The 56,209-nt window shown below is 70.8% G+C and carries 55 protein-coding genes and 2 pseudogenes (1 of these 57 only partly in view); 27 read left to right on the forward strand and 30 right to left on the reverse strand.

Annotated elements, in window-relative coordinates; all coding sequences use genetic code 11:
* The first annotated feature begins 115 nt into the window (after positions 1-115).
* A complete protein-coding gene (gene trpS, locus V1227_RS23895; RefSeq protein WP_329787764.1) occupies positions 116-1,039 on the forward strand; it encodes a tryptophan--tRNA ligase in 924 nt (307 codons plus the stop codon).
* Here trpS and V1227_RS23900 read toward each other — a convergent pair.
* Genes V1227_RS23900 through V1227_RS23910 form a run of 3 tightly spaced genes read right to left on the reverse strand, consistent with a single transcriptional unit; the run spans position 1,032 to position 3,784 of the window.
* Positions 1,032-1,805 carry a (deoxy)nucleoside triphosphate pyrophosphohydrolase gene (locus V1227_RS23900; protein ID WP_329787765.1) on the reverse strand — a complete coding sequence of 258 codons (774 nt, stop codon included), beginning with the start codon at positions 1,803-1,805 and terminating at the stop codon, positions 1,032-1,034. The two genes, trpS and V1227_RS23900, sit on opposite strands and share 8 nt — an antisense overlap.
* A gap of 9 nt (positions 1,806-1,814) precedes the next feature.
* Positions 1,815-3,074 (reverse strand): sensor histidine kinase, encoded by a 1,260-nt coding sequence (locus V1227_RS23905; RefSeq protein ID WP_329787766.1) that lies wholly within the window; start codon positions 3,072-3,074, stop codon positions 1,815-1,817.
* The gene (locus V1227_RS23910) at positions 3,071-3,784 is read right to left on the reverse strand and encodes a response regulator transcription factor (protein WP_236221090.1); all 714 of its coding nucleotides are present in this window, start codon (positions 3,782-3,784) and stop codon (positions 3,071-3,073) included. Before V1227_RS23910 ends, V1227_RS23905 begins: the two co-directional genes overlap by 4 nt.
* 153 nt (positions 3,785-3,937) lie before the next feature.
* On the opposite strand from V1227_RS23910, the gene V1227_RS23915 reads away from it, so the two are divergent.
* The 3 genes and pseudogenes from V1227_RS23915 (at position 3,938) to V1227_RS23925 (ending at position 6,814) form a co-directional block, all read left to right on the forward strand.
* Positions 3,938-5,008: a LolA family protein gene (locus V1227_RS23915; protein ID WP_329787767.1), complete on the forward strand. Its 1,071-nt coding sequence runs from the start codon at positions 3,938-3,940 to the stop codon at positions 5,006-5,008.
* Positions 5,005-6,008 (forward strand): annotated as a pseudogene (locus V1227_RS23920) (ABC transporter ATP-binding protein). Before V1227_RS23915 ends, V1227_RS23920 begins: the two are co-directional and overlap by 4 nt.
* On the forward strand, positions 6,005-6,814 hold the full coding sequence (locus tag V1227_RS23925; RefSeq protein WP_329787768.1) for an ABC transporter permease: 810 nt from the start codon (positions 6,005-6,007) through the stop codon (positions 6,812-6,814). Before V1227_RS23920 ends, V1227_RS23925 begins: the two are co-directional and overlap by 4 nt.
* On the opposite strand, the gene V1227_RS23930 is transcribed toward V1227_RS23925, so the two are convergent.
* Genes V1227_RS23930 through V1227_RS23945 form a run of 4 tightly spaced genes read right to left on the reverse strand, consistent with a single transcriptional unit; the run spans position 6,811 to position 11,110 of the window.
* Positions 6,811-7,566 (reverse strand): SDR family oxidoreductase, encoded by a 756-nt coding sequence (locus V1227_RS23930; protein WP_329787769.1) that lies wholly within the window; start codon positions 7,564-7,566, stop codon positions 6,811-6,813. The two genes, V1227_RS23925 and V1227_RS23930, sit on opposite strands and share 4 nt — an antisense overlap.
* A 12-nt stretch (positions 7,567-7,578) precedes the next feature.
* Positions 7,579-8,529 (reverse strand): ABC transporter ATP-binding protein, encoded by a 951-nt coding sequence (locus tag V1227_RS23935; RefSeq protein WP_329787770.1) that lies wholly within the window; start codon positions 8,527-8,529, stop codon positions 7,579-7,581.
* Positions 8,529-10,136, reverse strand: coding sequence for an ABC transporter permease (locus V1227_RS23940; protein WP_329794094.1), 1,608 nt, complete (start codon positions 10,134-10,136; stop codon positions 8,529-8,531). The genes V1227_RS23935 and V1227_RS23940 overlap by 1 nt, the downstream gene beginning before the upstream one ends.
* Positions 10,112-11,110 (reverse strand): thiamine ABC transporter substrate-binding protein, encoded by a 999-nt coding sequence (locus V1227_RS23945; protein WP_329787771.1) that lies wholly within the window; start codon positions 11,108-11,110, stop codon positions 10,112-10,114. The genes V1227_RS23940 and V1227_RS23945 overlap by 25 nt, the downstream gene beginning before the upstream one ends.
* 138 nt (positions 11,111-11,248) lie before the next feature.
* On the opposite strand from V1227_RS23945, the gene V1227_RS23950 reads away from it, so the two are divergent.
* Positions 11,249-11,542, forward strand: a complete 294-nt coding sequence (locus V1227_RS23950; RefSeq protein ID WP_090099803.1) for a 4a-hydroxytetrahydrobiopterin dehydratase — start codon at positions 11,249-11,251, stop codon at positions 11,540-11,542.
* 15 nt (positions 11,543-11,557) lie between these two features.
* Here V1227_RS23950 and V1227_RS23955 read toward each other — a convergent pair whose 3' ends face one another.
* On the reverse strand, positions 11,558-12,772 hold the full coding sequence (locus tag V1227_RS23955; RefSeq protein ID WP_329787772.1) for a mannosyltransferase: 1,215 nt from the start codon (positions 12,770-12,772) through the stop codon (positions 11,558-11,560).
* 273 nt (positions 12,773-13,045) lie between these two features.
* Entirely contained in the window at positions 13,046-13,201 is a 156-nt protein-coding gene (locus V1227_RS23960; protein ID WP_090007203.1) for a DUF6131 family protein, read from the reverse strand.
* A 420-nt stretch (positions 13,202-13,621) separates the two neighbouring features.
* Here V1227_RS23960 and V1227_RS23965 point away from each other — a divergent pair, with 420 nt between their 5' ends.
* Positions 13,622-14,200, forward strand: coding sequence for a Uma2 family endonuclease (locus V1227_RS23965; protein ID WP_329787773.1), 579 nt, complete (start codon positions 13,622-13,624; stop codon positions 14,198-14,200).
* 60 nt (positions 14,201-14,260) lie between these two features.
* Here V1227_RS23965 and ychF read toward each other — a convergent pair whose 3' ends face one another.
* Entirely contained in the window at positions 14,261-15,340 is a 1,080-nt protein-coding gene (gene ychF / locus V1227_RS23970; RefSeq protein ID WP_329787774.1) for a redox-regulated ATPase YchF, read from the reverse strand.
* 80 nt (positions 15,341-15,420) lie between these two features.
* Here ychF and V1227_RS23975 point away from each other — a divergent pair, with 80 nt between their 5' ends.
* Entirely contained in the window at positions 15,421-16,707 is a 1,287-nt protein-coding gene (locus V1227_RS23975; RefSeq protein ID WP_329787775.1) for a bifunctional transcriptional activator/DNA repair enzyme AdaA, read from the forward strand.
* Positions 16,704-17,201 (forward strand): methylated-DNA--[protein]-cysteine S-methyltransferase, encoded by a 498-nt coding sequence (locus tag V1227_RS23980; RefSeq protein ID WP_329787776.1) that lies wholly within the window; start codon positions 16,704-16,706, stop codon positions 17,199-17,201. The genes V1227_RS23975 and V1227_RS23980 overlap by 4 nt, the downstream gene beginning before the upstream one ends.
* A gap of 27 nt (positions 17,202-17,228) precedes the next feature.
* On the opposite strand, the gene V1227_RS23985 is transcribed toward V1227_RS23980, so the two are convergent.
* Positions 17,229-20,105: an SMC family ATPase gene (locus tag V1227_RS23985; RefSeq protein WP_329787777.1), complete on the reverse strand. Its 2,877-nt coding sequence runs from the start codon at positions 20,103-20,105 to the stop codon at positions 17,229-17,231.
* Positions 20,102-21,241 (reverse strand): exonuclease SbcCD subunit D, encoded by a 1,140-nt coding sequence (locus tag V1227_RS23990; protein ID WP_329787778.1) that lies wholly within the window; start codon positions 21,239-21,241, stop codon positions 20,102-20,104. Before V1227_RS23990 ends, V1227_RS23985 begins: the two co-directional genes overlap by 4 nt.
* 99 nt (positions 21,242-21,340) lie before the next feature.
* Here V1227_RS23990 and V1227_RS23995 point away from each other — a divergent pair, with 99 nt between their 5' ends.
* Complete coding sequence (locus V1227_RS23995) at positions 21,341-22,252, forward strand: DNA recombination protein RmuC (RefSeq protein ID WP_329787779.1); 912 nt, start codon at positions 21,341-21,343, stop codon at positions 22,250-22,252.
* 89 nt (positions 22,253-22,341) lie between these two features.
* Entirely contained in the window at positions 22,342-23,073 is a 732-nt protein-coding gene (locus tag V1227_RS24000; RefSeq protein WP_329787780.1) for a DUF6542 domain-containing protein, read from the forward strand.
* Positions 23,074-23,134: 61 nt separating this feature from the next.
* Here V1227_RS24000 and V1227_RS24005 read toward each other — a convergent pair whose 3' ends face one another.
* Positions 23,135-24,079 (reverse strand): 4-hydroxy-3-methylbut-2-enyl diphosphate reductase, encoded by a 945-nt coding sequence (locus V1227_RS24005; protein ID WP_329787781.1) that lies wholly within the window; start codon positions 24,077-24,079, stop codon positions 23,135-23,137.
* Positions 24,080-24,141: 62 nt separating this feature from the next.
* Between V1227_RS24005 and V1227_RS24010 the strand changes: the two genes are divergently transcribed.
* From V1227_RS24010 to V1227_RS24045, 8 genes are all read left to right on the forward strand, one after another.
* On the forward strand, positions 24,142-24,636 hold the full coding sequence (locus tag V1227_RS24010; protein ID WP_329787782.1) for a lipid droplet-associated protein: 495 nt from the start codon (positions 24,142-24,144) through the stop codon (positions 24,634-24,636).
* On the forward strand, positions 24,633-25,883 hold the full coding sequence (gene xseA / locus V1227_RS24015; protein WP_329787783.1) for an exodeoxyribonuclease VII large subunit: 1,251 nt from the start codon (positions 24,633-24,635) through the stop codon (positions 25,881-25,883). Before V1227_RS24010 ends, xseA begins: the two co-directional genes overlap by 4 nt.
* On the forward strand, positions 25,873-26,217 hold the full coding sequence (locus V1227_RS24020) for a sugar ABC transporter substrate-binding protein (RefSeq protein WP_245733766.1): 345 nt from the start codon (positions 25,873-25,875) through the stop codon (positions 26,215-26,217). The genes xseA and V1227_RS24020 overlap by 11 nt, the downstream gene beginning before the upstream one ends.
* On the forward strand, positions 26,214-26,429 hold the full coding sequence (locus tag V1227_RS24025; protein WP_090099824.1) for an exodeoxyribonuclease VII small subunit: 216 nt from the start codon (positions 26,214-26,216) through the stop codon (positions 26,427-26,429). Before V1227_RS24020 ends, V1227_RS24025 begins: the two co-directional genes overlap by 4 nt.
* 67 nt (positions 26,430-26,496) lie before the next feature.
* Positions 26,497-27,537 (forward strand): class II fructose-bisphosphatase, encoded by a 1,041-nt coding sequence (gene glpX, locus V1227_RS24030; protein ID WP_090099826.1) that lies wholly within the window; start codon positions 26,497-26,499, stop codon positions 27,535-27,537.
* Between the two features lie 130 nt (positions 27,538-27,667).
* Complete coding sequence (locus V1227_RS24035) at positions 27,668-28,438, forward strand: S1 family peptidase (protein WP_329787785.1); 771 nt, start codon at positions 27,668-27,670, stop codon at positions 28,436-28,438.
* A 99-nt stretch (positions 28,439-28,537) separates the two neighbouring features.
* On the forward strand, positions 28,538-29,092 hold the full coding sequence (locus V1227_RS24040; RefSeq protein WP_329787786.1) for a L,D-transpeptidase: 555 nt from the start codon (positions 28,538-28,540) through the stop codon (positions 29,090-29,092).
* 113 nt (positions 29,093-29,205) lie between these two features.
* Positions 29,206-29,616 carry a L,D-transpeptidase gene (locus V1227_RS24045; RefSeq protein WP_329787787.1) on the forward strand — a complete coding sequence of 137 codons (411 nt, stop codon included), beginning with the start codon at positions 29,206-29,208 and terminating at the stop codon, positions 29,614-29,616.
* Between the two features lie 32 nt (positions 29,617-29,648).
* On the opposite strand, the gene V1227_RS24050 is transcribed toward V1227_RS24045, so the two are convergent.
* Both V1227_RS24050 and V1227_RS24055 read right to left on the reverse strand, forming a co-directional pair.
* A complete protein-coding gene (locus V1227_RS24050) occupies positions 29,649-30,287 on the reverse strand; it encodes a hypothetical protein (protein WP_329787788.1) in 639 nt (212 codons plus the stop codon).
* A gap of 136 nt (positions 30,288-30,423) precedes the next feature.
* Positions 30,424-30,591 (reverse strand): annotated as a pseudogene (locus tag V1227_RS24055) (Glu/Leu/Phe/Val dehydrogenase); the annotation flags it as partial.
* 110 nt (positions 30,592-30,701) lie between these two features.
* Between V1227_RS24055 and V1227_RS24060 the strand changes: the two are divergent.
* On the forward strand, positions 30,702-31,163 hold the full coding sequence (locus V1227_RS24060) for an Lrp/AsnC family transcriptional regulator (protein WP_329787789.1): 462 nt from the start codon (positions 30,702-30,704) through the stop codon (positions 31,161-31,163).
* Between the two features lie 18 nt (positions 31,164-31,181).
* Here the strand turns inward: V1227_RS24060 and V1227_RS24065 are convergent, their stop codons facing one another.
* Positions 31,182-32,150 carry an NAD(P)/FAD-dependent oxidoreductase gene (locus tag V1227_RS24065; protein ID WP_329787790.1) on the reverse strand — a complete coding sequence of 323 codons (969 nt, stop codon included), beginning with the start codon at positions 32,148-32,150 and terminating at the stop codon, positions 31,182-31,184.
* 63 nt (positions 32,151-32,213) lie between these two features.
* On the opposite strand from V1227_RS24065, the gene V1227_RS24070 reads away from it, so the two are divergent.
* Positions 32,214-33,608 carry a class II fumarate hydratase gene (locus V1227_RS24070; protein WP_329787791.1) on the forward strand — a complete coding sequence of 465 codons (1,395 nt, stop codon included), beginning with the start codon at positions 32,214-32,216 and terminating at the stop codon, positions 33,606-33,608.
* Positions 33,609-33,689: 81 nt separating this feature from the next.
* Here V1227_RS24070 and trhA read toward each other — a convergent pair whose 3' ends face one another.
* Positions 33,690-34,361 carry a PAQR family membrane homeostasis protein TrhA gene (trhA, locus tag V1227_RS24075; protein ID WP_329787792.1) on the reverse strand — a complete coding sequence of 224 codons (672 nt, stop codon included), beginning with the start codon at positions 34,359-34,361 and terminating at the stop codon, positions 33,690-33,692.
* Between the two features lie 77 nt (positions 34,362-34,438).
* Between trhA and V1227_RS24080 the strand changes: the two genes are divergently transcribed.
* Complete coding sequence (locus tag V1227_RS24080; RefSeq protein ID WP_236220371.1) at positions 34,439-35,221, forward strand: isoprenyl transferase; 783 nt, start codon at positions 34,439-34,441, stop codon at positions 35,219-35,221.
* Positions 35,222-35,275: 54 nt separating this feature from the next.
* Here the strand turns inward: V1227_RS24080 and V1227_RS24085 are convergent, their stop codons facing one another.
* A complete protein-coding gene (locus V1227_RS24085; protein WP_329787793.1) occupies positions 35,276-35,551 on the reverse strand; it encodes a hypothetical protein in 276 nt (91 codons plus the stop codon).
* 90 nt (positions 35,552-35,641) lie between these two features.
* Positions 35,642-35,992: a hypothetical protein gene (locus tag V1227_RS24090; protein WP_329787794.1), complete on the reverse strand. Its 351-nt coding sequence runs from the start codon at positions 35,990-35,992 to the stop codon at positions 35,642-35,644.
* A gap of 226 nt (positions 35,993-36,218) precedes the next feature.
* On the opposite strand from V1227_RS24090, the gene V1227_RS24095 reads away from it, so the two are divergent.
* Both V1227_RS24095 and V1227_RS24100 read left to right on the forward strand, forming a co-directional pair.
* Complete coding sequence (locus tag V1227_RS24095; RefSeq protein ID WP_329787795.1) at positions 36,219-37,469, forward strand: DUF885 domain-containing protein; 1,251 nt, start codon at positions 36,219-36,221, stop codon at positions 37,467-37,469.
* Positions 37,470-37,856: 387 nt separating this feature from the next.
* The gene (locus V1227_RS24100; protein ID WP_442916546.1) at positions 37,857-39,161 is read left to right on the forward strand and encodes a PhoH family protein; all 1,305 of its coding nucleotides are present in this window, start codon (positions 37,857-37,859) and stop codon (positions 39,159-39,161) included.
* A gap of 60 nt (positions 39,162-39,221) precedes the next feature.
* On the opposite strand, the gene V1227_RS24105 is transcribed toward V1227_RS24100, so the two are convergent.
* From V1227_RS24105 to pdxR, 6 genes are all read right to left on the reverse strand, one after another.
* Positions 39,222-39,992, reverse strand: a complete 771-nt coding sequence (locus tag V1227_RS24105; protein WP_090099850.1) for an ABC transporter permease — start codon at positions 39,990-39,992, stop codon at positions 39,222-39,224.
* Positions 39,989-40,942, reverse strand: coding sequence for an ABC transporter ATP-binding protein (locus tag V1227_RS24110; RefSeq protein WP_329787797.1), 954 nt, complete (start codon positions 40,940-40,942; stop codon positions 39,989-39,991). The genes V1227_RS24105 and V1227_RS24110 overlap by 4 nt, the downstream gene beginning before the upstream one ends.
* Positions 40,943-40,946: 4 nt before the next feature.
* Positions 40,947-42,386 carry a GuaB1 family IMP dehydrogenase-related protein gene (locus V1227_RS24115; RefSeq protein ID WP_329787798.1) on the reverse strand — a complete coding sequence of 480 codons (1,440 nt, stop codon included), beginning with the start codon at positions 42,384-42,386 and terminating at the stop codon, positions 40,947-40,949.
* Between the two features lie 390 nt (positions 42,387-42,776).
* The gene (locus V1227_RS24120; protein ID WP_329787799.1) at positions 42,777-43,562 is read right to left on the reverse strand and encodes a GNAT family N-acetyltransferase; all 786 of its coding nucleotides are present in this window, start codon (positions 43,560-43,562) and stop codon (positions 42,777-42,779) included.
* 76 nt (positions 43,563-43,638) lie between these two features.
* Positions 43,639-45,171, reverse strand: coding sequence for an ATP-dependent DNA ligase (locus V1227_RS24125; protein WP_329787800.1), 1,533 nt, complete (start codon positions 45,169-45,171; stop codon positions 43,639-43,641).
* A gap of 106 nt (positions 45,172-45,277) precedes the next feature.
* Positions 45,278-46,630: a MocR-like pyridoxine biosynthesis transcription factor PdxR gene (pdxR, locus tag V1227_RS24130; protein ID WP_329787801.1), complete on the reverse strand. Its 1,353-nt coding sequence runs from the start codon at positions 46,628-46,630 to the stop codon at positions 45,278-45,280.
* A 47-nt stretch (positions 46,631-46,677) separates the two neighbouring features.
* Here pdxR and V1227_RS24135 point away from each other — a divergent pair, with 47 nt between their 5' ends.
* A complete protein-coding gene (locus V1227_RS24135) occupies positions 46,678-47,580 on the forward strand; it encodes a DMT family transporter (protein ID WP_329787802.1) in 903 nt (300 codons plus the stop codon).
* Between the two features lie 57 nt (positions 47,581-47,637).
* Here the strand turns inward: V1227_RS24135 and V1227_RS24140 are convergent, their stop codons facing one another.
* The 3 genes from V1227_RS24140 to V1227_RS24150 are packed head-to-tail and all read right to left on the reverse strand — an operon-like array spanning position 47,638 to position 50,918.
* On the reverse strand, positions 47,638-48,294 hold the full coding sequence (locus V1227_RS24140) for a hypothetical protein (protein ID WP_329787803.1): 657 nt from the start codon (positions 48,292-48,294) through the stop codon (positions 47,638-47,640).
* Positions 48,295-48,334: 40 nt separating this feature from the next.
* A complete protein-coding gene (locus V1227_RS24145; protein WP_236220383.1) occupies positions 48,335-48,889 on the reverse strand; it encodes a hypothetical protein in 555 nt (184 codons plus the stop codon).
* Positions 48,890-48,941: 52 nt separating this feature from the next.
* Positions 48,942-50,918, reverse strand: coding sequence for a thioredoxin domain-containing protein (locus tag V1227_RS24150; RefSeq protein WP_329787804.1), 1,977 nt, complete (start codon positions 50,916-50,918; stop codon positions 48,942-48,944).
* Positions 50,919-50,972: 54 nt separating this feature from the next.
* On the opposite strand from V1227_RS24150, the gene V1227_RS24155 reads away from it, so the two are divergent.
* Genes V1227_RS24155 through V1227_RS24165 form a run of 3 tightly spaced genes read left to right on the forward strand, consistent with a single transcriptional unit; the run spans position 50,973 to position 55,389 of the window.
* A complete protein-coding gene (locus V1227_RS24155) occupies positions 50,973-52,310 on the forward strand; it encodes a 3' terminal RNA ribose 2'-O-methyltransferase Hen1 (RefSeq protein ID WP_329787805.1) in 1,338 nt (445 codons plus the stop codon).
* Positions 52,310-54,778, forward strand: coding sequence for a polynucleotide kinase-phosphatase (locus V1227_RS24160; protein WP_329787806.1), 2,469 nt, complete (start codon positions 52,310-52,312; stop codon positions 54,776-54,778). Before V1227_RS24155 ends, V1227_RS24160 begins: the two co-directional genes overlap by 1 nt.
* Positions 54,775-55,389: a nucleotidyltransferase domain-containing protein gene (locus tag V1227_RS24165; protein ID WP_329787807.1), complete on the forward strand. Its 615-nt coding sequence runs from the start codon at positions 54,775-54,777 to the stop codon at positions 55,387-55,389. The genes V1227_RS24160 and V1227_RS24165 overlap by 4 nt, the downstream gene beginning before the upstream one ends.
* Positions 55,390-55,468: 79 nt before the next feature.
* On the opposite strand, the gene V1227_RS24170 is transcribed toward V1227_RS24165, so the two are convergent.
* Entirely contained in the window at positions 55,469-55,708 is a 240-nt protein-coding gene (locus V1227_RS24170) for a hypothetical protein (RefSeq protein WP_236221091.1), read from the reverse strand.
* 35 nt (positions 55,709-55,743) lie between these two features.
* Positions 55,744-56,209: the 3' portion of a mycothiol conjugate amidase Mca gene (gene mca, locus V1227_RS24175; protein ID WP_329787808.1), read on the reverse strand. 404 nt of this gene lie beyond the right edge of the window; only the last 466 of its 870 coding nucleotides appear in the window; its start codon lies beyond the right edge, outside the window; the stop codon is at positions 55,744-55,746.

A 56,209-nucleotide genomic window follows, 5' to 3' on the forward strand; every position in this document is an offset into this window, starting at 1 on the left:
CCAGGCGGCCGGAGTAGCAGCGCGCAGACACCACTGACGCGACACACGGGCCGCCCCGAGGGGCGGCTTTTTCGTTGCGTTCCCGACGGGCGGTCCTCCGACGGAAGGACCGATCATGATCCGGCTCTCGGCCATCACCCCCTCCGGCCAGGTCCACCTGGGCAACTACCTCGGCGCGCTGCGGACGTGGGCGCGGGAGGGCACCGAGGAGGACGTGTACTTCATCAGCGACCTGCACGCGATGACGTCGTCGCACAACCCGCAACGCCTGCGATCCATGACGCGCGAGCAGCTCGCGGTGCTCGTCGCGTCCGGCATCGACCCGGCCAGCGTGTGCGTGCAGAGCGACCTCATCCGCGAGCTGGGGGCGCTCAACTGGGTCCTGGAGTGCACCTGCACCTACGGCGAGGCCGCGCGGATGATCCAGTTCAAGGAGAAGTCGCTCGGCCGCGAGTCGGTGCGGCTGAGCCTGCTCACCTACCCGGTGCTGATGGCGGCGGACATCCTGCTGCAGGGCACCGCGGAGGTGCCGGTCGGCGAGGACCAGCTCCAGCACGTCGAACTGGCCCGTGCGCTCGCCCGGCGGTTCAACCACGCCTACGGCGACGCGTTCATCGTGCCGACGGCGGTGGTGCCGAAGGTCGGGGCGCGCATCAAGGACCTCTCGGACCCGGCGCGCAAGATGGACAAGTCGGCCCAGAGCTCCACGGGCGTCGTCTTCGTGCTCGACGAGCCGGACCTGGTGCGGCGCAAGGTCCGCAGGGCCGTCTCGTCGACCGAGGGCATCGCGAACCTCGTCGAGGTCCTCGCCTCCTGCACCGGCAAGGAGCCCGAGGACTACACGAGCAGGTTCTCCGAGCTCAAGGACGTGGTGGCGGAGGCGGTGATCGAGGAACTGCGGCCCGTGCGCGCCCGCACCCTCGAGCTCCTCGCCGATCCCGCCGAGCTGGACCGGATCCGGGCGGCGGGCGCCGACCGGGCGCGGGAACGAGCCCAGCACCGGCTGAACGCGGCCTTGCGCCTGTCCGGGCTCAGTTGAGGAGCTGCTGAAGGGCCGGCACCAGCACCCTGTCGGCGGGCAGCCAGGGAAGACCGGGCAGCTCGCCGGCGGTGACCCAGCGGACGGCGTTGTGCTCCAACGCTTCCGGCTCACCGCCGGCGAGCTCGGCCGAGAAGATCCGCAGCACCAGGTCGCGCTTCAACGGCACGTCCGGCCCGACCTGGTCGCCCACGACGACCGGAACCCCCAGCTCCTCCACGCACTCCCGCACCAGCGCGTCCACGGGCTTCTCACCGGGCTCGACCCGGCCGCCGGGCAGTTCCCACTGCCCCGCATGGCTTTCCGGGAACGACCGCTGCTGCGCGAGCAACCGTCCACCCCGGACGATCGCGGCACCGACGACGACACGGGCGGAACGCAGCTCCGCGCACCGCCGCGCCAGCAACGCCGAGCGCTTCTCCAGCACCCGCAACGCCGTCCCGCGCCCGACCGTCATGTCCGCGAACCGCCCGACGACACCGCGCACGGAGGTCCACCCGACCCGGTCGACCACCATCGTCCCCGCGCCGGTGACCACGAGGTCCGTGTGCAGCTCCAGGAAGTCACCCGCGGCCGACACCCCGGACAGGTCGGCGCGCGTCACCGTCAGCCGGACCCCGAACGGCCCGGTGAGCTCGTCCCCCGCACACAGCAGGGGTCCCGGGACCCGGACACCGAACCCGGTGATCAGCGAGGTGTCCAGCAGGGCACCCGCGACGACCGAAACAGGCGCGTCGACCAGTGCCGACGCTCGCAACTCTGGCACCCGAGCTTGCTACCAGGACGGCCAGCGGATCTCCAAACGCGCACCGCCGGCGGGCGACTCGGCGGCGTGCACCGAGCCACCGCGGCGCTGCACGAGGTGCGCCACCAGCGCGAGCCCGAGGCCGAAGCCGCCGGAGCCGCGCCCGCGGTCCTCCTCCACCCGGTAGAACCGGTCGAACACCTTCGTCCGGTGCTCGGCGGGAATGCCGTGCCCGTCGTCGTCCACGAGCAGGCGCACGTCCCGCCCCACCGGCACCAGCGTCAGCGTGATCGTCGAGTACGCGTACCGGGCGGCGTTGCGCAGCAGGTTGTCCAGCACCAGCTCGACCTCGGACCGCGTGGCCGACACCAGGCACGCCGACGGCGGCGCGGTCAGCCGCACCAGCAGCTCGGTGTCCAGCCGGGAGATCGCCGACTCGGCCTCCAGCACCAGGTCCACGGCCTCGGCGCGCGGCGGCGCCCCCGTGTCGGCGCGGGCGAGGATCAGCAGCGAGTCCACCAGCGCGCTCAGCCGGATCGACTCCTCGACGACCGACTCCAGGACCTCCAGCGAGAAGTCCGGATCGGGGTGCGCCACGGCGACTTCCGCCTGGGCGCGCACGGAGGCCACCGGCGAACGGAGCTCGTGCGCCGCGTCCCCGGTGAAGCGCCGCAACCGGTCGGAGGCCTCGTCACGCCGGGCCAGCAGCGCGTTCAGCGCCTCGGCCAGCGCCTGCAGCTCGTCCCGCGACGGCGGCACCGGCAACCGTTCGCCGTGCGGCAGCTCCCCCGCCGCGACGCGCATCCGTTCCACCGGCCGCAGCGACGACCGCACCGCCAGCCAGGTCGCGATGCCCACGAGCACGGCCACGAGCACCGCCGCGACGGCCAGCCAGCGCGTGCCGAGCGTGTTCGCCTTGCCGTACCCGAGCAACGTGCTCGCGTAGACCTCCAGCCTGGGCGTCCCGTCGTCGGCGAACACGACCTGCCCGCGGAACCGCAGTGCGGTCTCGCCCTCCAGCCGCAGCACCGGTTCCCCGGATTTGAGCTCCCTGATGTCCCGCGCCGTCAGCGGCAGCGGCGGCCCGCCGTCCACGGGCACACCGGCCACGTCCAGCACGCGGGGCGGCGACTTCGCCAGCTCCTGGTCCACCGCGGTGATCTGGATCAGGCCGATCAACGCGGGCGCGAAACCGGTGAACGCCAGCAGGCACAGCAGCGCCACCCCGGTCGCCACCACGGTGATGCGGAAGCGCAGCGTGCGCCGCAACCACCAGCGGCGAGGGATCACCTGTTCCCCAGGGCGTTGTCGAGGTCCGGGGTGGACGCGATGTACCCGTGCCCCCGGATCGTCCGCACGACCTCCCCCGCCCCCACGGCCTCCAGCTTCCGCCGCAGGTAGCCGACGTAGACCTCGACGGCGTTGCGGGTCGCGGCCTGCTCGTCGCCCCAGACGGTCCGCAGCAGCTCGTCCTTGGTCACCACGGACCCCGCCCTGGACGCCAGCACGTCGAGCACCGCGTACTCCCGCGGCGACAGCGAGACGTCCTGCCCGGCCCAGCTGACCTCGCGCAGCCCCCGGTCGATCACGAGGTTCCCCAGCGTGAGCTTGCGCCGCGCGCCCCCTCCGCGGCGCAGCAGGGCGCGGACCTGCGCGACCAGCACCACGAAGCTGAACGGCTTGACGAGGTACCCGTCGGCGCCGAGGTCGAGCCCGTCGGCCTGGTCGACCTCCCCGTCCTTGGCCGACACCATCAGCACGGGCGTGCGCACCCCGTCGGCCCGCATGCGCTGCAGCACCCGGTACCCGGACAGCCCCGGCAGCATGATGTCGAGCAGGACGACGTCGAACGCCCCCGTGAGCGCCACCCGCAGCGCGGTGGGCCCGTCGGCCGCGGTGACGACCTCCATGCCCTCCGCCGACAGACCCCGTTCCAACGCCCGGCGCACGCCGACTTCGTCGTCCACGACCAGCACTCGAGGCTTCACACCGCACAGCATGCCGCCCGCTGCCCCCACCCGCCCGCAAGATCTCAGCCGACTCTCAGAAAGCCGTGCTGCGATCACCAGAAAGACCAGGTAGAACGGATCTCAGCACCATCTCAGCAACCCACCGCCAAGCTGTGGTCACAAGCCCTTGGAGGAGGGGACCAGATGAACAACCGAAAGGTGACCCTGGCCGCGGCAGCGGCCGGAGTGGTCACCGGTGCGGCAGGCCTCGGCCTGCTCGCCATGCCCGCAGGCGCAGGCCAGCCACCCACGCTCCCGGACGTGTCCGCGGAGTCGCTCGTCGAGCAGGTGCTGACGAGCGAGCCCGGCGCGTTCGGCGGCACCGTGCAGGTCGACAACAAGCTCGGCCTGCCGTCGATCGCGGAGATCCCGCAGCTCGCCGACGGCAAGCACAGCGCGCGGATCTGGACCGACGGCAACGGCAGGTTCCGCGCCGCACTGCCGAACGGCCAGTCCGAGCAGACCGTCGTCCACGACGGCAAGACCACCTGGTCTTGGAACTCCGCCGACAACGAGGTCACGAAGGCCGAGCGCGGGGCGGACGAGCAGAAGCCGGACGCGAAGGCCGAGGCGGCCAACCCGGCCGAGGCGGCCAAGCAGGTCGTCGGCCTGACCAAGGAGTTCAGCGACATCAGCGTCGACGGCACCGCGCGGGTCGCGAACCGTGCCGCCTACGAGCTCGTGCTGACCCCCAAGGCCAGCGAGAAGACGCTGATCCGCGAGGTGCGGATCGCCGTCGACTCCGAGCTCAAGATGCCGCTGCGCGTCGCCGTGCTGACCAACGGCACGAGCGAGCCCGCGGGCATGGTCGGCTTCAGCGAGATCAACGTCGGCCCGCAGGACCCGAAGCTCTTCGAGTTCACGCCGCCGGCGCAGGCGAAGGTCACGACGCCGGAGGCCAAGGAGGAGCGCGACCGGGACCGTTCGCCGGAGCTCGGCCTCGAGCAGGCGCTGCAGGGTGAGAACCCGCAGGTCTTCGGCACGGGCTGGGACACGGTGGTCGGGGCGAGGATCCCGGCCGAGGCCATGGCGCAGGTCCCGGCGGAGGCGCAGGGCCTCGTCGACCGGTTCACCAAGAAGGTGAGCGGGTCCTGGGGCAGCGGCAAGGTCTTCACCACGAAGGTCGCCACGATCCTGATCGCGGACGACGGCCGCGTTGTCGCGGGTGCCGTTCCCGAGCAGGTGCTGTTCGACACGATCGGACAGGTGAAGTGACCACCTCGACCAGCGCGCCGGTGACAGCGCCGTCCACCACCGCTGTCGCCGCGCGGACCAGGGGTCTGCGCAAGGAGTACGGGAGCACGGTCGCCGTGGACCGCGTCGACCTCGAGCTGCCGCAGGGAGCCGTGCTCGGCATGCTCGGGCCCAACGGGTCCGGCAAGACGACCACGATCCGGATGCTGCTCGGGTTGGTCCGCCCCACGCAGGGGGAGATCGAACTGCTCGGCCGGCGTCTTCCCGACGGCGCCGAGCAGGTGCTGCCGCACGTCGGCGCGCTGGTCGAGGGTCCGGGGTTCCACCCGTTCCTCAGCGGGCGGGAGAACCTCGTCAGGTGTGCCGCGTTCGAGCCGCTGCTGGCCAAGAAGCAGATCAAGCAGGCGGTGGAGGAAGCGCTCGAGCGCGTCGGGCTCGCCCAGGCGGCCCACCGCAGGTACCGGGGGTACTCGCTCGGCATGAAGCAGCGTCTCGGCCTGGCCGGGGCGCTGCTCGTGCCGCGCAAGCTCGTCGTGCTCGACGAGCCGACCAACGGCCTCGACCCGGCCGGCACGCGGGAGATCCGCAAGATCATCGCGGAGCTCCACGCGGCGGGCAGCACCGTCCTCGTCTCCAGCCACCTGCTGAGCGAGGTCGAGGCCACCTGCACGCACGTCGCCGTGCTGCACCGCGGCACCGTGGTGGCGCAGGGCGAGCTGACCGAGCTGCTGCAGGCGGGGGATCCGCACTGCAGGTGATCACACCGGACGTCGAGAAGGCGCTGAGCGCGTTGCGCCAGGCCAAGATCTCCGCGCGGCCGCTGGGCGACGGGCTGCGGGTCGAGCTCGCCGGCACGAGCGCGCCGCAGGTGATCGAGACGCTCGTCCAGGGCGGTGCCAGGGTCTTCGAGGCCACGCGCTGGAAGACCGGTCTCGAGGAGCTGTTCGCGCGGCTCACCGAGGCCGAGGAGGCCGAGCGCGGGATGTCCGCCGTGGACACGCTGGACGGGGGCTCGCGATGATCACGCGTCAGTTCGGTTCCGAGGTGCGCTGGATGCTGCGCAGGCCCCGCACGCTCATCGGCCTGTTCGGCCTGGTCCTGGTGCCGATCGTCATCAGCTTCGGCATCTGGACCGCCGGCGAGGACGAGGGCGGCGGCGGGCCTCCCGGGCTCGGCGCCATCCTGCAGGGCAACGGCATGGTCGTGCCGATCTTCACGTTGTTCCTGTCGCTCAACCTGCTGCTGCCGCTGGTGGCGTCGATCTGGGCGGCGGACGGCCTGGCGGGCGAGGCCCAGCACGGCACGCTGCGCGGCCTGCTGGTCGCACCGGTGTCCCGCGTGCGGCTGCTGTTCGTGAAGCTGTTCGGGCTCGCCGCGATGTCGTTGTTCGCCGTCACGCTGATGGCCGTCGTCGGCATCATCGCGGGCACGGCGTTCCTCGGCACGGACGGCATGATGACGCTGTCGGGCACCACGCTGAACACCGGCGAGGGCCTGCTGCGCATCGCGTTGTTCGTCGTCCTCGTGACGTTCCAGATGGTGTCGATCGGCGCCGTCGCCCTCGCCGTCTCGGCCACCACCGAGCACCCGCTGGTGGTGCAGGCGGCGACCATGACGACGATCATCGTGTTCCAGGTGCTGGGGCAGTTCTCGTCGCTGGACTGGCTGCACCCGTTCCTGATCACGACGGGCTTCCCCGGCCTGATCGACGTGATGCGCGACCCGGTCCCGCTCGACCAGATCTGGGACAGCACCCTGCTCGCGGGCTGCTACCTGCTGATCGGCACGGGCTTGGCCGCCATGCGCCTCATCACGAAGGACAACTAGCGCCGGAACCCGCCCTCGCTGTTGATCACCTGACCGGTGATCCAGGCGGCGTCGTCGGTGCAGAGCCAGGAGATCAGCCGGGCGGCGTCGTCCGGCTGACCCCAGCGCTTCAACGGCATCCGCTCGTTCACGAAGTCCGTGAGCTCCGGTCCGGCCCACCCCGTGTCGGTCGGGCCGGGGTTCACGGCGTTGACGGTGATGCCCCTGTCCGCCAGCTCGTGCGACAGCGTCGCCACGATCGCCGCGAGGGCGCCCTTCGACGCCGCGTAGGCGACCTCGCCGGGCATCGGCCCGAGGTTCTGCCCGGACGTCAGGAACACGACCCGGCCGCCCGCACGCCCCTCCCACCTGCGGGCAAACGCTTGCGCCAGCAGGATCGACGAGCGCGTGTTCACCGCGTGGTGCCCGTCGAGCATCTCGGCGTCCACCTCGGCCAGCGACCCGTCGCCGCCGGACCGCGCGTGGTTGCACACCAGCACGTCGACGCGTCCGAACGCCTCGACGGCCGCGGCCACCAGCCGCTCCGGCCCCGCGGGGTCGGCCAGGTCGACGCCCAGCCCCTGAGCGCCGACACCGGCCAGCACCTCGTCCACGGAGTCCGCGCCCCACGGCTGCGCCTCGTCGTGCGGGACGTGGTGCTGCACGAACACCTCCGCGCCCAGTCCGCGCAGCCGGGACGCGATCGCGTAGCCGATGCCCTGCCGCCTGCTCACGCCGGTGACCAGCGCTACTCGTCCCTCGAGAAGTCCCATAGGACTCCATGCCTACCCGACGCGCGCGACGCCGTCCAAGTCGATTGCGAGCCGCACGCGGTCCCCGACCGACACCGGCCCCACTGCCTCGTACTCCTCGCCGCCGACCTCCACGAGCAACCGCACGTGGTCGCGCCGGTGCACCCGCTCCAGCACCGTGCCCTCCAGCAGACCGTCGGGGTCGACCCGCAGCGCCGTGGCGCGCAACCCGACCCGCTCGACGTCCAGCCCGACGAACGACCCGGGCACGAACCTGCTGCAGCCCAGGAACTTCGCGGTCTCGACGTCCACCGGCGACGACCACACCTCGGCGGGCGGGCCGACCTGGACGATCCGGCCGCGCGACATGATGGCCACCCGGTCGGCCAGCGTGAACGCCTCGTCGTGGTCGTGCGTCACGACCAGCGCCGTCGTGGCCGCCTCCCGCAGCAGCCGCGCCAGGTCGACCGCGAGCTGCTCGCGCAACGCCCGGTCCAGCGCCGAGAGCGGCTCGTCCAGCAGCAGCAACCGCGGTGACGGCGCCAGCGCGCGTGCCAGCGCCACCCGTTGCTGCTCCCCGCCGGACAGCTGCGTGACCCGGCGATCGGCGTAGCCCTCGAGGCCGACGAGCTCGAGCAGCGACAGCACGCGCTTGTCCCGCGCCTCGCGCTCGACCTTCCTCATCCGCAGGCCGAACGCCACGTTCCCGGCTACCGTGCGGTGCGGGAACAGCTGCCCGTCCTGGAACACCAGCCCGAACTCGCGCCGGTGCACCGGGACGCCGGCCAGGTCGGCGCGATCCCACCGCACGGCACCGGAAGAGGGCTTCTCCAGCCCCGCGACCGTGCGCAGCAGCGTCGACTTCCCGCACCCCGACGGCCCGAGCAGCGCCACGACCTCGCCGTCCCGCACGGAGAGCGACACGTCCGACACCGCCGTCGTCCGTCCATACCGGACGGTGATCGAGTCCAGCTCCAGCGCCATCAGAACTCCCCGCTGCTCGGCACGCGCAACCGCTCGATCAGCAGCACGCACCCGACCGTCACGACCATCAGCAGCGCGCACGCCGCGTAGGCCATCTGGCTGTTCAACTCCCCCGGCCGCGACATCAGCCGTGCGATCACCACCGGCAACGTCGGCGCGTCCGGCCGGGCCAGGAAGCTCGTCGCCCCGAACTCCCCCAGCGCCACCACGTACCCGAACCCGGCCGCCGCCACCAGGGACCGGCCGACCAGCGGCAGGTCGACCTCACGCCACACCCCGGCGGGCGAGGCCCCCAGCGTCGCCGCCGCCTGCCGCAGCCGTTCGTCGACGGCCCGCAGCACCGGCAGCACCATCCGCACGACCAGCGGCGTCACCACCAGCGCCTGCGCCAGCGGCACCAGCATCGGCGAGGTGCGGAAGTCGCCGGGCAGCGCGTCCATGGTGATCAGGTAGCCGAAGCCGACCGTCACCGCGGACACCCCGAGCGGCAGCATCAGCGCCGTGTCGAGCACCTCGGCGAAACGCGCACCGGACCGCCGCAGCCCGACCAGCACCACGGCCGAGAACACCCCGACCACCAGTGCCACGAGCGTCGCGTCGAAGGCCGTCCGCAGCGAGTTCACCGCGGCGTCGACGCCGGTCACCGCCAGCGTGCCCCGGTCGCCGCGGGTGTTCAGCGCCACGTACCCGGCGAGGCTCCAGCCGTCCCGGGTGGACAGCGACCGGGTCACCAGGCCGACGACCGGCGTCAGCAGCGCGACCACCACGGCGAACGCGGCACCGACGACGTACCACTCGCCACCGGCGGGCCGCCGGGCCAGCTCTTCCCTGCCGCGCAACGCCAGAGCGGTCTCCCGCCGGCGCCGGGCGAGCGCGCCCAGCACGAGCACCGCCAGCACGGCGGCGAACTGCAGCAGCGACAGGGCGGCCGCCCCGGACAGGTCGAACAGCTCGACCGTCCGCAGGTAGATCTCGGTCTCCAGCGTCCGGTACCGCGAGCCGCCGAGCACCAGCACGACGCCGAAGCTCGTGGCGCAGAACAGGAACACGACCGCCGCGGCCGACCCGATCGCGGGCGCGAGCGCCGGCAGCACCACCGACAGGAACGCCCGCGGGCGTGACGCCCCCAGCGCCCGTGCCGCGTCCTCGGCCCGCCGATCGGTGTGCGCCCACAGCCCGCCGACGGTCCGCGCGACCACGGCGACGTTGAAGAAGGCGTTCGCCAGCACGATCGGCAGCACCCCGCCGTCCGGCCAGAACGTCCGGAAGGCCAGGCCCACCACGACGGTCGGCAGCACGAACGGCACCATCACGGCGGCACGCACCAGCCCGAGCCCGCGGATCCGGCACCGGGCCAGCACGAACGCGAGCGGCATCCCGGCGACGACCGCCACGGCCGTCGACGCCAGGGCCTGCCCGAGGGTGAAGCCGGCGAGCTCCCAGGTGTCGCCCTCGAAGACCGCCTCCAGGACACCGCCCTCGCGCAGCCCGAGCGACACGATCGCCAGCACGGGCCACGCGAAGAACAGTCCCAGGAAGGCCAGCGGCAGCAGCGCCGCCACCGACCACCCCGTGCGCGAGCTCAGCCCTGCACGAGCTTGCGCCACTGCTCGACCCACGCTTCGCGGTTGTCCTTGACCTTCTCGGCGGGCAACGACTGCGGCGAGTACGGCAGCGGGGCGTCCTTGGCCCACGACTCGGGCAGCGCGACGCCCTCGCGCGAGGGGTAGACGTACATCTGCTCGGCCACCTGGGCCTGGAACTGCTCACCCAGCAGGAAGTCGAGGACCTTCTTGGCGTCCTCGGGGTTCTTCGCGCCGGACAGCACGCCGGCGTACTCGACCTGGCGGTAGCAGGTGTCGAGCACGGCCTTGGTCTTGCCGCCCTCGGCCGACGGCGACGACGCGTACGACACGACGATCGGCCGGTCGCCCTTGGTGGCGGAGAACTCCTGGTTGTAGGCCTCTTCCCAGCCGCTCACGACCTTGACGCCGTTGGCCTTGAGCTTGGTCCAGTACTCCTGCCAGCCGTTCTCGCCGAACTTCGCGATCGTGCCGAGCAGGAAGGCGAGACCGGGCGAGGACGTGGCCGGGTTCTCGACGACCAGCTTGTCCTTGAACTTCGGGTCGACCAGGTCCTCGTACGACTTCGGCTCGACCCCGCCGAGCTCGGCCGGGTCGATGTTGAGGCACACGTCACCGACGTCGACGGCCTGCAGGCGGTTCGAGTCGTCGGCCTTGTACCGCTGGGCGCCCTTCGAGGCCTCCGGCGAGGCGTACTCGGCGAAGACGCCCTCGCTCAGAGCGCGGGAGGCGAAGGTCGAGTCGACGCCGAACGCCACGTCGCCGATCGGGTTCGCCTTGGTGAGCACCAGCTTGTTCGTCAGCTCGCCCGCGTCGCCGCTCGCGAGCTGCTTCACGGTGATGCCCGAGGACCTCTGGAACTCGTCCAGGACCTCCTGCTTGACCGCGAACGAGTCGTGGGTCACCAGCGTGACCTCGCGCGACTGCGGTGCGGTCGAGGTACCGGCCGAGCACCCGGCCAGCACCAGAGCAGCGCAAACAGCAAAAATCCTTCTCACGTCAAACCTCTCCCTACGCCGGTATGACCCGGATCAGGTGGACGGTCGAGGGCTTGCGAGCCCTCCTCTCAGCCCGGCGCTTCACCGGACTCCCGTGGCAAACGCGCAGCTTACGTGACGTGGTGGGACGATCAGGACATGGCCGAGCTGTTGAGCGACGATCAGTTGGACGACCTGCTCCCCAAACTCCCCGGCTGGTGCCCCCAGGACGCGGCACTGGTGAAGACCGTGGAGCTGCCGAGCTTCTCCCAGGCGATCATGGTCGTGAACCGGGTCGCGGAGATCGCCGAGAACGACAACCACCACCCGGACATCGACATCCGGTACAAGACGCTGACATTCCGCCTGAGCACGCACTACAAGGGAGGAATCACCGCACTGGACGTGTCCCTCGCCGAGGAGATCGACGGGGTCCTGGACGCCCTGGGCTGACCCGGCCGGGAGGCGTCAGCCGGCGACCCTGCTGGGTTCGCCGTCGGCGGCTTCCTCGCCACCGGGACGCGGCTCGCCGCGCTTGCGCCGCGCCGCCAGCCCGATCGCGACCAGCGTCAGCACGCCCGCGGCCGGATAGCCCCAGCCGAGCACCACGAAGATCCACGGCCGCGGGAAGTCCCAGATGTTCGGCTGGGCCAGCAGCAGGAACGAGATCAGGTAGCCGCCGGTCAGCAGCACCCACAGACCGGCGGTGATCTTGCAGAGCAGGTGTCCGCCCTCGTGGACGAGCCAGAGCAGGGCGGGCACCATCCACACCCAGTGGTGGCTCCACGAGATCGGCGAGACGAGCAGGCCGAGCATCTGCACGCTCACGATCAACGCCAGCGCGTCCCTGGTCCTGCTGACCGCGAACCACGTCAGAGCGGCGGCGACGAGCACGGCGACGATGTAGATCGGCCCCGTCTTGACGTCGTAGCCGACCGTGCGGCTGAGCGCTCCGCGCAGCGACTGGTTGATCGCGCTGCCGACCGGGCCGACCCGGCTCGCGTCACCGAGCAGCTGGAACCAGAACTTGTCCGACTGGGACGGTGAGATCGCCCACCCGATCCCGTACACCACCACAAAAGCGACGAACGACCACACAGCGGCCATCCACCGGCGCTGAACGAGGAAGTACAGCCCGGAGATCGCGGGCGTGAGCTTGATGCCCGCGGCGAACCCGACGCCGGCGCCGCCGACCCAGTTCCGCGCGCTGGCGAGCGTGCCGATCAGGATCGCGACCAGCACCAGGTTGATCTGGCCGTAGTTGAGCGTGGTGCGGACCGGCTCGATCCACAGCGTCAGCGCGGTCCACATCATGGCGCGGCGCGGGTCCGGCAGCCGGAGCAGCTTCAGGCTGGTGCGCACGATGAAGTACAGGCACCCCAGGCAGATCAGTTGCCAGATCCAGCGCGACGCCTCCCACGGCACCCAGCTCATCGGCGTGAAGATCGCGGCCGCGAACGGCGGGTAGGTGAACGGCAGCGGGAACACGTCCGCGTACTGGTCGAGCCGCCACTCGTAGAGGTCGCCGGAGAACAGGTGCGGCGACCCGTTGCGGTAGACGAGCAGGTCGATCATGGTCATCTTCGCCTGGAAAGCGACCATGAACAGGTGCCCGGCGACCGACAACGCGAGCAGCCACGGCGCTACGGAGAGCACACGCGCTTCCACAGCACGGAGTTTCACCCCGAAAACGTTACCCGAGGCAACGTTCTGGGGTACCCCGGCGTCATAAGACACGGGAGAGATCGCAAGAGGGAGTTTTTCCGATCATGTCAGTTGATCTTGTTGTTGCCGCTGTCGCCGCTCTGGCCATGCTGGGGGTCGCTTTCGGCGTGTTCGCCGCCGCCGCACGAGCCAAGAACAACGTGTGAACGTTGTGAGACATGAAGAAGGGGGAGCCTCCACATTGGAGGCTCCCCCTTCTTCGTTCACCGCTTCCGAGGGGTGGAGCGGCTTTTAGAAGTAGTGCGCGCGCCCACCGATCGGCTTGCCGACCGCGCCGAGGACGGCCAGGATCGCGCCGATGACCAGCAGCACCACGCCCAGCGTCGTCAGGATGCTGATACCGGCCAGCCATCCGACGACGAGCAGAATCAGACCGAGGACGATCATTGCAACCTCCAGGTGGGGAAACCTGAACTCTGGCTACCCCACGGAGGTCGGTACAAACCTTCCATCAAAAATTCGTCGCCGATACAAACCGGGCGGGCACACCTCCACCCCGCGGTCCCGGAACGCTTCGACGGCAAAGGCTTTCGCGTCAGCTGCGCTTTCGCCGCCGGTGATTGCCCACCGCATTCGCGCGTGCACTTGGAGCGACTGATTCCAGGTGGCGCTGGTGGTCGAGGTGATGCGTGGCAGGCTCCAGCCGCAGCGCTTCGGCCTCAGCGAGATGTCGAGCCGCTGACTCGAGGACGCCGAAGTTCCGGTGACCCTCGCTCACGCCGTAGGAGTTCAGGAGCGTTGATCGTTGCGGGCGCACGCGGCGGGCTTACCTGGCCGGGTGTGCTCACCAGCCACTATCTTCGAGCCGTGGCCGCTCTGCCTGACTGGATGCGCCCTCCCCGCGCGGAAGGGTGGTTCGCGGAGGACCTGGACCGGCTGCCGGAAGCGCCCCGGCACATCGAGCTGATCGACGGAGCTCTCGTTCTCAGGGTGTCACCGCAGCGGTCATGGCACGGTCGTGTCGTCACCGGGCTCACCCTGGAGCTGATGAACCAGGCTCCGGACGGCTACGAGGTCGAGCGCGACATGACCATCAAGCTCGACCGGCGCAATCGTCCGGAGCCAGATCTCCTGGTGACCACGGCATCGTTGGAGCGCGACCGCACCTGGTTCGCCCCTGAGGACGTCGCACTCGTGGTGGAGGTGGCCTCACCGGAGTCCGAGCACCGGGACACCACGGTCAAGCTGCGCAAGTACGCGGAGGCGGGCATTCGGCACTACTGGCTCGTCGAGGACGAGGCCGTTCAGACCGTCGTGCACGTGTACGAGTTGGACGAGCCGACCAGGGCTTACGTCCCGACAGGCCTCTGCCGCGGGAAGCTCACGGTGACGGTGCCGTTCCCGATCACCGTCGACCTGGACGGCCTGTTCCCCGCGAAGCGCTGAAAACGGGACGGATGCACGAAAGGCACCTCCCGCGCGGAAGGTGCCTTTCGCGAGCGTCCGTCAGACGTTGAAGCGGAACTCGACCACGTCGCCGTCGGCCATGACGTAGTCCTTGCCCTCCATGCGGACCTTGCCCGCCGCCTTCGCCTCGGCCTTCGAGCCCGCCGCGACCAGGTCGTCGAACGACACGACCTCGGCCTTGATGAAGCCCTTCTCGAAGTCCGTGTGGATCACGCCGGCGGCCTGCGGGGCGGTGGCGCCCTGCGGGATCGTCCAGGCGCGCGCCTCCTTCGGGCCCGCGGTGAGGTAGGTCTGCAGGCCGAGGGTGTGGAAGCCGGCGCGGGCGAGGGCGTGCAGGCCCGGCTCGGACTGGCCGATCGACTCCAGCAGCTCCAGGGCTTCCGACTCGTCGAGCTCCAGCAGCTCCGACTCGACCTTGGCGTCGAGGAACACCGCGTCGGCGGGGGCGACGAGCTCGCGCAGCTCCTTCCGACGGGCCTCGTCGGTCAGGACGCCCTCGTCGGCGTTGAAGACGTAGAGGAACGGCTTGGTGGTGAGCAGCGACAGCTCGCGCAGCAGTTCGCCGTCCACTTCGGACTGGGCCGAGAACAGCGTGCGGCCCGAGTCGAGGACGTCCTTGGCCTTCTTCGCGTTCTCCAGGGCGGCGCGGCGGTCCTTCTGCATCCGCGCCTCCTTCTCGATCCTCGGGATGGCCTTCTCGAGGGTCTGGAGGTCGGCGAGGATCAGCTCGGTGTTGATCGTCTCGATGTCGCTCGACGGGTCGACGCGGCCGTCGACGTGCACGACGTCCGGGTCGTCGAAGACGCGGATGACCTGGCAGATGGCGTTCGCTTCGCGGATGTTCGCGAGGAACTTGTTGCCGAGGCCCTCGCCCTCCGACGCGCCCTTCACGATGCCCGCGATGTCGACGAACGACACGACGGCGGGCACCTCGCGCTCGGAGCCGAAGATCTCGGCGAGCTTGGTGAGGCGCGCGTCCGGCAGCGGCACGACGCCCACGTTCGGCTCGATGGTCGCGAACGGGTAGTTCGCGGCGAGCACGTCGTTGCGCGTCAGCGCATTGAACAGGGTGGACTTGCCGACGTTGGGCAGGCCGACGATACCGAGGGTCAAACTCACGAGCGACGAGTCTACGGCAGGCGACGGTCGTGTCCGATTCCCGCGAGCCATTGCCCGTTCCCGCTGGCAGGATCGGTGGCATGGTCATCGACGAAGAACACGCGTACCGGGTGTGCTCCGCACGTGACGCCCGTTTCGACGGGTGCTTCATCCACGCGGTGCGCACGACCGGCATCTACTGCCGGCCCTCGTGCCCCGCGGTGACCCCGAAGCGCCGCAACAGCCGGTTCTTCCTGACGGCGGCGGCCGCGCAGTCGGCGGGCTTCCGCGCCTGCCGGCGGTGCCTGCCGGACGCCACCCCCGGCTCGCCGGAGTGGAACCTGCGGGCGGACCTCGCGGGCCGGGCGATGCGCCTGATCAGCGACGGCGTCGTCGAACGCGACGGCGTCTCCGGGCTCGCGGCGAAGCTCGGCTACTCGGAACGCCACCTCACCCGCGTGCTGACCGCCGAACTGGGGGCCGGTCCGCTGGCGCTGGCCAGGGCCCACCGCGCCCACGCGGCGCGGTTGCTGATCGAGACGACCGAGCTGCCGTTCGCCGACATCGCGTTCGCGGCGGGCTTCGCGTCGGTGCGCCAGTTCAACGACACGATCCGCATGGTGTTCGCCTCGACACCGTCGGAGATGCGCGGCCGCGGCGAGGCCCCGGTCGGCACCCCCGGCCGGATCGTGCTGCGCCTGCCGTACCGGCCGCCGTTCGACGCCGCCGGCCTCCTCGCCCACTTCCGGGCGCACGCGCTGCCCGGCGTGGAGGAGGTGACCGCCGACTCCTACGCGCGGACGCTCTCGCTGCCCCACGGCGAGGCGACGGTACGCCTGACGTTCCCCACCGGCCACGTCCTGTGCTCGCTGCGCCTCGCCGACGTGCGCGACCTGGGCACGGCGGTGGCCCGCGTGCGCCGCCTGCTGGACCTCGACGCCGACCCGGTCGCCGTGGACACGTTCCTCGGCGCCGACCCGGTCATCGGCCCGCTGGTCCGCGAGACGCCGGGCATCCGGGTCGCGGGCAGCGTCGACGGCGCCGAGACGCTGCTGCGGCTCGTCGCGCCGTTCGAGGGCGTGCCGTTGCGGGTCCCGGACGGCGGGCTGACCCACCTGTACTCGGCCGGGGACCACCCCGTCACCGAGGCGCTCGCGAGCGGCAGACTCGTCGTCGACGTGGGCCGCTCGCCGGAGGACCTGACCGAAGAACTGACACCGCTGGTCGGCGCCGAAGTCGCCGACGAGGTGGCCATGCGCGTGCTCGGCGCACCGGACGTGCTGGTGCTCCCGAAGTCCTTGCGCGACCTGGCTTCCCACGGCCCCGAGTGGCGGCCGTGGCGCTCCTACGCCGGAGCACACCTGACGAGGAAGGCAGCAACACCATGAGCGTCGCACACGCGTCCACTGTGGACACCCCGGCGGGGCCGTTCACCGCGGTCGTCACGCCGGACGGGGCCGTGCTCGCGAGCGGCTGGACCGCCGACATCTCCCTGCTGACGCCGCAGATCCACGCGACCCTGATGCCGTCCGAGATCACCCCGCGCCCCGACCTCGGCGACGTCACCAAGGCCGTCGTCGCCTACCACGAGGGCGACCTCACCGCGATCGACACCGTCGAGGTCCGCCAGAAGTCCGGCCCGTTCCTGCAGCACGCCTGGGACGTCCTGCGCACCGTCAAGGCGGGCGAACCGGTCACCTACTCCGAGTACGCGGAGCTGTCCGGCCGTCCCGCCGCCATCCGCGCCGCGGCCTCGGCGTGCGCGCGCAACTCGGTGGCGCTGTTCGTGCCGTGCCACCGCGTCATCCGGATCGGCGGCAACCTCGGCGGCTTCCGCTGGGGTCTCGACGTGAAGCGCTGGCTGCTCGCCCACGAGCGCTGACCGGCGGGACCGGGCTCCGGGACCGGGTCAGCCCAGCGACATCTCGAGCGTCGAGCCGGTGCGCGCCTTGCGCACCCGCAGGCGCGTCGGGATGCGCTGCCGCAGCTCCTCCACGTGCGACACCAGCCCGACCACCCGGCCGCCCGCGCGCAGCTCGTCGAGCGTGTTCATCACGATGTCCAGCGTGTCGGAGTCGAGCGTGCCGAAGCCCTCGTCGACGAACAACGTGTCGAGCAGCGCGCCGCCCGTCTCGTTCGCCACCACGTCCGCCAGGCCCAGGGCCAGCGACAACGACGCCAGGAACGACTCGCCGCCGGACAGCGTCTTGGCGGGACGTGACCGGCCCGAGTAGTCGTCCAGCACGTCGAGGCTCAGGCCGCCGCGGGTGCCGCGCGCTCCGGCCGAGTCGGAGTGCACGAAGCTGTAGCGGCCCTGGCTCATGCGGTGCAGGCGGGCCGAGGCCGCCACGGCGACCTCCTCCAGCCGCGCCGCCAGCACGTACGACCGCAGGGTCATCTTCTTCGAGTTCTGGCCGCGGCCGTTGATCACGTCCGTCAACGCGTCCAGCTCGGCGTACGAGGCCTCAAGCGGTTCCAGCGACTTCCGCTCGGCGCGCAGGCGCGCGGCCAGCTCGCTCACGCGCTCCAGGGCCGCTCGGGCACGGGCCAGGCCCGTCGCCGCGGAGGAGGCGGCGGCGCGGGCGGAGGAGGCCTGGGCCGTCACCCCGGCCAGGTCGACCTCCTCGTCGGGGTCGACCTCGGCGAGCTCCTCCAGCGTCGCGAGGGCGGAGGCGCGGGCGCGTTCCCAGGTCGCGATGCGCTCGTCCAGCGCCTTCAGCTCGGCCGCCGGGCGGTGGGCGGCCAGGGCGGCGTCCACGTCGGCGAAGCCCGCCTCGGCGGCCAGCGCGGCGACCGACGCCTGCTGCTCCCGCACGCGGGCCAGGGCGGCGGCACGGGCGTTGCGGCGCTCGTCCAGCTCCACCAGGGCCTTCGCGAGGCGCAGCAGGTGGTCGCGGCGGGTCAGGACGTCCTCGTGCTCGCCGCGGGCCTTGTCCAGGCGGGCGCCTCGTTCCTCGACGACCGCGACGAGCGACGTGTGCTCCGTGCGCAGGCCGACCAGGTCCTGCTCGACCTGGCCCTTCTCCGCTCCGAGGTCGCGGATCTTGGCCTCGAGGCCGACGAACTCCGTCTGCCGCTGCGACCGGGTGCGCGCCAGCTCCAGCGCCGCGCGGTACTCGGCCGGCGCGGCGGCCGGCTCCTCGGAGCCCAGGGCCTCCCAGCAGGCCTGGATGCGCAGCTCGGCGGCGTGGGCGGCCCGTTCGGCCTCGTGGCGGCGCTCCAGGGCGGCCTGCTCCTCGCGGGCGGCCACCTCCTCGTCCGTCGCGCCGACGCCGCCCAGCATCGGCTGGGCGGGCGCGGGGTGGCTCGGGGAACCGCAGACGGCACAGGGCTTGCCGCGCTTGAGGGCCGCGGCGAGCTCGATGGCCATGTTCTCCAGGCGCTGGTGGCGGACCTGCTGCAGGACGTCCTTGGCCTTCTGGTGGACGTCGATCGCCTGGTGCAGCTCGTTCCTGGTGCGCTCCAGCGCCCGCGTCGCCCCCGGCAGCGCGTCGGCCGCGTCGGCACGGGCCTTCAGCGAGTCGAGCCGCCCCGACGCCTCGACCGCGGCGTCGAGCTGGGCGCGGCACTGGGCCAGGCGCTCGGGGAGCACCTCCAGCTCGGCCTTCAGGGCCAGCAGCCGGCGTTCCACCTGGTAGGAGGAGTTCTTCAGCACCGACAGCCTGCGCACGTCCGCCTGCTGGCGTTCCGCCTCGGCCGCCAGCTCGCCCAGACCACCGGCCTCCTCGCGGTAGCGCTCGGCGTCCTCCCGCAACGCCGAACCCTCGTACCCCAGGCGCGCCAACGCCTCCGCGGCCTTGCTCTCGTCGCGGACGGCGAACTCGTGGGACCGCTGGAGCTTCGCGATCTCGGCATGCGCCGGCACGACGGGGATCGCACGCCGGGCGGCATCGCGTTCGGCGAACCACGACGCCGAATCGGCCGCCTCGACACGGGCGAGCAGCTCGCGGGCCTCCCGCACCCGGCGCAGCTGGTCGGCCTGCACGCGGGCGTGCGCCAGCATCGCGTCCGCGCCGTCGGCCACGCCCGCCGTCTCCTCCGACAGCGCCTCCGCCCGCTCCACCGCGAGGGAGAGCCGGTCCAGCACCGCTTCCAGCCAGCCGGGCTCGTCGGAGGGCTCCTCGGACGCGGCCTCGGCCACGCGGTGCACCAGCTTGGCAGCGCCCTGACGACGTTCCTCCAGCACCCGCCCGGCCGCGAGCCGCCTGTCGCGGAACCACTTCTCCACGTCCAGGAACCGCTCGGTGCCGAAGAGCTTCTCCAGCAGCACCTCGCGCTCGGCCGTGTCCGACCGGAGGAACTTCGCGAACTCCCCCTGCGGCAGCAGCACGACCTGGAAGAACTGCTCGTACGACATGCCCAGCATGTCCTCGACCGCGCGCGCCACGTCGTCGATGCGGGTGATGCCCTCGCCGTCCCAGCCCGCGAGCCACGTCAGCGAGCACTTCGCGGGCTGCGTGGTGAAGCCGCCGCCGCGCTTCTTCGGCCGGTCGAACTCCGGCGAGCGCACGATCCGGAACCGCCGCGACTGCACGGTGAGCTCCAGCGACACCTCGGTCGGCACCTCGGGATCGGCGTACTCGCACCGGAGCTTCTTCACGTCGCCCCGCGCGCCGGGAACCTTGCCGAACAGCGCGAACGCCACCGCGTCGAGCAACGTCGTCTTGCCGGCGCCCGTGTCGCCGTGCAGCAGGAACAACCCGTCCGCACCCAGCTCGTCGAAGTCGACGGCCTCCGGTTTCGGGTACGGACCGAACGCCGTCAGCTCCAGGCGGTGCAGTCTCATTGCTCCTGCTCCCTCGCCACCGACGCGAACGCCTCGCGCAACAACGCCATCTCGGCCGCGGAAGGCTCCGACCCGCGGGCGTCGGACACGAAGCAGCAGGCCACCTCCTCGTCGGAACGGCCGCGCACCCGTTCCGCGTAGGTCATGTCGTGCTGCGGGCCCTGCTCCGGCCGCCACTCCACGTGCACCGCGTGCTCGAACCGCTTCTGCAGCTGCCGCAGGGCGTCCATCGGCCGCACCCGGTCCGTCAGCACCACGGACAGGAAGTGGTCTTCCAGCGGCTTGTGCGCCGGGTCCTCCAGCACGCCGGCCAACGTACCGGTCACCGTCGCCAGCCGCCTCGGCACCGGCAGGTCGCGCCGCTCGACGCCGACGAGCCCGCCCTCGTCCAGCTCGACCAGCCACACCGACTTGCGGTGCCGCGCCTCGGAGAACGAGTACGCCAGCGGGCTGCCCGAGTACCGCAGGTTGTCCGCGAGCGTCTGCGGCCCGTGCAGGTGCCCCAGAGCCACGTAGTCGACGCCCGAGAACACCTGCATCGACACGTCCTGCACGCCCCCCACCGCGATGGTGCGCTCCGACTCCGACGGCGCCCCGCCCGTCACGAAGGCGTGGGCCAGCACGACGGACCGCGCCCCGCGCGATGCCAGGTCGGCGCGGATCCGCCGCATCGCCTCCCCCAGCACGGGCGCGTGGCCCTTGTCCGCCACGCCGAGCGCGTGGCGCGCCGGTTCCGGCTCCAGGAACGGGATGCCGTACACCGCGACCGGCCCGTGCTCGTCCGCCAGCTCGACGGGCTTGTCCAGCAACGAGATCTGCGTGCGCAGGTGCAGCCCGCCCGCCGCGGCGAACTCCCCGAACACCCCGATCCGCGCCGCCGAGTCGTGGTTGCCCGGCGTGATCACGATCCGCGCCCCGGCCGCCCTGATCCGCATGAGCACCCGCGCGCACAACGCCACCGCGTCCGCCGACGGCACCGCCCGGTCGTACAGGTCGCCGGAGATGACCACGACGTCGACCTTCTCGGAGGACACCAGGTCAGCGAGGCCGCTCAGCACCGACTCCTGCTCGACGAGCAGGTCGCGGCCGTGGAAGGTCCGCCCCACGTGCCAGTCGGAGGTGTGCAGGATCCGCATGGCCCCAACCGTAGAGACGGGGTCCGACAAAACTCCGGGAGGGTTCCCGGCGTGTCACCCGATCGAGTTCAGCGTCCGTGGGGGAGCATCATCGGTGCCGTGACCGCCGTGATCATCACCGCCTCCCTCGTCCTGGCGCTCGTCTGCGCCGGGGCACTGGTGTTCGTCCACCGCCTGTACCAGGACAGCGTCCGGCGCGCCGACGAAGCGCTCCAGGCCATCGCGGCCGAACGCGCGCGCTACGACGCCCAGCAGGTGGCCCTCCAGCGCTACGAGGTGGCGTTCTCCAGCGTTTCGGGACGCGGCGAACTGGGCGAGCAGGTGCTCGTCGAGACAGCGCGCGCACTGGGCCTGAGGGAAAACCTCCACTACACGCTGCAGACGGACGTGGCAGGCGGTGGAGCGGTCCGTCCGGACATGGTCCTGAACGTCGGCGGCGGCCGTCAGGTCCCGGTCGACTCGAAGATGTCCATGGCCACCTGGGCGGAAGCGGTCGAGACGGACGACCCCCAGGAACGCCAGGACGCGCTGCGCGTGCACGTCCGCAACATCCGTTCGCGTGCCGCCGAACTGGCGGGCAAGGGCTACCAGCGCTGGGCCGACGCCATCTACGGCACGATCATGTTCGTCCCCAACGACGGCGCCGTCGTCGCCGCGCTGGACACCGATCCGGAACTGCTGCGCTGGCTGCTCGACCGCCGCGTCTTCCTGTGCGGCCCGACCGGGTTCGCCGTGATCGCGTCCTCGGCGATGTTCGCCGTCACCGAACGCGCCCTCGCCGACGACGTCGAGCAGGTCAGGCTGCAGGCGGGCCGGGCGCACCGCGCCGCGGACACCGCCATCGAGGCCGTCAACCTCTCCACCACCCACCTGCAGCGGTTCCTCTCGGCGAGGCGCAGGGAGCTCGACGCCCTGGAGGGTTTCCGGGCGAGCGTGGAGCCGCTGACGGACGCCTCCGCCACTCCCACACCCCTCCCCCTCGTCCGGAGGGCGGACGAGCAGTCCGCTTGAAACGCACGCGGTGTACCCGCGGGTTGCTTCTGAGTGAGAAAGCTGCGGACTGACGAACACCGAATGGCCGAGCGGCTACCGTGTGCGTCGTGAGTGAGTTGCGCGAGCGGTCATCGGCCTTCGATGACGACGTCGAAGACCACGACGCGGTTCCGTGGAACTACCGTGCCCTCTTCGGCGAGTTCAGGGGAATCCCGTGGTGGGCGGCCATCCTGTGCGCCCTCGTCCCGGCGTTCATCGGCGCGTTCATCGACATCAGCTCCAGCAAGACGGTCGGCTGGACGTTCATCGTCGTGTTCTTCGCCGGCGCCCTCGCCGGGATCGTGCTGGTGCAGCGCCGCAGCCTGTTCGGGCCGATGGTGCAGCCACCGCTGGTCCTCGCCGCCACCGTGCCCACGCTCGTGCTGCTCACCGGCGGCGTGGCCAAGGGCGGTCTGTCCGCGATGGCGCTCGGCCTCGGCCGGCCGCTCATCGACAGCTTCCCGGTCATGGCGATCACCACCGCCGTCACCGTCGGCCTGGGCATCCTGCGGATCATCCTGCAGAAGAACCCGAACCGGCCGACCAAGGACGAGGTCCGCGAGGCCAAGGCGGAGATCAAGGACCGGTCCAAGCCCGCCCGCAAGCCGCGCGAGGAAGCCGACGAGGACCGCCCGCGCCGCCCCCGCCCGTCCGCGGAACGCCCCGAACGCGCCGAGGGGACCCCCGCACGCCGTCCGCGTCCCGAGGGCGCAGCCGCCCGCCGCCCGCGTCCGGACGGTGCCCGCGGCGAGCGCCCGGCGGGCCAGCGCAGGCCCCGCCCGCCGCGCGACGACCGCTGAGAAGCCCGGGAACACCGAAAGGGTCGCCACCGGCATCGGCGGCGACCCTTTCGCGTCAGCTCTAGCGGACCAGGTCCTTGCGGAGCTCGCGCGGCAGCGAGAAGGCGATCTTCTCGTTCGCCGTCGTGATCTCCTCGACCTCGCCGTAGCCCTGCGACTCCAGGTACTTCAGCAGTTCCATCACCAGCAGGTCGGGCACCGACGCGCCGGACGTGACGCCGACGGTCTCGACGCCCCCGAGCCACGCCGGGTCGACCTCCTTGGCGTAGTCGATGAGGTACGAGGCCTTGGCGCCGTGCTGCAGCGCGACCTCGACCAGCCGGACGGAGTTGGACGAGTTCTTGGAGCCCACGACGAGCACCAGGTCGCACGACGGCGCCATCGTCTTCACCGCGGTCTGGCGGTTCGAGGTGGCGTAGCAGATGTCGTCCGAGGGCGGGTCCTGCAGCTCGGGGAAGCGGTCCTTGAGCTGGCGGACGCGCACCATGGTCTCGTCGACCGAGAGCGTCGTCTGCGACAGCCAGATCACCTTGTTCGGGTCGCGCACCTGGACGTTCGCGGCGTCCTCGGCGGTGTCGACGAGCTGGACGTGGTCCGGCGCCTCACCGGCGGTGCCCTCGACCTCCTCGTGGCCCTCGTGGCCGATCAGGAGGATGTCGTAGTCCTCCTTGGCGAACCGCACCGCTTCCTTGTGGACCTTCGTCACGAGCGGGCACGTCGCGTCGATCGTGCGCAACGACCGCTGCGCCGCTTCCTCGTGCACGGCGGGCGACACGCCGTGAGCCGAGAACACCACGAGTGCGCCCTCGGGAACCTCGTCCGTCTCGTTGACGAAGATGGCACCGCGGTCGGACAGCGTCTCCACGACGTACTTGTTGTGGACGATCTCCTTGCGCACGTAGACAGGTGCGCCGTACTTCTCGAGGGCGAGTTCGACCGTCTCGACGGCACGATCAACGCCCGCGCAGTAACCACGCGGCTTCGCCAACAGGACTCGCTTGGGCATGCCACCAGGGTACCCAGGCCGATGCCTAGGCATTTCAGACGCGGTTGCGGCAGGCTAGACGCATGAAGCCACTGCCACTGGGTGTCCGCGTCGCCGCCGGCCTCGCCGCGACCGCCCTCGAACAGGCCCGCAAGCTGCCCCAGCAGCTCGCCGGACTCCCGTTGACGGTGGTCAGCGAGGCGATGCAGCTGTCGATGCGCGTGCAGCAGCATGTGACCGAACTCGCCATCAAGGGCGACGACGTCCTCTCCGGACTCAGGCCCGCCGAGGAAGAGCCGGAGTGGGCGACCTTCGACGAGGACGAGACGCCCGTCACGACTTCTCGGGAACCTCTCGCGGACGACCCGTGGGAGGAGGAAGAGCGCGCGATCGCCGAGGTGCCGCAGTTCCTGCCGGCCTACGACGACCTGTCGATCGCCCAGCTGCGCGCCCGCCTGCGCAACCTGGGTGCGGCGCAGCTCGAGGAACTGCTGCGCTACGAGAAGGCGCACGAGTCCCGGCCTGAGTTCATCGGCATGCTCAACCGCCGGATCGCGACGGTCAAAGCGCAATCGTGACCGACGCGAAATCCACGCCGGAGAACCCGTGGCCGGTGCGGACGGTGGCCCGCAAGCTGCTCGACTGGATCAACCGGCTCGGCGACGTCTGGGTCGAGGGACAGGTCACGCAGCTCAACGCGCGCAGCTCCACGGCGTTCCTGACGCTGCGCGACCCGAGCGTGGACATGTCCATGTCGATCACCTGCAACGCCGGGATGATCCGCGAGCTGCAGCTCACGGAGGGCAGCCGCGTGATCGTCCACGGCAAGATCAGCTTCTACCCGAACCGGGGGACGCTGTCGTTGCGGGCGGACGACATCCGCGCGGTCGGCGTCGGCGAGCTGCTGGCGCGCATCGAGCGCCTGCGCAAGCTGCTGCACGCCGAGGGCCTGTTCGACCCGCGCCGCAAGCGCCGGCCGCCGTTCCTGCCGGCCAAGATCGGTCTCATCACCGGGCGGGCGTCCGCGGCCGAGCGGGACGTGCTCACGAACGCGCGGAACCGGTGGCCCGGCGCGCACTTCCGCGTCATCAACGTGGCCGTGCAGGGGCCGACCGCCGTCACGCAGGTGATGACGGCGCTGTCCACTTTGGAACGCGACCCCGAGTGCGACGTGATCATCATCGCCCGCGGCGGCGGCAGCGTGGAGGACCTGCTGCCGTTCTCCGACGAGGCGCTGTGCCGCGCGGTGTCCCAGTGCCGCACGCCGGTGCTGTCGGCGATCGGGCACGAGCCGGACACGCCGCTGCTCGACCACGTGGCCGACGTGCGCTGTTCGACGCCGACCGACGCAGGCAAACGGGTGGTTCCGGATGTCGCCGAAGAGAGTGAACGCGTCCGCCAGATGCGCGATCGCGGCCGGCGCGCGCTGCACGGGTGGGTCGACCGGGAGCGCAGGCTGCTCGACTCGTTGCGCTCGCGACCAGTGCTTTCGGACCCCCACGGCCCGCTGGAGCGCCGCTCCGAGGAGGTGAAGCGCTTTCGCGACCAGGGCCGCCGCGCGGTGACGCAACGGCTCGACCGGGAGGACGTCCACCTCTCGGGGACGAAAGCCCGCTTGACGACCCTCGGACCAGCCGCCACGCTGGCCCGCGGATATGCCGTTGTGCAACTGGTCACACCTGACGGGCCCGACGGCGTGCTGAGGTCTGTGACGGACGCACCGAGCGGAACACAACTGCGGGTGCGCGTCGTTGACGGGGCAGTGCGGGCGGTGGTCTCCAGCTCGGAAGTCGACTCGGAAGGGGGAGGTACCGATGATGCGTGATGCCGTGTTCCTGCCCCTCACCATGGAGGCGGCCGGTTCCTGCGGCTCCGGCCTGCGGACGAAGGCGGAGGCGGCGAACCGCGCCGCGGCGGAGTGCTGGACGGACATGGTGGGCGACTGCGACACCAAGAGCCGCCGCACGCTGATCCTCACGCTGCACGACCTGAGCGAGGCGACGGCCGGCACCGTGCAGTACCGGCGTGTCGCGGAGGCCGAGGCGCTGATCGACGAGGCGGTGCGAGAGGGTGACGGCGAGGAGTTCGCGGAGGCGCTGGTCGGCTACGACCTGGCCGTCGCGACCGTGCTGAGCCGTCTGAGGAGCCAGTCCGCGTGAGTTCGGAGACCCTGGGTTACGAAGCCGCCCGCGACGAGTTGGTCGAGGTGGTCCGCAAGCTGGAGGCCGGTGGCCTGTCGCTGGAGGACTCGCTCGCGCTGTGGGAACGCGGTGAGGCGCTCGCCAAGACGTGTGAGCAGCATCTCGCCGGTGCGCGCGAGCGAATCGATGCAGCTCTCGCCGTGGTCGAGGAGGACGTTTCCGACGCGTGATCCCGTGCAAGGATTCAGCTGCCGATCACAAAATCCGGCACGCTGAGTAGTCGCATGGAGGCGCGCAATGGTGAACACCCCCGCGGAACGACGTCGCGAAGCCCCCGACCGGAACCTGGCCTTGGAGCTCGTGCGCGTCACCGAGGCGGCGGCGATGGCCGCTGGTCGGTGGGTGGGACGAGGCGACAAGAACGGCGGAGACGGCGCCGCGGTCGACGCGATGCGCAAGCTCATCCACACCGTCTCGATGAGGGGCGTCGTGGTGATCGGCGAGGGCGAGAAGGACGAGGCGCCCATGCTGTTCAACGGCGAAGAGGTCGGCAACGGCGAGGGCCCGGAGTGCGACGTCGCGGTCGACCCGATCGACGGCACCACGCTGATGTCCAAGGGCATGCCCAACGCCCTGGCGGTGCTGGCGGTGGCCGAGCGCGGCGCGATGTTCGACCCGTCCGCCGTGTTCTACATGGAGAAGCTCGCGGTGGGCCCGGAGGCGGCCGACGTCATCGACATCACCGCGCCGCTCGCGGAGAACATCCGCCGCGTCGCGAAGGCCAAGCACAGCGACGTCTCGGACGTGAACGTGTGCATCCTCGACCGGCCGCGGCACGAGAAGATCGTGCAGGAGGTCCGCCAGGCCGGCGCGCGCATCCACTTCATCTCCGACGGCGACGTGGCGGGCGCGATCTCCGCGGCACGCCCCACCTCGGGCGTGGACATGCTCGTGGGCATCGGCGGCACGCCCGAGGGCATCATCGCCGCCGCGGCCCTCAAGTGCGTGGGCGGGGCCATCCAGGGCCGGCTGTGGCCGAAGGACGACGAGGAGCGCGAGAAGGCGATCGGCGCGGGCCACGACCTGTCCCGCGTGCTCACCACGAACGACCTCGTGAGCGGTGACAACGTCTTCTTCTGCGCCACCGGCGTGACGGACGGAGACCTCCTGCGCGGCGTGCACTACCGGGCGGGCGGCTGCACGACCCAGTCGATCGTCATGCGCTCCAAGTCCGGCACCGTGCGCATGATCGACGGCTTCCACAGCCTGCACAAGCTGCGGGAATACGCCTCGGTGGACTTCGACCTGCCCGAGGACGTCCAGCAGCCGCTGCCCTGAACGGCTGTGAAAATGTGAACCGTCAACGGACGGTCACCCTCCGAGTGACCCTAGTGACGGCGTGACCTTCGTCCCTAGTTTCCGTTCTGACCCCGGCAACCCTGCGCCGGGTTCAGGAAAGGACTCAACGATGAGGGCACGTTCGTTGTTCTCCGCAGTCGTCGTGGCCGCGGGCGCCCTGCTCGCCTCGGTCACCGCGGCCACCGCGGCTCCGGCTCCCACCGCTGACGGCGAGGTCTCGCCGATGATCGTCGGCGGCACCAACGCCACGCAGGTCTACTCCTGGATGGTCTCCCTGCAGAGCACCTCCGGCAGCCACTTCTGCGGCGGCACGCTGATCAAGGCGAACTGGGTCGTGACGGCGAAGCACTGCGTCCAGGGCTCGACGGCGGCGTCGATCCGCACCCGGATCGGCACGACCAACCGCACCAGCGGCGGCACCACGACCGGCGCGTCGCGGATCATCAACCACCCGTCGGCCGACCTGGCGCTGGTGCAGCTCAACACCTCGGTCAGCCAGGCGCCCGCCCCGGTGGCGGCCTCGTCCGGCGCGGTCGGCACCGCCACCCGCATCATCGGCTGGGGCCAGACCTGCCCGACCCGCGGCTGCGGTAGCGCTCCGATCACGCTGCAGGAGCTCAACACGTCGATCGTGACGGACAGCCGTTGCGCCGGCATCAGCGGTGCTTCGGAGATCTGCACCAACAACACCGGCGGCAACAAGGGCGCCTGCTACGGCGACTCGGGTGGCCCGCAGGTGAAGTCCGTGAACGGCCGCTGGGAGCTCATCGGCGCGACCAGCCGCTCCGGCGGTGGCGCGACCTGCGCGACCGCTCCGTCGATCTACGTGGACGTCCCGTACTTCCGCTCGTGGATCAGCCAGTACGCCGGCACCGTCTGAGTCGGCGAGCACGTTCCGAGGCCCGTCTCCCCGCGTTGCGGGAGGCGGGCCTCCGCCGTGCAACCCCGGTGGCCCTCCCGCCGTCTACCTCGGCAAGGGGTGGGAACGACCAGGGGGTGCGCGGTGCGGATGCTGCTCGTGGCGGTCGCGTTGGTGTCGGTGGCGGGGTGTGCGCAGGGGGCCGTGCACGCGGAAACCTCCACGGCGCCACCATCTTCGTCTTCGGCGGCGTCGTCGTCCGCTCCGCCTTCGACCACCTCGCAGACGCCTCCGCCGCCGCCTCCTCCCCCGCCTGTCGTGAAGCCGACGCCGTGCACCATCAGCGACGGCGCGTGCATCCAGCTCTCCACGAACCGGTCCTGGGTCGTGCGCGGCGACAAGGTCGTCTACGGCCCGGTGCCGATCACGCACGGCCGCAAGGGCCACGAGACGCCGCTCGGCAACTTCCCGGTGCTGCGCAAGGTGAAGGACGACTGGAGCCGGCCGTACAACGCGCCGATGCCGTGGTCGACGTACTTCACCGAGAGCGGCATCGCCTTCCACGAGGGCTCGCTGACCGACCCGTCGCACGGCTGCATCCACCTCGACCCGAAGGCCGCGCAGTACTACTTCACGAACCTCTCGATCGGCGAGACCGTGCAGGTGGTCTCGTGATCATGCGCGCGACCCGCTCGCACACTCCACAAAGGAGCATTCAGGGCACTTCCATAATCAGGTGATTGAGATCACCTCCGAGTGGTTATCCCACTACCGAGGGGTGATGTGAGATGCGAGTCCTGATCGCGACGGTGCTCCTGATCCTCGGTTTCGCCGTTCCCGCGCAAGCCCAGGCGGGATGCACCGTCCACAACGGAGCGTGCCTGGAGAAGTCCAAGAACCAGGCGTGGCTGGTTTTCAACGGCAAGACGAGCTACGGCCCGGTGCCGATCAGCCACGGGAAACCGGGGTACGAGACCCCGGTGGGCACGTTCTCGGTGCTGCGCAAGGTGAAGAACGACTGGAGCGTCCCCTACAACGGCCCCATGCCGAACGCGGTGTACTTCACCGCGGACGGCATCGCGTTCCACCAGGGTGACACGAACGTCCAGTCGCACGGCTGCATCCGGCTGTCCTGGGATGCGTCGCTCGTTTTCTACGACAACCTGATGGTCGGCGAGCAGGTCCAGGTCCTGCCCTGACCCGATGGGCGTGGAGGCCTGGCCGGAGCCGGTCAGGCTTTCACGCCCAGCAGTCGTTCGACGGTCTTCTCGATGCCGTCGACCCGCTTCAGCGCGGTCTCGTGATCGGCCCCGTCGTCCTCCCTGGCGAGCGTGTAGATGACCCCGCCGGCGCTCGCGACGTGGTCCGGCACCCAGACGATGCCGCGCTCGGCGAGCAGGTCCGCCACGCCGTCGTCGGTGAGCTGGTTGTTCGCGGGGCCCACGACGAGCTCCACCCCGAGCCGCCGCACCGTCTCGGGGCTCAGCACCCCGCCCACCGCCGCCGGCACGAGGACGTCGGCCTCGACCTCGTACGCCTCGTCGGGACGAACCCAGCCGTACTCGTCCGTCCGCCTGCTCTCGTCCACGTCCGACACGGTGATGTCCGCGCCCTCGATCCCCCTGGCGATCAGCTCCCCCACCGACCCGAACCCGCTGATCACGACCTTCCTGCCGGCCAGGTCGTCCGTGCCGAAGGTGTGCCGCGAGGCCGCCCGCAGCGCCGCCAGCACTCCCCGCGCCGTGGGCCCGCTCGACGACCCCGTGCCGCCCTGCGCCTCGGGCAGGCAGTAGGCGTAGGGCGTGAGCTCCCGGAACACCGCCATGTCGTCCGGCCCGGTCCCCCACGTCGGGCCCCGCCCGGTAGGCACCGCCGAACTCGTCGATCAGCTCGGCGTGGTCGAGCAGCACCGCACGGCGGAGGTCCGGCGTGAGCTCGCGGCCGGCCACGATGACGCTCTTGGCCCCACCGTGCGGGATCCCCGCCGCCGCGCACTTCAGCGTCATGGCCTTCGACAGCCGCAGCACGTCGGTGACGGCGTCGGTGATGTGCCCGTACGCCTTCATCCGGCACCCGCCGACCGCCGGTCCGGCTTCCGTCGAGTGCACGGCGACCATGGTGGTGAGCCCCGACCGCCTCCCGGTGCGGACGACGAGCCGTTCGTGTTCCCACATCTTGCGTTCCTCCCGAACTTCAGCCACGTACCGACCGCGAAGTTAGGGTGAACGCCGAGGTCGATGGGCTGTCACCGAACGTTGTTCGGCAGAGCGTCTCGGGAGACGTCGTGGATGAACTTGATTCGGCGATCGTGCGGGAACTGCAGCGCGATGCACGGCAGTCGAACCGCGACATCGCCCGCAAGGTCGGCGTCGCGCCCTCGACGTGCCTCGAACGCACCCGCCTGCTGCGCGAACGCGGCGTGATCCGCGGCTACCACGCCGACATCGCCCCGGCCGCGCTGAACCGCGGCGTGCAGGCGCTGGTGTCGGTGCAGGTCCGCCCGCTCAGCCGGGCCGTGATCGACGCCTTCAAGGCGTTCGCGCACGGCCTGCCCGAGGTGACGGCGGTGTTCGTGATGGCCGGCAGCGACGACTTCGTGATCCACGTGGGCGCGCAGGACAACGAGCACCTGCACGCGTTCCTGGTGGACAGGTTGAGCCAGCGCAAGGAGATCGTCGGCTTCCGCACGTCGATCATCTTCCAGCACCTGGCGAAGCACGACCCGGCACCGCTGCCGGGGACCTGACGGCCCCCGGCCCGCGCGTCACGTGCCGTCGCTGGAGTGCCCCGGGAACAGGTGCGCCGAGGGGTTGAGCGCCACCGCGATGTTGTTGACCGCGGTCGCCGCCTCCCCGAACCCGGTGGCGATCAGCTTGACCTTGCCGGGGTACTGCGCGACGTCGCCCGCCGCGTAGATCCGGTCGAGCTTGGTCTTCATGGTGCTGTCGACGAGCACCGCGCGGTGGTCCAGCTCGAGCCCCCACGACTCGATCGGCCCGAGGTCGGCGGTGAAGCCGAGCGCGGCCACGACCGTCTGGGCGGGCAACGTGCGCGCGTCACCGCCCTTGACCTTGACGTCCACTTCGGACAGAGGTTCGCCGCGCAGCGCCAGCACCTCCGCGTCGGTGATGATCTCGACGCCGAGCTCCCGCACCTGCCGCACGGTGGCGGCGTGAGCGCGGAAGCCGGCCCTGCGGTGCACGATCCTGACGCTCGCGGCGATCGGGTGCAGCGCCAGCGCCCAGTCGAAGGCCGAGTCACCGCCGCCCACGATCACCACGTGCTGCCCGGCGTGTTCGGCCAGCACCGGCACGAAGTGCACCATGCCGCGCCCCAGCCAGCCGTCCCCCGCGGGCAGCGGGCGCGGGTTGAACTCGCCCATGCCCGCCGTGATCAGCACAGCCTTGGCGTTGATCGCGGAGCCGTCCGCGAGGCCGATCCGCAGACCGTCCTCAGTGGACTCGCAGGTGCGCGCCTGGCGCCCGAGGAGGTAGGTGGGCTTGAACTGCGCTGCCTGCTCCACCAGTCCGTTGACGAGGTCGCGTCCGCGCACGGCGGGGAACCCGGCCACGTCGAAAATCATCTTCTCCGGATACATCGCCGTCACCTGGCCGCCCGGTTCCGGCAGGGCGTCCACGACCGCGACGTTCATCTCCCGGAAGCCTGCGTAGTAAGCGGCGAACAACCCCGTGGGACCAGCTCCCACGATGAGGAGGTCGACGTCACGCTCCATGAGTGGTGCCCTTCTGCCAGTGGTGGGTGGCAGTGCTGAGATCGACCATAGAGACTCGGAGGTATGTCTGAACAGGAGTACCGCGTCGAGCACGACACGATGGGTGAGGTCCGCGTGCCGGTCGACGCATTGTGGCGCGCCCAAACCCAACGCGCGGTCGAGAACTTCCCGATTTCCGGTCGAGGCCTGGAACGAGCCCAGATCCGAGCACTGGGCCTGCTCAAGGCAGCGGCGGCCCGCGTGAACGCGCGGCTGGGCGTTCTGGACGCGGACCTCGCCTCCGCCATCGCCGCCGCGGCCGACGAGGTCGCCGCCGGCCGGTGGGACGAGCACTTCCCGGTCGACGTCTTCCAGACGGGCTCCGGCACGTCGTCGAACATGAACGCCAACGAGGTCATCGCCACCCTGGCGACCCGCGCCCTCGGCAGCGACGTGCACCCGAACGACCACGTCAACGCCTCGCAGTCGTCCAACGACACGTTCCCCACGACCCTGCGCGTCGCCGCCACCGAGGCCGTGGTGACCGACGTGGTCCCCGCCCTGGAACACCTGCTGGGCGTGCTCGAGTCCCGTGCGGCGGAGTGGGCCGGCCTGGTCAAGTCCGGCCGCACGCACCTCATGGACGCCGTCCCGATCACGCTGGGCCAGGAGGCGGGCGCCTGGGCGTCCCAGGTCCGCTACTCCGTCGAACGCCTGCGGGCGTCGGTCCCGCGCCTGGCGGAGCTCCCGATCGGCGGCACCGCGGTCGGCTCGGGCCTGAACGCCCCGGAGGGCTTCGGCACCGCCGTCGCCGCCGAGCTCGCCACCGCCACCGGCCTGCCCCTGACCGAGGCCCGCGACCACTTCGAGGCCCAGGCGACCCAGGACGGCGTGGTCGAGATCTCGGGCCAGCTCCGCGCCTCGGCCGTGGCGCTGTTCAAGATCGCCAACGACCTCCGCTGGCTGGGCTCCGGCCCCCGCACCGGCCTCGGCGAACTGGCGCTCCCCGACCTCCAGCCGGGCAGCTCGATCATGCCGGGCAAGGTCAACCCGGTGATCTCCGAGGCGACGATGATGGTCGTGGCCCAGGTGATCGGCAACGACGCCACCGTCGCCTTCGCGGGCTCGCAGGGCAACTTCCAGCTGAACGTGATGCTGCCGGTCATCGCCCGCAACGTCCTGGAGTCGTCCCGACTGCTGGCCGCCGTGGCCCGCCTGCTCGCCGACAAGGTCCTCGTGGGCACCGAACCCGCCGCGGACCGGATGCGCGAGTACGCGGAGTCGTCACCGTCGATCGTGACGCCGCTGAACCGCTACATCGGCTACGAGGAGGCGGCGTCGATCGCCAAGCAGTCGCTCAAGGAGCGCAAGACCATCCGCGAGGTGGTGCTGGAGCGCGGGCACGTGCCCTCGAAGCTCACCGAGGAGCAGCTGGACGCGGCTCTGGACGTGCTGCACATGGCGCGCGGAGGCCGCTGAAGCCGCTTCGGTCCAGGGCCGCGGAGCCGACCGCCGCCCTGGACCGGAGCACTCCTCTTCGGCCAGTCGCTGAAAGCCGGTTCAGGAGTACATCGCGAGCCAGATCGCGATGTAGTGGCAGATCGCCGCCACGACGGTCGCGGCGTGGAAGAACTCGTGGTACCCGAACACCTGCGGCCACGGATTGGGCCACCGGGTCGCGTAGAAGACAGCGCCGACGGTGTAGAGCAACCCACCCACCAGCAGCAGGACGAGAGCGGTGACCCCGGCGTAGTGCAGCAGCTCGGGCAGCACGAACACCGCCACCCACCCGAGGGCGATGTAGATCGGCACCCCGAGCCACCGCGGCGCGTGCGGCCAGGCCAGCTTCAGGGTCACGCCGGCCAGCGCCCCGATCCACACCACGGTCAGCACGACGCGCCCCGTGTCCGGGTTCATCGCCAGCAACGCGAACGGGGTGTAGGTGCCGGCGATGAACACGAAGATCATCGAGTGGTCCAGCCGCTTCATCCACGTGCGGACGCGGTCGGACTTCCACGTCACGCGGTGGTACAGCGCCGAGACGCCGAAGAGGCCGAAGACGGTCGCGCCGTAGACGGAGGTGGCGAGGGCGGCTCGCGCGGACACCGTGGACGCAGCCAGGGCGATCAGCGTCGCACCTGTCGCCACGGAGGCCACGAATGACCAGAGGTGCAGCCACCCACGAAGGCGCGGCCGCAGTCCTGGCTGTGGGGGAATGGGCGCTGAGGTCACGAGTTCCTAGGTTACGCCACCGTAGGTTTCCGACCATGGCTCAGTGATGAACCTTGCACGGCGTACGCTGTTCGGACGTGGCACTCCGCACTCGTGTGAAAGACGTCGCTATCCACTTCTACGAGTGGATTCTCCGGCGTGAGCTGAGCGGGACGACGCAGGGGCCCAAGCACGTGGGCGTGGTGTTGGACGGCAACCGCCGCTGGGCCCGGGAGGCCGGGTTCACCGACGTCGCGGACGGCCACAGGGCCGGTGCGCGCAAGATCCTGGAGCTGCTCGACTGGTGCGGTGACGCCCAGGTCGAGGTCGTGACGCTCTGGATGCTGAGCACCGACAACCTGAACCGCGACAACGCCGAACTGGCGCCGTTGCTCGACATCATCGCCGACATCACCGACGAGCTGGCCGGCGACGACAAGCCGTGGCGCGTCCGGCACGTCGGCGCCATCGACATGCTGCCCGCGGAGCACGCCGAGCGGCTCACCAACGCGGCCAGCAAGACGAAGAACCGCACAGGGATCCAGGTCAACGTCGCCGTCGCGTACGGCGGGCGGCAGGAGATCGCGGACGCCGTCCGCAAGCTCCTGCAGGCGCACGCGGAGCGCGGCGGCACCATCGAGGAGCTCGCCGAGGTGCTCGACGTCGACCACATCGCGGAGCACCTCTACACGTCCGGCCAGCCCGATCCGGACCTGATCATCCGCACGTCCGGTGAGCAGCGGCTCTCCGGCTTCATGCTCTGGCAGTCGGCGCACTCGGAGTTCTGGTTCTGCGAGGCGTACTGGCCCGGCTTCCGCCGCACCGACTTCCTGCGGGCCATGCGCGAGTACGCCAAGCGCCACCGCCGTTACGGCAGCTGAGACGCCGAAGGGGCGCCCACCGCGAGGTGGGCGCCCCTGTGCAACGCGAGAACGTCAGCCCTCGACGTTGACGTCGTCACCATCCACGACGCCACCCGCGGCGCAGGTCTCGGTGATGCTCGGCGAGTTGATCGGCACCGCGGCGCCCAGCACGCCGACGTTGTTGCCGCAAGCGCCGACGACGGCGTTGACGTTGTTGCCGTTCAGCACGCTCAGCAGCGAACCGTTGGTCTGGTGGAAGCTGTCAGGCGCCGCGGACGCCATACCGGTGGCGCCGAACATCATGAAACCAGCCGCCGCGACCGCAGCGGCACACGCCTTCTTCAGCATTTTTTCTCCTCGTGGACGGTACTACTGCCAGAACAGTCCGGAGACGCCATGAAATGGCGTCTCCGGATCACTAAACAGCCGAGAGCGAAATCAGCCGTCGACGTTGACGTCGTCGCCGTCCACGATGCCGCCCGCGGCGCAGGTCTCGGTGATGCTCGGCGAGTTGATCGGCACCGCGGCGCCCAGCACGCCGACGTTGTTGCCGCAGACGCCGACGACGGCGTTGACGTTGTTGCCGTTCAGCACGCTGAGCAGCGAGCCGTTGGTCTGATGGAAGCCGTGGTAGTGGTGGTGCTCGTGGTGGCCCTGGCTGTGGCCGTGACCGTGCCCGTGCCCGTGACCGTGACCGTGACCGTTGTCGCCCTCTCCCGCCATGGCCGCAGGGGCGAACGCGAGCGACAGAGCAGCAGCGGCGGCAACCACTGTGAAGGTCTTCTTCACGTCATTCTCCTTCATGTCGGGTCATCCCCGTCATTTCCGGAGTCTTCGGGGATCTCCGGACGGTGGGGTCCTCGCAAAAAATTTACCCGCGAGCATCTGACTTCATGTCTCCATTACTCCTATTGTGTGACCGTAAGATCAACAATGGTCCCCGTTCAGGTGACGTTCGATTTTCGATTCGGTCGCGAGCAAGCCGCTGTGGTAGACGCTCTACGCTCTCCGACTCATGGACGCCAACGCGCTGGTGCGCGGATATCTGGTGCTGGGGCTGCGGCTCGGGCGCCTGGTGTCCGGGTTCGTCGACTCGTTCACCGGCGATCCCGCGCTGAGCCGCTCCGTCGACAACGAGCCGCGCCTGCACCCGAGGGCCCTCGGGGACCACGCGAGGCAGCTGCGCCGGGAGCTCCCCGGCAGCGACCTCGACGACCAGCGCAAGCAGTTCCTCGACGCCCACCTGCTCGCGCTCGAGTGCACCGCGCGCAAGCTCGACGGCGAGCGCATGACGTTCGTCGACGAGGTCGAGCGGTACTTCCAGGTGCGCGTCAAGCCCGGCGACCAGGACGCGTACGCGCTCGCCCACCGCGACCTCGACGCCGTCCTCGAAGGCCCCGGCACGCTCGCCGACCGCCTGACGGCCTTCCGCGCGGCCGACGAGGTGCCCGCGCGGAGGCTCCAGGGCGCCGTGCACGCCCTTTCCAGCGCGCTGAGGGACAGGGTGCGCGAGAGGTACGCCCTGCCCGAGCAGGAGATCGTGGAGTACCGGATCGTCACCAACAAGCCGTGGAGCGGCTTCAACCACTACCTCGGCGACTACCGCAGCAGGGTCTCCGTCAACGCCGACCTGGGCCACCGCATGGCGAACCTGCCCCACCTGGTGGCGCACGAGTCGTACCCGGGCCACCACACCGAGCACTGCCGCAAGGAGGCGGGCCTGGTCGCGAAACGCGGCCACGCCGAGCAGTCGATCTTCCTGATCAACACGCCGCAGTGCCTGATGGCCGAGGGCATGGCCGACCTGGGCCTGCACGCCGTGGTCGGGCCGGGCTGGGGCCCGTGGACGGAGCAGATCTTCCGCGACCTGGGGTTGCGAATGGACGGCGAACTGTCCGAAAAGGTCGAGGCGGCGGCGTCGGGGCTGCTCACGGTGCGGCAGGACGCCGCGCTGCTGCTGCACGACCGGGGCGCGGACCAGGACGACGTGGTCGCGTACCTGCGCAGGTGGCTGCTGGTTCCGGAGCGCCGCGCGCGGCAGATGGTCCGTTTCCTGGCCGACCCGCTGTGGCGCGCGTACACCACGACCTACGTCGAAGGGGTGCGCCTGGTGAGGGCGTGGCTCGACGTCCGCGCGCCGGGGGAATCGCTCGACTCGCGCTACCTGAGGCTCCTCGACGAGCCCCTGGTGCCGAGATCACTCGAGACCCAGGTCCGCGACGGCCTGTCCTGGCTCGCCCGCAACACCCACGAGAACACCACCTGACCAGGCGTGACACGGGTGCGGTCACGTTTCGGGGCGTTGTCCGGAAGATGACAAGTTCGGATTCACCTGTGTGGCTTCGTGCCGATGGGGCACTTCCACAGGTAACTTCGAAACCGGCGGGACGCGACCACTGCGGACCGCGCAGGGAGGCTCTGATCGTGGCAGACGACGTCGCGAGGGGGCCGGCACCCGGCCCTCGTGGTCGACCTGCCTGACGCCCACCGGCGTGAGGCGAGACGACCGATCAGGGTGGTGCCTGGCCCAGCGAGGAGCGGACGCGGGTGCCGCGTTCGTGAGGGAGTTGCCGTGAACGCACGACGTCCCGCGAGCCGTTCCTCAGGCTCATCGCGCAGTTCTTCCTCCCGGCGCAAGTCCGCCGCACCGGCCATCACGACCTATGTGCTGGACACGTCGGTCCTGCTGTCCGATCCTCTCGCCGCCACCCGTTTCGCGGAGCACGAGGTCGTGCTCCCGCTCGTGGTGATCAGCGAGCTGGAGGGCAAGCGCCACCACCCCGAACTGGGCTGGTTCGCGAGGGAGGCCCTGCGCCTGCTCGACGACCTGCGCTTGCGGCATGGTCGCCTCGACTCGCCGATCCCCATCGGGGATCTGGGAGGCACCTTGCACGTCGAGCTCAACCACTCCGACCCGGAGGTGTTGCCATCAGGTTTCCGAACGGACTCCAACGACGCCCGAATCCTCGCGTGCTCCCTCAACCTCGCTGCTGAGGGGCGCAACGTCACCCTGGTGACCAAGGACATGCCGCTGCGGGTCAAGGCCGGATCGGTCGGCCTGCCGGCGGAGGAGTACCGGGCGCACGACGTCACCCTGTCGGGCTGGACGGGAATGTCCGATCCGGACGTTCCCCAGTCCCTCGTGGACGACCTGTTCAAGGAGAACGTCGTCGACCCGACCCGGTACGAGGACCTGGAGCACATCGCCGAACTGCCCTGCCACACCGGACTCAGGTTGCTGGCGGGCACGTCGAGCGCTCTGGGCCGGGTGACCGCGGACAAGCAGATCAGGCTGGTGCGCGGAGATCGGGAGGCGTTCGGACTGCACGGACGGTCCGCTGAGCAGCGGATCGCGCTGGACCTGCTGCTCGACGCCGATGTCGGCATCGTCTCGCTGGGCGGACGTGCGGGCACCGGCAAGTCGGCACTGGCGCTGTGCGCCGGTCTCGAAGCGGTGATGGAACGCAGGCAGCACCGCAAGGTCGTGGTGTTCCGGCCGCTCTACGCGGTCGGTGGCCAGGAGCTCGGGTACCTGCCGGGTTCCGAGAACGAGAAGATGGGACCGTGGGCGCAGGCGGTGTTCGACACCCTCGGCGCGCTGGTGAGCCAGGCGGTGCTGGAGGAGGTGCTGGACCGCGGGATGCTCGAGGTCCTGCCGCTCACCCACATCCGCGGCCGCTCGCTGCACGACTCCTTCGTGATCGTCGACGAGGCGCAGTCGTTGGAGCGCAACGTGTTGCTGACCGTGCTGTCGCGGCTGGGCAGCAACTCGCGGGTGGTGCTGACGCACGACGTGGCGCAGCGCGACAACCTGCGGGTCGGCCGGCACGACGGCGTGGCGGCGGTGATCGAGAAGCTGAAGGGCCACCCGCTCTTCGCCCACATCACCCTGACGCGCTCGGAGCGTTCGCCGATCGCGGCGCTCGTCACGGAGATGCTGGAGGACTACGCCTCCTAGCGTCCTGAACGGAGAACGGCCCCGCGCTTCCGTCGCGCGGGGCCGTTCCTCGTGCATTTCCTAGTCGAGCGCGCGCTTCATGAAGCCCCGCAGGCCGAGTCCGCCGAAGCCCGCGATCGCGATCACGAGCACGGCGAGGACGACGGGCAGCGGGATGTGCGGCACGTCCGGCACCAGTTCCGCGCGCATGCCCTCGCTCACGTACGTCAGCGGGTTGAGCGCGCAGACCACCTTGAACCACAGCAGGTCGTCGCTCAGCGACCGCCACGGGAACTGCGCGGAGCCCGTGAACAGGATCGGCGTGAGGATCACCGCGAACATGACGTTGACGCGCCGCGCGGGCACCGACGTGCCGATCACCAGTCCGACCGAGCCGCCGGCGAGGCAGCCGAGCACGATCACGAGCAGCGCGCCGGGAATCCCGGACCACGCCCAGGAGACGTCGAGCATCACGAACCCGACCGGCACCATCAGCACGGCCGCGAAGAACCCGCGGATCGCGCCGAACACGATCTTCTCGACCGCGACGAGCGGGATGGAGATCGGGGCGAGCAGCCGGTCCTCGATCTCCCGCGTCCACGAGAAGTCGAGCACCAGCGGCAGCGTCGTGTTCTGCAGCGCGCCCAGGAACCCGTTCATCGCGATGATGCCCGGCAGCAGCACCTGCGCGAAGTCGTCCTGGACGTACCCGATGTCCCCCAGCACCTTCGCGAAGATGAAGAGGATGAAGAACGGCTGGATGATCACCTGCGCGAGGAAGCTCGGCAGCTCGCGGCCCGTGACGAAGACGTCCCGCCACAGGATCGCCTGGAAGGTCCTGAGTTGGCTCACCGGAGCTCCCTGCCGGTCAGGTGGATGAAGACGTCCTCCAGGCTGGGCTTGCCGATCGCGACGTCGCTGACCGTGACGTCGAGGTCGCGCAACACGTTCAGCACGGCGGGCAACGTGATCGCGGTGTCGCTGTCGGTGTAGACGCGGAACATGTCGTTCAGCTCCTCCACGCGCTGCACACCATCCAATTCGGACAGCTCCCGGGTGATCTTCGCGCGCTCGTGGCCGTTCGGGCTCACCGTGACGCTGACCGTGTTGCTGCCGGGCAGGTTCTTCGTGAGCTCGCCCGGCGTGTCGAGCGTGAGCAGCTTGCCGTGGTCGACGATGCCGACGCGGTCGCACAGCTTGGTGGCCTCGTCCATGTCGTGCGTGGTGAGCACGACCGTGACACCTTCGGCGTGCAGTGCGGCGACGCGTTCGTGGACGAAGAGCCGGGCCTGCGGGTCGAGCCCGGTGCTCGGCTCGTCGAGGAACAGCACCTTCGGCCGGTGCATGAGCGCGCGGGCGATCATCAGCCGTTGCGCCTGCCCGCCGGACAGCGTGTCGACGAGCGCGTTCCGGTGGTCCTTGAGACCCATCCGCTCGATGATGTCGTCGGCGAGCTTCTGGCGTTCCTTCGGGCCGATGCCGTGGTAGGCCGCGTGGAACAACAGGTTCTGCCGCGCGTTGAGCGACCGGTCGAGGTTGTTGCGCTGCGGCACGACAGCGAGCAGCTGCCGCGCCCGCTTGGAGTCGGTCACCACGTCGACGCCCTCCACGAGCGCCTGCCCCGAGGTGGGGCGGACGCGCGTGGTGAGGACACCGACCGTGGTCGTCTTGCCCGCGCCGTTCGGCCCGAGCAGTCCGAAGACCTCGCCGCGGCGGACGTCGAAGCTCAACCCGTCCACCGCAGGCTTTTGTCCCGTTTTATAGACTTTGCGGAGATCTCTGACCGAGACCGCTTCGTCCACTTTCTCACCATCCCCCTGGCAACGGCCTTCCTTCCGCGAAGCCAGCGGCGGACTGAATGCCGAGCACAGCCTTGTCGTGGAATTCCTCCAGCGAGGTCGCACCGGCATACGTGCAGGCCGAGCGAACGCCGGACGTTATCGCATCGAGCAGGTCCTCCACGCTCGGACGCACCGGGTCCAACCGCATCTTCGACGTGGAGATGCCCTCTTCGAACAGCCCCTTCTTGGCCCGGTCGAACGCGTTGTCACTGCGCGTCCGCGCCGTGACGGCCCGCTTGGACGCCATTCCGAAGGATTCTTTGTAGAGGTTCCCGCGCTCGTCGCGCTGCAGGTCGCCGGGCGACTCGTAGGTACCGGCGAACCAGCTGCCGACCATGACGCTGCCGGCCCCGGCCGCGAGCGCGAGGGCCACGTCGCGGGGGTGCCGGACCCCACCGTCGGCCCACACGTGCTTGCCGAGCCTGCGCGCCTCGGCCGCGCACTCCGCGACAGCGCTGAACTGGGGCCGCCCCACCCCGGTCATCATGCGGGTGGTGCACATGGCGCCCGGCCCGACACCGACCTTGACGATGTCCGCGCCGGCCTCGACCAGGTCCCGAACCCCCTCCGCGGTGACGACGTTGCCCGCCGCGACCGGCACCCCGGGGTTCTCCTCCTTCACGGCCCTGAGCGCCGCGATCATCTTCTCCTGGTGCCCGTGCGCGGTGTCGACGACCAGAACGTCCACCCCGGCCTTGACCAACGCCTCCGCCTTGGCCCGCACGTCCCCGTTGACCCCGACAGCGGCCGCGACCCGCAACTTCCCGTCACCATCGGCAGCCGGCCGGTACACCTCGGCCCGCAACGCGGCGAGCTCCGTCAGCACCCCGCTCAGCCGCTGCTCGGAGTCCACCCCGAGCGCGATCCGGTGCGTGCTGTGGTGAAGCTGGTCGAACACGTCCTGCGGCTTCGTGTCGAGCGGCAACAACAGCACGTCCGTGTTCATCACGTCGCCAATGCGCGCAAACCGGTCAACACCCGTGAGCGCCGCCTCGTCCACAACACCGATGGGCCGCCCACCGTCGTCAACGACGACAACCGCCCCGTGCGCCCGCTTGTGCAACAGGTTGAGCGCATCCGCCACGGCATCACCCGTGGTGAGCGTCAACGGCGTGTCCCAGACAGGATGCCGCTCCTTGACCCAAGCGATGATCTCCGCAACCGCCTCGGTGGGCACGTCCTGCGGGATGACGACGAGCCCGCCACGCCGCGCGATGGTCTCCGCCATCCGCCGCCCGGCCACGGCCGTCATGTTCGCGACGACGATCGGGATCGTGGCCCCGGTGCCGTCCGAAGTGGAGAGGTCGACGCCGAACCGCGACTCCACGGCACTCCGGCCGGGAACGAGGAACACGTCGTCGTAGGTCAGGTCGTAAGAGGGTCGATGCCCTTCGATGAACCGCACGTGCTTCCACGATACCCGCCGCGTCTCAGTTGGGCAGCTCACCAGGGAGTACGCCACACATCTCGCCTCTGGGGCGTCGGTTGCGGGTGGACGTGACTGGCCCGGCGTCGGCTGTTGCGGGCGCCGGCTGGTCGCAGGCTCTCGCTGACCCAGGCTCTGGCTGGCTCCCGGGTTTGGCTGGCTCCCGGGTTCTGGCTGGCCGCGGGCGGGCGAGCGGCCGCGGATGGCTGGCTGCGGGCGGGCTGCCGCAGGTGGCCAGCCGCGCAGATGACCAGCCCTGATCTTGGCTGGCTGCCGGCTTGGCTGGCCTTTGCCGGAATACTCAAGCCAGCGTTTCCGCAGCTCAAAGCCCACCAAGCCTGTGGACAACCCAAGATCTCGGTGGACTGCTCAGCCCGCCGGCTGCCAGATGTAGCCGGTGGTCGTGGTGACCGCGACGAAGCCGAGTCGTTCGAGGATCGGCCGGCTGTCCTCGGTCGCGTCCACCTGCAGGTACCTGATGCCCCGCGAGACCGCCAGGCGGGCTCGGTAGGCGACCAGTGCGCGGTAGATGCCCTTGCCGCGCCACTCGGCGAGGGTGCCGCCGCCCCACAGTCCTGCGAACTCCGTGCCCGGGACGATCTCGATCCGCGACGACGAGACGACCCTGCCGTCGGCCTCCGCCAGGACCGCGATCATGTTCGGGTCGTCGCGCTTCTCGATCAGGCGGTCGACCAGCCAGTCGTGCGGGCGGCCGAAGACCTCGGTGGCGGTGGCGGCCAGGCGGTGGACGTCTTGCTCGTCCTCCACCTCGCGCAGGGTTACGCCGTCGAGGTGGACCGGTGTGGTCATCTGTTCGGCCGGGCCGATCAGCACGGTTTCCCGGCCGTCCGACTCGAAGCCGGCTGCGGTCAGGCGTTCGGGCAGGTCCGCGGGGGTGTCGTGGCTCCAGGTCTTCCACTCGACGGCCTGGTTGCGTGCGGCGAAGTAGTCGCGTTGGCGGGCGATCAGGGCGTCGAGGGCTGGGCCGTCCACGCCCAGGTGTGGTGGGCCGCCCACGAAGCCGCTTCGGCGGGGCCAGCTCACGCGGAACACCGGGCCGTCGCGGTGGACCTCGGCGCCGGGGTCGAGCACCGTCCACTCGGCTGGGCGGGCTTGGGTGTCGAAGGCGCTGAGCAGCGCGGAGGCGTCGGTCACCGGCTGGACGCTATTGCGGGGTGTCGCCGGGACGCACGCGAATTTCGCGCGTCCCGGGTACCTGCGCCGAGCGGCGTCAGGTTTGCGGAGGATTCTGCCGGGCGGTGGGCAGGAGTGCTCTCACCTCCTCGATCGTCGTCGCCTCCGACGGGTCCTTGTCCGGGCGGTAGCGCACCACTCGCGCGAAGCGCAGGGCGACGCCGCCGGGGTAGCGCGGGGAGACCTGCACGCCGTCCAGTTCGATCTCGATCACGAGCTCGGGGCGGACCGTGACCACCCAGTCGTTCTGGTCGGTGGCGATCTCCTGCAGGGCTTTGGTCTGCCACTTGAGCAGCTCGTCGGTGAGGCCCTTGAAGGTCTTGCCGACCATCACGGGTGGGCCGCCGTCCGGGTCGCGGGCGCCCAGGTGCAGGTTCGACAACCAGCCCCGGCGGCGGCCGCTGCCCCACTCGACGCCGAGCACGACCAGGTCGAGGGTGTGGACCGGCTTCACCTTCTGCCAGGCCCTGCCTCGCCTGCCGGCCGCGTAGGGCGAGGCGAGCGACTTCACCATCACACCCTCGTGGCCCGCGGACAGCGCCGCCGTGACGACGCCTTCCGCCTCCTGCGGGGACGGGTCCAGGACGCCGGGGATGACGTGCTCGCCCGCCACCTGCCACAGGGCGGCGAGGCGGTCGCGGAGCGGTTCGTCGAGGAGGTCCTTGCCGTCGAGGTGCAGGCAGTCGAAGAAGTACGGGTGCAGCAGCAGCTCGCGTTCGTCCTGCGCGCCGAAGCGGCTCATCGTCTCCTGGAACGGGCGCGGTCGTCCCTCGTCGGTCAGCGCGAGCGTCTCGCCGTCGAGCACCACCGACGTGCAGGGCAGGCCGCGGACGAGCTCGACGAGTTCGGGCACCGTCTTCGTGATCTCGCGCAGCGTGCGCGTGTAGATGTGGACCTCGTCGCCGGTGCGGTGCACCTGGATGCGCGCGCCGTCCAGCTTGTGCTCCACCACGCAGCTGCCCAGCTCCGCCAGCGCCTCGTCCAGGGACTCGGCGGGTGACGCCAGCATGGGGCGCAGCGGGCGGCCCACCTCCAGCCGGAACGCCTCCAGCGCCGCCGGGCCGCCCTCCAGCGCGGCCACGGCGGTCTCCGGCAGGCGGCCGGACAGCATGAACGCGCGCCGCACCGTCTCGCCCGGCACGTCCGCCGCGGAGGCGATGGCGTCCAGCATCACGCCTTCCAGGGCGCCCTGGCGCAGCTCGCCGGTGAGCAACCTGCGCAAGAAGTCCTGCTCCGCTTCGGTGGAACGCGCGAACAGCGACGTCAGCAGGTCGACGCGGCGTTGCGCCGAGCCCTTGCCGGACGTCCCGGCCACCTCGGCGAGCGCGGCGTCGACCTCGGCGATCGTGAGCTCGGCGCGCTCGGCGGGAGGCACGGACAGGTCGAGGACCGTGCGCCAGCCGGTGCCGATCCTGCCCTGCCGCGGCGTGCCTATGAGGAACGACACCACCGCCACCACCACGTCCGCCGTAGCCGCGCGCAGCAACGCGGACAGCGCCTTGACCTTGGCCAGGCGCGACCGGGTCGCCGCCACCGCGGCTGACGTGTCGACCACTTCGGAGAGGAGCACGGATCCATGGTGCACCCGAGCACTGACAATTTCTCGAGGCGCGGGCCAGGCCGGCGCGGCCAACGGTTCAACCTGGGAGTTCACCACAGCCGTCGCGGTACCTGCCCTAGGCCTCGGCGACCGCCGCGATCTCCCTGACCGCTTCGCGCAGGCGGTCGGGGGTGAGCGACGCGTACCCCAGCACCAAGCCCGGCCACATCGGCGTGCGCGTGTACTGCGCCAACGCCCAGACGTGCACGCCTCGCTCCTCAAGCCTGCTCTTCAGCGCGAGGTCGTCCGTGCCATCGGGCATGCGCAGCACGACGTGCAAACCTGCCGCGACACCGATGGGCTGCCATGCGGGCAAATGCTCGGCAACGGCTTCCAGCAACGCATCACGCCTCTTCCGGTAGAGCGCGCGCGTACGGCGCAGATGCCTGTCATAACCACCCGTCCGCAACAGGTGCGCGAACGCGGCCTGCGGGATCGTCGCGGTGCCCATGTCGTTGTACCGCTTGCGGTTCACGATGTCCTCGCGCAACCGTTCCGGCACCACGAGCCATCCGAGGCGCAGCGCGGGCGCCAGCACCTTGCTCGTCGTCCCCTGGTACACCACGTGCTCGGGGGCGAGCGCCTGCAGCGCGCTCAGCGCCGGCCGGTCGTAGCGGTGTTCGGCGTCGTAGTCGTCCTCGATGATCAACGCATCGCGCTCGCGCGCCCACTCGACGAGCGCGCGCCGCCGCTCCGGGTGCAGCACCACGCCGAGCGGGAACTGGTGCGCCGCGGTGACCAGCACCGCCCTGCAGTCCGTTTTGGACAGCAGGTCGACGCGGAGTCCCTTGTCGTCCACCGGAACCGGCACGGTCTTGACGCCGTGGGAGCGCAGCAGGTCTTCGCCGCCGATGTGGCTCGGTTCCTCGATCGCGATGCTGCCGTCCAGCATGCGCGCGGTGAGCTGCAACCCGTCCGCCGCGCCGTTGGTGATCACCGCGTCCTTGGTGACCACCGCCCGCACCCTCGCGAGGTAGTCGACGACCTCCTTGCGCAGCCCCACGAAACCGGCGGGGTCGGGGTAGGCGAGGTCGTCGTCGGGGAGGTCGGCGAGCGCCGCCCGGTGGGCCGCCACCCATTCGGCGCGGGGGAACGCGCCCAGCGCGGGCAGGCCGGGCCGCAGGTTGTAGCGCCACCGCTTCGGCGGTTCCGGCATCCCGCACGCGCCGGCCGGTCCGAGGCTCGCGACCGTCGTCCCCGAGCCGCGTCGGGTGGTCAGGTAGCCCTCCGCGACGAGCTGGGTGTAGGCCGAGGTGACGGTTCCGCGCGCCACCTCGAGCTGCGCCGCCAGGTCCCGGCTCGACGGCAGCCGCGTACCCGGTGCGAGTCGGCCGTCCCTGATCGCCCGGCGCAGCTCGACCTCGACCCCGCGACGCCTCTGGTGCCCCGGCAGCAGGAGCTCGCGCAAAGTGGTCCAGTTCTCAGTCATCGAAGTGGAGCTTAAAGCTGGACCAGTTCCGCGCAAGGGTGACGGACATGAAACTCGGGGTGGCCGCGGGAGCGGCAGCGGCATCGATCGTCGGCGCGTCGGTGCCGGTCACGGGAATGCTGGAGGGCTACCCGGTGCTGACCGGCCAGGCCATGCGCTACGCACTGGCCGCGGCGGTGTTGTTGCTGGTGGCGCGCCGTCTGCCGATGCCTTCGTGGCGCGACGTGCCGCCGCTGCTGGGCGTCGTCATCTCCGGCATGCTCGGCTTCAACGCCCTGCTCATCGCCGCCCAGCAGTACGCGGAGCCGGGCTTCGTCGCCGCTGTCATGGGCGGCTCCCCCATCGTGTTGGCGCTGCTCTCACGCCAACGCACCGCATCGGCCCTTGTGGGTGCAGTGGTGGTGGCGGCGGGCATCGTGCTGTTGTCCGGCGGCGGGTCGTGGCACGGTCCTGGGCTCGTTCTCGCGTTGCTCACCATGGTCGGCGAGGTGTGCTTCACGCTCTTCGCGGTCGGGGTGGTGCGGCGGCTCGGCGTGCTGGGCGTGGCGACGTGGACCTGCATCATCGCGACGGTGATCGGCGCGGTGCTGGGGACGTTCGTCGGCGGCTGGCGGGTGCCGGACACCCGGCAGACCTTCGCGCTCGTGCTGCTGGCCGTGGTGGTGACCGCGGTGGCCTTCGGGCTGTGGTACTTCGCCGTGAACCGGCTGGGCTCGGACCGCGCCGGCGTGCTCATCGGCCTGATGCCGGTGGCCGGTCTCGCGACTTCGGTGCTTCTGGGCGTGCAGGAGCTCACTCTCGTGTCCGTCATCGGGGTCACCACGGTCGCACTCGGGTGCGTCATCGGGCTCCGGAGAGCAACGCACCACACACACGACTCGGGCCGGGTTCCCCCAAAATCAACACCAGCGACCGGGTCTGACAGTCCGGCGCATGTTGTTGTGCCGTGACGAAGCCGGCCTGCTGTGAGGCCGCCGGGCCGGCCGTGGCGAGGCCGGCCCAGCGGACTAGTGGACCGGGTACCCGATCGCGGCCACGTCGTCGGCGACATCCGCCGGCGACGTGGCGGGGTTGAGCGCCGTCACGACCGCCGCGGTCAACGGTTTGCCCGCGTACACGTGCCGCACCGCGTCGAGGTCGACCGGCGTCTCGTAGTAGTCCTGCGCCCAGTCCTGGTACGCCTCCGGGGTGCCCTCGGTCAGCAGCGCGAACATCCAGTCCGCCCCGTCCTCCCCTTCGGGGAAGGCGATGTCCCCGTGCCGCCAGGCATCCTCACCGTTCTCGCGCCACAGGCAGACGGTGATGGACGGCGTGCCCTCATCGGAGAACGCGGGTTCCTCCACACACTCGCGGAACACCTCAGGTACGGAGTCGACAACGCCGGGCCACGGCTGCCCGTCGTCGGTGGCATAAGGGCTCATCAGCGACTCGTGGTCGAAGCCGCGCACGTACGCACCCGCGGCCTTGAACACGATGGAGTACTCGTTGCCCGCACCGTCGTACATGGACGCCATCTCCTCGCCGGGCGCCCACTCGGCGTCGAAGAGGTGGTACCGGTCGTCGCCGTCGGGATCCAGGACGACGTCCAGCACGGCCAGCGCACGGCACAGCGCGCGCAACTCCGGGATGGCGGGCAGCAGACGGGCGACGTCGTACGCGGTCACCGCCACATCCAAGCAGCCTCAAGTGCCGAGCACGACTCGCTCAGGTGAGGTCCGGTCCCTGCGACCGGAGGTCGTCCACTCGCGACATGGCGTCACGCAGCTCGCCCAGCCACGCGTCGGCGTGCTCGCCAACGAGGCGCACGGCCCATGCGAGGGCATCAGCTCGTGAGCGGGCCACGCCGGCGGCCACGAGGGTGTCGAGCACCTGGCGTTCCGGCTGGCGCAGGCGCGTCATCACCGGCACGGCGAGGTGCGTGAACAGCTCGCGGGTGCCGCCCTGCACGGCTCCCCACGCCACCTTGCGGCCGTAGCGGTGCTCGGCCTGGCGCGCGATCTCGATGCGTTCGTCGCGGGTCTCCTCACGCCAGCGGGCGATGCGACCCGATTCGGCCGCGGCGCGCGAGGCGTCGTCGAACTCGCCCTCCAGCGGCGCGAGCGTGCCCACGACGGTGATCTCCTCGCGGTCCACGACCACCTCGGGCGCGCCGGTGAACCACGCGTCGGGGAGCCTGCCCGCGAACCACGCCGCCGCGTCGTCGGCCGGAGGCAGGTCAGCCTGCTGCCAGCCGCCTCGTCCTCTCCATCCACGTCCCATTTCAACCGCCTCTGATTACATGATTACGTCATTACTGACGTTACGCCTGCAATCAGGAAGTGGCGTTCGCCGTCAGCGAAGTGACCAGGGCATCCGCGGTGACGACAGGCCGGTCGCACACGTAGCCGCGGCACACGTAGGCCGCCGGGCCCTCGTCGACCAACGGACGGTCTTCCAGCAACGGCACGGACGAGGGCTCACCGGCCACGACGACGCCGCCTCCGGGCACATGAGCGATCGCCGCCGCCCACAGTGACGCACGGCGTGAGTCGTCGGCACCTACTACGGCGACCTGCAACGGACCGGACACCAGAGCCTCGGCGACGGTGAGCCAGTGGCCGGCGAACCGGGGGGCGCGGGCGGCGAGCAGGCCGGCGCGCGTCACGGCGGCGGACGCGGCGTCGAAGTACCGCGCGGAACGATCGGCGCCGGACAGCAGCGACGCGGTCAGCAGGGCCGAGGCCAGCGAGGACGCACCGCTCGGAGACGCGTTGTCGGTCGAGTCGGCTGGACGGCGAACGAGAGTCTCGGCGTCATCGGCCGTGTCGTAGTAAGCGCCAGGAGAGTCCGGCACGGCGAAACGGGAGAGCGCGGTGTCCAGCAGGCCGCACGCCAGGTCGAGCCACCGGATCGAGCCCGTCACCTGGTGCAGCGCCAGCAGCCCGTCCGCGACGCAGCCGTAGTCCTCCAGCACCCCGAACGACGGACCGGCGACGCCGTCGCGCGAGGTCCGCAGCAGCCTGCCCTCGACGAGGTGCACGGACGCCAGCAGCGACGCCGCGTCGGACGCGGCCGAGATCCACGCCGGCTCACCGAAGAAGGCGCCCGCCTCGGCCAGCGCGGCGATCGCCAGGCCGTTCCAGGCCGCCACCACCTTGTCGTCCCGTCCTGGCTGCGGCCGCGCGGCGCGCACCGCCAGCAGCGAGGCCCGCACCTCCTCCCCCGGCTCCGACACGAACCCCAGGGTGGACTTGCCGTCCTCGAAGTTCGGCTCGGGCGTCACGCCGAACGCAGCCGCCGCGGCACCCAGCTCCTCGAACGACCACACGTAGGTCAAGCCTTCGACGCCATCGGTGTCCGCGTCCAACGACGCCGCGAACCCACCGGAAGCCGTCCGCAGGTCCCGCAGGAGGAACGCGGCCGTGTCCCGCGCGACCCGCTCGTAACGCTCCGAGGCGGTCACGCGCGTGAGGTGCGTGTAGAAGCGGAGCAGCAAAGCGTTGTCGTACAACATCTTCTCGAAGTGCGGCACGACCCACGCGGCGTCGACGCTGTAGCGCGCGAACCCGCCGCCGAGCTGGTCGTACATGCCGCCGTTGGCCATCGCGTCGGCCGTCGAGGTCGCCATGGAGACCGCCTCGACCGACCCGGTGCGCTCGTGGTGGCGCAGCAGGAACTCCACCACCATCGACGGCGGGAACTTCGGCGCCCCGCCGAAACCGCCGTTGCGCCGGTCGAACTCCCCCAGCAACGACACCACGGCACCGGCCAGCACGTCGGCGTCCACAGTGGACGGCGGCAGCGGCGCGGCCTGCCGGGCGATCTCCCGCACGACGGCGGAGGCGGACCGCAGGACCTCGTCCCGTTGCGAGCTCCACGTGGCCGCCACGGCCTCGACGAGCTGCGGGAACGACGGCATGCCCGGCCGCGGCGACGGCGGGTAGTAGGTGCCGGCGTGGAACGGTCGCGCGTCCGGCGTCAGGAACACCGTCATCGGCCACCCGCCGTGGCCGGTCATGGCCTGCGTGACCTCCATGTACACGGCGTCGACGTCCGGCCGTTCCTCGCGGTCGACCTTCACCGGCACGAAGTGCTCGTTCAGGAACGCCGCGACGTCGGCGTCCTCGAAGGACTCGTGCGCCATCACGTGGCACCAGTGGCAGGCCGCGTACCCGACGGACAGCAGCACCGGCACGTCGCGCCGCCGGGCCTCCTCGAACGCCTCCTCGCACCACGGCCACCAGTCGACCGGGTTGTCCGCGTGCTGCTGCAGGTAGGGGCTGGTCGCGTCCGCGAGTCGGTTCGCCATGCAATCACAGTAAATGAGCAGCGCAGAGGCCGAATCTCGATCAGACTCGGGCCCGTGTTGCTCACCCTGACCACGACGCACCGGCCGGCGACCGACCTCGGCCACCTGCTGCACAAGCACCCCGACCGGGCTCAGTCCTTCACGACGAGCTCGGGCGTCGCGCACGTCTTCTACCCGAAGGCGACGAACGAGGAGTGCACGGTCGCCCTCCTGCTGGAGGTCGACCCCGTCGCGCTCGTCCGAGGTCCCGGCAGCACGCTCACCCAGTACGTCAACGACAGGCCGTACGCGGCCGGGTCGTTGCTCACGGTCGCGCTCGGCAGCGTGTTCCGCACCGCCATGAACGGCCGCAGCGAGAGCCACCCCGAGCTCGCGAGGACGCCGATCCCGCTGGTCGTCCGCATCCCCGCGCTGCCGCACCGCCTCGCGGAACGGCTGTTCACGCCGCTCGGCTGGTCGGTCGAGGTCACCGGGCACGGCGACTCGCGCTACGGCGACGTGACGCTGACCGGCACCGTGAAGCTCAGCGACGCGTTGAAGCACCTCTACGTGCTGCTGCCCGTCCTCGACGGCGGCAAGCACTACTGGGTCGCGGCCGACGAGGTGGACAAGCTGCTCAAGGCCGGTGACGGCTGGCTGTCCGCGCACCCGGACAAGGAGCTGATCACCACCCGCTACCTGGCCCGCAGGCGCCCGTTGATCACCTCCGCCCTGGAACGCCTCGCCGACGTCGACGAGGTCGAGCCGGAGGAGCTCGACAACGCCCTGGCGGAGCCGAAGATCTCCCTCGCCGCACAGCGCAAGGAGGCCGTGGTCACGGCGTTGAAGGCCGCGCGGGCCCAGCGCGTGCTCGACCTCGGCTGCGGTGGTGGCGCTCTGCTGCGCGCTCTCGTCGACGAGCCCGCGTTCACCGAGATCCACGGTGTCGACGTGTCCGCGAAGGCGTTGCAGGAGGCCGCGCGCAAGCTGCACCTCGACCGCATGGGCGAGCGGCAGCGCGAGCGGATCACGTTGCGGCAGTCGGCGTTGACCTACGCCGACGCCGAGCTGGCGGGGTACGACGCGGCGGTGCTGATGGAGGTCGTCGAGCACATCGACCCGTCGCGCCTGCCCGCGCTGGAGCACTCGGTGTTCACCGTGGCACGCCCCGCGACCGTGCTGGTGACCACTCCGAACGTCGAGTACAACGCGCTGTTCGAGACGTTGCCCGCAGGGCAGATGCGCCACCCCGACCACCGTTTCGAATGGACCCGCGCGGAGTTCGCGCACTGGGCGGGTGGTGTCGCGGAACGCCGCGGCTACACCGTCACGTACGTGCCGATCGGGCCGGAGGACGCCGAGCGCGGCGCGCCGACGCAGATGGCCGTGTTCACGCTGGGGGACGAGAACTGATGGAGCTGAAGATCCCCGACCTGTGCCTGGTGGTGCTGGTCGGCGCCTCGGGTTCGGGCAAGTCGACGTTCGCGCGCAGGCACTTCCTGCCCACGCAGGTGCTGTCGAGCGACTACTTCCGCGGGCTCGTGGCCGACGACGAGAACGACCAGTCGGCGTCCGCGGCGGCGTTCGACGTGCTGCACTTCGTGGCGTCGAAGCGGCTGGAGGCGGGGCGCGTCACCGTGGTCGACGCGACGAACGTCCAGCCCCAGGACCGCGCGAAGCTGGTCGAGGTCGCGCGCAGGGCGAACGTCCTGCCCGTCGCGATCGTGCTCGACACCCCGACCGACGTGTGCCTGAGGCGCAACGCGGAACGCCCCGACCGCGACTTCGGCGCGCACGTCGTCAAGCGGCACCGGGCCGCGCTGCGGCGCTCGCTGAAGCACCTCGGCAAGGAGGGCTTCAAGCGCGTCCACGTGCTGCGCTCGCAGTCCGATGTGGACAACGCGACGATCGTGTACGAACGACTCCTCAACGACCTCAGGCACGAGACCGGGCCGTTCGACGTCTTCGGCGACGTGCACGGCTGCCGCGCGGAGCTGGAGGAGCTGCTCACCGAGCTGGACTACGAGATCCAGCGCGACGACGAGGGCCGCGCGGTCGACGCGGTCCCTCCCGGCGACCGCAAGGCCGTGTTCGTCGGCGACCTGGTCGACCGCGGGCCGGACACCCCCGGCGTGCTGCGCCTCGTCATGGGCATGGTCGGCAACGGCCACGCCTTCAGCGTGCGCGGGAACCACGAGGAGAAGCTCGTCCGCGCCCTGCGCGGCCACGAGGTGACGGTCCGGCACGGCTTGGAGAAGTCGCTGGAGCAGCTCGCGCACGAGCCGGAGGAGTTCCGCCTCGCCGCCGCGAAGTTCTGCGACGGCCTCGTCGCGCACTACGTGCTGGACGGCGGCAACCTCGTCGTCGCGCACGCCGGTCTGCCCGAGCGCTACCACGGCCGCGCGTCCGCGAAGGTGCGCAGCTTCGCCCTGTACGGCGACACGACCGGAGGGACCGACGCGTACGGGATGCCGGTGCGCCTGCCGTGGGCGAACGACTACCGCGGCTCGGCGATGGTGCTGTACGGGCACGTCCTGACGGCCGAGGCCGAGTGGATCAACAACACCCTGTGCCTGGAGACGGGTGTGGTGTTCGGCGGGAAGCTCACCGCGCTGCGCTACCCGGAGAAGGAGCTCGTCTCCGTCAAGGCGCACCAGGTCTGGTACGAGCACGACGCCCCGTTCCCGGTGAAGGCCGCCGAACGCGCGCCGGACGTGCTGGCACTCGAGGACGTCACGGGTCTGCGCCGCGTCGACACGTCGGTGATGGGCGCCGTGACGATCCGCGCGGAGCAGTCGGCCTCGGCTCTGGAGGTCATGAGCCGGTTCGCGATCGACCCGCACGACCTGCTGTACCTGCCGCCGACGATGGCGCCGACGGCGACCTCGCAGCGCGACGACGTGCTGGAGCACCCGGAGGACGCGTTCGCGGAGTACCGGGCGGCCCGCGTCGGGCAGGTGATCTGCGAGGAGAAGCACATGGGCTCGCGCGCGGTGCTGTTGGTGCGCAAGGAGGGCGGTGCGATCTACACGCGCACCGGACGTGCGTTCTTCGACGGCGCACCGGGCGACGAGCTGCTCGACCGCGTGCGTTCGGCCTGCTCCGGGCTGTTCGACGAGTTCGCCACGGACTGGCTGCTCATCGACGCCGAGCTGATGCCGTGGAACGCCAAGGCGGCCGGGCTGATCCGCGAGCAGTACGCGGCGGTCGGCGCGGCGGCGAACGGCGTGCTGCCGGTGGCGGTCGACGCCCTGCAGGCGGCCGCTGCACGCGGTGTCGACGTCGCGGACCTGCTGGAGCGCACGTCGAGGCGTGCCGCGAACGCCGCGGCCTACAGCGCGGCGTACGAGCGGTACTGCTGGCCGGTGGACGGGTTGGAGGGCGTGCGGATCGCGCCCTTCCAGCTGCTCGCCTCCGAGGGCCGGACGTTCCACGACCGCTCGCACCTGTGGCACCTGGAGACGCTGGGCGGGTTGGAAGGGCCGTTGTTCCAGCGGACCCGGCACCTCGTGGTCGACGTCGAGGACCCCGAGCAGGTCGCCGCCGGCGTGCGGTGGTGGGAGGAGCTGACCGCGGACGGCGGTGAGGGAATGGTCGTGAAGCCGCTCGCGAACCTCGGCGGACGCGTCCAGCCGGGCGTGAAGGTGCGCGGGCGCGAGTACCTGCGGATCATCTACGGCCCGGACTACACGTCGCCGGAGAACCTCCGGCGGCTGCGCAAGCGTTCCCTCGGGCGCAAGCGCGGACTCGCGCTGCGCGAGTACGCCCTCGGCATCGAGGCGCTGGAACGCGTCGCACGCGGCGAACCGCTGTGGAGGGTGCACGAGTGCGTCTTCGGCGTGCTCGCGCTCGAGTCGGAACCGGTGGACCCGAGACTGTGATCCTCGAGGTGGTGGTCGGCTCGCACGCCTACGGGCTGGCGGGCCCCGACTCCGACGTGGACAGACGCGGGGTGTTCGCCGCGCCCGCGGAGGCGTTCTGGCGCCTGGACAAGCCCCCGACGTCGGTCGAGGGGCCGGACCCGGAGCAGCTCAGCTGGGAGGTCGAGCACTTCTGCCGGCTCGGCCTCAGGTCGAACCCGACGGTGCTCGAGACGCTGGTGAGCCCGCTGGTCGAGGTCAGCACGCCGATCGGGGAGGAGCTGCGGGAGCTGCTGCCCGCGTTCCTCTCCCGGCACGCGGTGCGGTCGTTCACGCGAGCGACGGAGATGCAGCTGACGCGCGCGGGCCGCAACCTCAAGCCCAAGCAGCTGATGCACGTGGTGCGGCTGCGGCTGGTGGGGCTGGAGCTGCTGCGCACCGGGCGGTACGACATCGCGGCGGACCGGTCGCTGCTGGCGATCCGCTCCGGGGAGATGGCGTGGGACGAGGCGCTGGCCTGGGCGCACCGGCTCGGCGACGAGATCGCCGCGGCTCGGGGGCCGTTGCCGGAGGAGCCGGACCGGGAGCGGGTGGAGGACTGGCTGGTGTCGGTGCGCAGGAGGACGTTGTGAGCCACCTCTCCGCGCGCCGCCGAGCGGTGCGCACCGGTGAGGCCGATGCGCACCGACCACGTCACCCGGCGGTGCTCGGCTAGTCCTTCTTCGGGGCGGTCTGCCCGGCCGGGGTCTCCTTCGAGCCCTCGGCCGGCTCGTCGAACGACGCCGGCAAGCCCTTGATGTGCTTGTTCATCGACTTGACGAGGAAGAAGACCGCGATGAAGAAGACGATGAGCAGGACGAGGCCGACCGGGGAGGACTTGCCGAAGTCCTCGCCCTGGCCGCCCTTGTCGTTCTCGTTCGGGTTCGACGGCTGCACGGCGACCAGCGCCACCGTGCTGCCGAGGGAGAAGTCTGGGGAGAGCACCCCTAGACCTTAACTCCGGCGAACAGGTCGTTCTCCGGCAGCGTCGAGTCGACCTGGGAGCGCACGAGCTCGTACTCCTCGGTCGGCCAGATCTCGCGCTGCAGGTCCATCGGGATCGCGAACCAGCGGCTGGTCGGGTCGATCTGGGTGGCGTGGGCCTTCAGCGCCTCGTCGCGGACGTCGAAGTAGTCCGCGCACTCGACCTGCGTGGTGACGCGCTCCATGACGTCGGGGCGGTCGGTGCTCCAGTTCGCGAGCCACTCGGTGTACGGCGACTCCATGCCGCGGGCTTCCATCGCCTCGTGGAACGCCAGGATCTTGGCGCGCGAGAAGCCGTGGCCGTAGTAGACCTTCGGCACCTCCCAGGCGTCGCCCAGGTCCGGCTCGTAGGCCGGGTCGGCGGCGGCGTCCAGGGCGGCCATCGAGATCTCGTGCGTGCGGATGTGGTCCGGGTGCGGGTAGCCGCCG

Source organism: Lentzea sp. DG1S-22 (assembly GCF_036321065.1).
GTDB classification, from domain to species: Bacteria; Actinomycetota; Actinomycetes; order Mycobacteriales; family Pseudonocardiaceae; genus Lentzea; species Lentzea jiangxiensis.

What these genes read in the sequence shown, in the direction of transcription:
- V1227_RS23925 (WP_329787768.1), top strand. Translation starts at nt 6,005, where the DNA reads ATGATCACGCGTCAGTTCGGTTCCGAGGTGCGCTGGATGCTGCGCAGG.
- glpX (WP_090099826.1), top strand. Translation starts at nt 26,497, where the DNA reads ATGGTGAACACCCCCGCGGAACGACGTCGCGAAGCCCCCGACCGGAAC.
- V1227_RS23910 (WP_236221090.1), bottom strand. Translation starts at nt 3,784, where the DNA reads ATGCTGTGCGGTGTGAAGCCTCGAGTGCTGGTCGTGGACGACGAAGTC.
- V1227_RS24045 (WP_329787787.1), top strand. Translation starts at nt 29,206, where the DNA reads ATGCGAGTCCTGATCGCGACGGTGCTCCTGATCCTCGGTTTCGCCGTT.
- V1227_RS24150 (WP_329787804.1), bottom strand. Translation starts at nt 50,918, where the DNA reads ATGGCGAACCGACTCGCGGACGCGACCAGCCCCTACCTGCAGCAGCAC.
- V1227_RS24070 (WP_329787791.1), top strand. Translation starts at nt 32,214, where the DNA reads ATGTCTGAACAGGAGTACCGCGTCGAGCACGACACGATGGGTGAGGTC.
- V1227_RS23985 (WP_329787777.1), bottom strand. Translation starts at nt 20,105, where the DNA reads ATGAGACTGCACCGCCTGGAGCTGACGGCGTTCGGTCCGTACCCGAAA.
- V1227_RS24005 (WP_329787781.1), bottom strand. Translation starts at nt 24,079, where the DNA reads ATGCCCAAGCGAGTCCTGTTGGCGAAGCCGCGTGGTTACTGCGCGGGC.
- V1227_RS23950 (WP_090099803.1), top strand. Translation starts at nt 11,249, where the DNA reads ATGGCCGAGCTGTTGAGCGACGATCAGTTGGACGACCTGCTCCCCAAA.
- V1227_RS24065 (WP_329787790.1), bottom strand. Translation starts at nt 32,150, where the DNA reads ATGGAGCGTGACGTCGACCTCCTCATCGTGGGAGCTGGTCCCACGGGG.
- V1227_RS24035 (WP_329787785.1), top strand. Translation starts at nt 27,668, where the DNA reads ATGAGGGCACGTTCGTTGTTCTCCGCAGTCGTCGTGGCCGCGGGCGCC.
- V1227_RS24145 (WP_236220383.1), bottom strand. Translation starts at nt 48,889, where the DNA reads ATGGGACGTGGATGGAGAGGACGAGGCGGCTGGCAGCAGGCTGACCTG.
- V1227_RS24135 (WP_329787802.1), top strand. Translation starts at nt 46,678, where the DNA reads ATGAAACTCGGGGTGGCCGCGGGAGCGGCAGCGGCATCGATCGTCGGC.
- V1227_RS23980 (WP_329787776.1), top strand. Translation starts at nt 16,704, where the DNA reads ATGAGCGTCGCACACGCGTCCACTGTGGACACCCCGGCGGGGCCGTTC.
- V1227_RS23960 (WP_090007203.1), bottom strand. Translation starts at nt 13,201, where the DNA reads ATGATCGTCCTCGGTCTGATTCTGCTCGTCGTCGGATGGCTGGCCGGT.
- V1227_RS23915 (WP_329787767.1), top strand. Translation starts at nt 3,938, where the DNA reads ATGAACAACCGAAAGGTGACCCTGGCCGCGGCAGCGGCCGGAGTGGTC.
- V1227_RS23975 (WP_329787775.1), top strand. Translation starts at nt 15,421, where the DNA reads ATGGTCATCGACGAAGAACACGCGTACCGGGTGTGCTCCGCACGTGAC.
- V1227_RS24020 (WP_245733766.1), top strand. Translation starts at nt 25,873, where the DNA reads ATGATGCGTGATGCCGTGTTCCTGCCCCTCACCATGGAGGCGGCCGGT.
- V1227_RS24160 (WP_329787806.1), top strand. Translation starts at nt 52,310, where the DNA reads ATGGAGCTGAAGATCCCCGACCTGTGCCTGGTGGTGCTGGTCGGCGCC.
- V1227_RS23935 (WP_329787770.1), bottom strand. Translation starts at nt 8,529, where the DNA reads ATGGCGCTGGAGCTGGACTCGATCACCGTCCGGTATGGACGGACGACG.
- V1227_RS24010 (WP_329787782.1), top strand. Translation starts at nt 24,142, where the DNA reads ATGAAGCCACTGCCACTGGGTGTCCGCGTCGCCGCCGGCCTCGCCGCG.
- V1227_RS23990 (WP_329787778.1), bottom strand. Translation starts at nt 21,241, where the DNA reads ATGCGGATCCTGCACACCTCCGACTGGCACGTGGGGCGGACCTTCCAC.
- V1227_RS23930 (WP_329787769.1), bottom strand. Translation starts at nt 7,566, where the DNA reads ATGGGACTTCTCGAGGGACGAGTAGCGCTGGTCACCGGCGTGAGCAGG.
- trpS (WP_329787764.1), top strand. Translation starts at nt 116, where the DNA reads ATGATCCGGCTCTCGGCCATCACCCCCTCCGGCCAGGTCCACCTGGGC.
- V1227_RS24095 (WP_329787795.1), top strand. Translation starts at nt 36,219, where the DNA reads ATGGACGCCAACGCGCTGGTGCGCGGATATCTGGTGCTGGGGCTGCGG.
- pdxR (WP_329787801.1), bottom strand. Translation starts at nt 46,630, where the DNA reads ATGACTGAGAACTGGACCACTTTGCGCGAGCTCCTGCTGCCGGGGCAC.
- V1227_RS24085 (WP_329787793.1), bottom strand. Translation starts at nt 35,551, where the DNA reads ATGCTGAAGAAGGCGTGTGCCGCTGCGGTCGCGGCGGCTGGTTTCATG.